At 58.6% G+C, this 53482-nt stretch carries 43 protein-coding genes; 13 read left to right on the top strand and 30 right to left on the bottom strand.

Translation table 11 applies throughout. From position 1 onward, the window contains the following. Positions 1–283, top strand: a 283-nt coding sequence (locus tag ACTNBZ_RS09125; RefSeq protein ID WP_441209352.1) for a hypothetical protein, incomplete at its 5' end; no start/stop codon positions are given. 398 nt (positions 284–681) lie between these two features. Here the strand turns inward: ACTNBZ_RS09125 and ACTNBZ_RS09130 are convergent. The 5 genes from ACTNBZ_RS09130 to ACTNBZ_RS09150 form a co-directional block, all read right to left on the bottom strand. Continuing rightward, a complete protein-coding gene (locus ACTNBZ_RS09130; protein WP_441209353.1) occupies positions 682–1908 on the bottom strand; it encodes an ATP-binding protein in 1227 nt (408 codons plus the stop codon). A gap of 161 nt (positions 1909–2069) precedes the next feature. Next, positions 2070–3170 (bottom strand): anthrax toxin lethal factor-related metalloendopeptidase, encoded by a 1101-nt coding sequence (locus ACTNBZ_RS09135; RefSeq protein WP_441209354.1) that lies wholly within the window; start codon positions 3168–3170, stop codon positions 2070–2072. A gap of 74 nt (positions 3171–3244) precedes the next feature. Then, entirely contained in the window at positions 3245–4783 is a 1539-nt protein-coding gene (locus tag ACTNBZ_RS09140; RefSeq protein ID WP_441209355.1) for a hypothetical protein, read from the bottom strand. A gap of 22 nt (positions 4784–4805) precedes the next feature. Continuing rightward, a complete protein-coding gene (locus tag ACTNBZ_RS09145; RefSeq protein WP_441209356.1) occupies positions 4806–5348 on the bottom strand; it encodes a hypothetical protein in 543 nt (180 codons plus the stop codon). A gap of 5 nt (positions 5349–5353) precedes the next feature. Continuing rightward, positions 5354–6364: a replication initiator protein A gene (locus ACTNBZ_RS09150; protein ID WP_441209357.1), complete on the bottom strand. Its 1011-nt coding sequence runs from the start codon at positions 6362–6364 to the stop codon at positions 5354–5356. A gap of 295 nt (positions 6365–6659) precedes the next feature. Between ACTNBZ_RS09150 and ACTNBZ_RS09155 the strand changes: the two genes are divergently transcribed. Then, positions 6660–7883 (top strand): ATP-binding protein, encoded by a 1224-nt coding sequence (locus tag ACTNBZ_RS09155; RefSeq protein ID WP_441209358.1) that lies wholly within the window; start codon positions 6660–6662, stop codon positions 7881–7883. A 46-nt stretch (positions 7884–7929) separates the two neighbouring features. Here the strand turns inward: ACTNBZ_RS09155 and ACTNBZ_RS09160 are convergent, their stop codons facing one another. From ACTNBZ_RS09160 to ACTNBZ_RS09275, 24 genes are all read right to left on the bottom strand, one after another. Then, positions 7930–10050 carry a VirD4-like conjugal transfer protein, CD1115 family gene (locus ACTNBZ_RS09160; protein ID WP_441209359.1) on the bottom strand — a complete coding sequence of 707 codons (2121 nt, stop codon included), beginning with the start codon at positions 10048–10050 and terminating at the stop codon, positions 7930–7932. After that, a complete protein-coding gene (locus tag ACTNBZ_RS09165; RefSeq protein ID WP_441209360.1) occupies positions 10016–11056 on the bottom strand; it encodes a hypothetical protein in 1041 nt (346 codons plus the stop codon). The genes ACTNBZ_RS09160 and ACTNBZ_RS09165 overlap by 35 nt, the downstream gene beginning before the upstream one ends. Positions 11057–11388: 332 nt before the next feature. Beyond that, complete coding sequence (locus ACTNBZ_RS09170) at positions 11389–12075, bottom strand: hypothetical protein (protein WP_441209361.1); 687 nt, start codon at positions 12073–12075, stop codon at positions 11389–11391. Continuing rightward, complete coding sequence (locus ACTNBZ_RS09175) at positions 12072–14045, bottom strand: VirB4 family type IV secretion system protein (protein ID WP_441209362.1); 1974 nt, start codon at positions 14043–14045, stop codon at positions 12072–12074. The genes ACTNBZ_RS09170 and ACTNBZ_RS09175 overlap by 4 nt, the downstream gene beginning before the upstream one ends. Beyond that, positions 14042–14731, bottom strand: a complete 690-nt coding sequence (locus tag ACTNBZ_RS09180; RefSeq protein WP_441209363.1) for a hypothetical protein — start codon at positions 14729–14731, stop codon at positions 14042–14044. Before ACTNBZ_RS09180 ends, ACTNBZ_RS09175 begins: the two co-directional genes overlap by 4 nt. After that, entirely contained in the window at positions 14728–15033 is a 306-nt protein-coding gene (locus ACTNBZ_RS09185; RefSeq protein WP_441209364.1) for a hypothetical protein, read from the bottom strand. The genes ACTNBZ_RS09180 and ACTNBZ_RS09185 overlap by 4 nt, the downstream gene beginning before the upstream one ends. After that, a complete protein-coding gene (locus ACTNBZ_RS09190) occupies positions 15023–15292 on the bottom strand; it encodes a hypothetical protein (RefSeq protein ID WP_441209365.1) in 270 nt (89 codons plus the stop codon). Before ACTNBZ_RS09190 ends, ACTNBZ_RS09185 begins: the two co-directional genes overlap by 11 nt. A 15-nt stretch (positions 15293–15307) precedes the next feature. Then, positions 15308–16666: a hypothetical protein gene (locus ACTNBZ_RS09195; RefSeq protein ID WP_441209366.1), complete on the bottom strand. Its 1359-nt coding sequence runs from the start codon at positions 16664–16666 to the stop codon at positions 15308–15310. Next, positions 16656–18872 carry a hypothetical protein gene (locus ACTNBZ_RS09200; protein WP_441209367.1) on the bottom strand — a complete coding sequence of 739 codons (2217 nt, stop codon included), beginning with the start codon at positions 18870–18872 and terminating at the stop codon, positions 16656–16658. The genes ACTNBZ_RS09195 and ACTNBZ_RS09200 overlap by 11 nt, the downstream gene beginning before the upstream one ends. 36 nt (positions 18873–18908) lie before the next feature. Continuing rightward, entirely contained in the window at positions 18909–19280 is a 372-nt protein-coding gene (locus tag ACTNBZ_RS09205) for a hypothetical protein (protein WP_441209368.1), read from the bottom strand. Positions 19281–19449: 169 nt separating this feature from the next. Next, on the bottom strand, positions 19450–24153 hold the full coding sequence (locus ACTNBZ_RS09210) for a SpaA isopeptide-forming pilin-related protein (protein ID WP_441209369.1): 4704 nt from the start codon (positions 24151–24153) through the stop codon (positions 19450–19452). A 111-nt stretch (positions 24154–24264) separates the two neighbouring features. After that, positions 24265–25044 carry a CAP domain-containing protein gene (locus ACTNBZ_RS09215; protein ID WP_441209370.1) on the bottom strand — a complete coding sequence of 260 codons (780 nt, stop codon included), beginning with the start codon at positions 25042–25044 and terminating at the stop codon, positions 24265–24267. Positions 25045–25048: 4 nt separating this feature from the next. Next, positions 25049–25246: a hypothetical protein gene (locus ACTNBZ_RS09220; protein WP_441209371.1), complete on the bottom strand. Its 198-nt coding sequence runs from the start codon at positions 25244–25246 to the stop codon at positions 25049–25051. Between the two features lie 153 nt (positions 25247–25399). Continuing rightward, a complete protein-coding gene (locus ACTNBZ_RS09225; protein ID WP_441209372.1) occupies positions 25400–26191 on the bottom strand; it encodes a sortase in 792 nt (263 codons plus the stop codon). After that, the gene (locus tag ACTNBZ_RS09230; protein ID WP_441209373.1) at positions 26188–27096 is read right to left on the bottom strand and encodes a hypothetical protein; all 909 of its coding nucleotides are present in this window, start codon (positions 27094–27096) and stop codon (positions 26188–26190) included. Before ACTNBZ_RS09230 ends, ACTNBZ_RS09225 begins: the two co-directional genes overlap by 4 nt. 82 nt (positions 27097–27178) lie before the next feature. After that, entirely contained in the window at positions 27179–27571 is a 393-nt protein-coding gene (locus ACTNBZ_RS09235) for a type II toxin-antitoxin system RelE/ParE family toxin (RefSeq protein ID WP_441209374.1), read from the bottom strand. Between the two features lie 11 nt (positions 27572–27582). Beyond that, entirely contained in the window at positions 27583–27975 is a 393-nt protein-coding gene (locus ACTNBZ_RS09240) for a hypothetical protein (RefSeq protein WP_441209375.1), read from the bottom strand. Between the two features lie 116 nt (positions 27976–28091). After that, the gene (locus tag ACTNBZ_RS09245; RefSeq protein ID WP_441209376.1) at positions 28092–29075 is read right to left on the bottom strand and encodes a ParB/RepB/Spo0J family partition protein; all 984 of its coding nucleotides are present in this window, start codon (positions 29073–29075) and stop codon (positions 28092–28094) included. Next, positions 29068–29898: a ParA family protein gene (locus tag ACTNBZ_RS09250; RefSeq protein WP_441209377.1), complete on the bottom strand. Its 831-nt coding sequence runs from the start codon at positions 29896–29898 to the stop codon at positions 29068–29070. Before ACTNBZ_RS09250 ends, ACTNBZ_RS09245 begins: the two co-directional genes overlap by 8 nt. After that, a complete protein-coding gene (locus ACTNBZ_RS09255) occupies positions 29891–30427 on the bottom strand; it encodes a helix-turn-helix domain-containing protein (RefSeq protein ID WP_441209378.1) in 537 nt (178 codons plus the stop codon). Before ACTNBZ_RS09255 ends, ACTNBZ_RS09250 begins: the two co-directional genes overlap by 8 nt. Then, on the bottom strand, positions 30427–30666 hold the full coding sequence (locus ACTNBZ_RS09260; protein ID WP_441209379.1) for a DNA-binding protein: 240 nt from the start codon (positions 30664–30666) through the stop codon (positions 30427–30429). The genes ACTNBZ_RS09255 and ACTNBZ_RS09260 overlap by 1 nt, the downstream gene beginning before the upstream one ends. 1055 nt (positions 30667–31721) lie before the next feature. After that, positions 31722–32405, bottom strand: a complete 684-nt coding sequence (locus ACTNBZ_RS09265) for a TIGR00266 family protein (RefSeq protein WP_441209380.1) — start codon at positions 32403–32405, stop codon at positions 31722–31724. A 149-nt stretch (positions 32406–32554) separates the two neighbouring features. Next, on the bottom strand, positions 32555–32911 hold the full coding sequence (locus ACTNBZ_RS09270; protein ID WP_441209381.1) for a CGGC domain-containing protein: 357 nt from the start codon (positions 32909–32911) through the stop codon (positions 32555–32557). Between the two features lie 78 nt (positions 32912–32989). Then, a complete protein-coding gene (locus tag ACTNBZ_RS09275; protein ID WP_441209382.1) occupies positions 32990–34885 on the bottom strand; it encodes an LTA synthase family protein in 1896 nt (631 codons plus the stop codon). A gap of 221 nt (positions 34886–35106) precedes the next feature. On the opposite strand from ACTNBZ_RS09275, the gene ACTNBZ_RS09280 reads away from it, so the two are divergent. From ACTNBZ_RS09280 to ACTNBZ_RS09315, 8 genes are all read left to right on the top strand, one after another. Beyond that, positions 35107–38043 (top strand): acyl-CoA dehydratase activase-related protein, encoded by a 2937-nt coding sequence (locus ACTNBZ_RS09280; RefSeq protein ID WP_441209383.1) that lies wholly within the window; start codon positions 35107–35109, stop codon positions 38041–38043. A gap of 38 nt (positions 38044–38081) precedes the next feature. Next, positions 38082–39389, top strand: a complete 1308-nt coding sequence (locus ACTNBZ_RS09285) for a 2-hydroxyglutaryl-CoA dehydratase (protein ID WP_441209384.1) — start codon at positions 38082–38084, stop codon at positions 39387–39389. Then, the gene (locus ACTNBZ_RS09290; RefSeq protein ID WP_441209385.1) at positions 39386–39949 is read left to right on the top strand and encodes an N-acetyltransferase family protein; all 564 of its coding nucleotides are present in this window, start codon (positions 39386–39388) and stop codon (positions 39947–39949) included. Before ACTNBZ_RS09285 ends, ACTNBZ_RS09290 begins: the two co-directional genes overlap by 4 nt. A gap of 105 nt (positions 39950–40054) precedes the next feature. Further along, positions 40055–40225 (top strand): sigma factor, encoded by a 171-nt coding sequence (locus ACTNBZ_RS09295; protein WP_441209386.1) that lies wholly within the window; start codon positions 40055–40057, stop codon positions 40223–40225. Between the two features lie 37 nt (positions 40226–40262). After that, on the top strand, positions 40263–40607 hold the full coding sequence (locus tag ACTNBZ_RS09300; RefSeq protein WP_441209387.1) for an RNA polymerase sigma factor: 345 nt from the start codon (positions 40263–40265) through the stop codon (positions 40605–40607). Beyond that, positions 40607–42067: a serpin family protein gene (locus ACTNBZ_RS09305; protein ID WP_441209388.1), complete on the top strand. Its 1461-nt coding sequence runs from the start codon at positions 40607–40609 to the stop codon at positions 42065–42067. The genes ACTNBZ_RS09300 and ACTNBZ_RS09305 overlap by 1 nt, the downstream gene beginning before the upstream one ends. Before the next feature lie 219 nt (positions 42068–42286). Further along, positions 42287–43642: an MATE family efflux transporter gene (locus tag ACTNBZ_RS09310; protein ID WP_441209389.1), complete on the top strand. Its 1356-nt coding sequence runs from the start codon at positions 42287–42289 to the stop codon at positions 43640–43642. 203 nt (positions 43643–43845) lie between these two features. Beyond that, complete coding sequence (locus ACTNBZ_RS09315; RefSeq protein ID WP_441209394.1) at positions 43846–46227, top strand: phosphoketolase family protein; 2382 nt, start codon at positions 43846–43848, stop codon at positions 46225–46227. Positions 46228–46777: 550 nt separating this feature from the next. Here the strand turns inward: ACTNBZ_RS09315 and ACTNBZ_RS09320 are convergent. After that, complete coding sequence (locus ACTNBZ_RS09320) at positions 46778–47956, bottom strand: M20 metallopeptidase family protein (protein WP_441209390.1); 1179 nt, start codon at positions 47954–47956, stop codon at positions 46778–46780. A 172-nt stretch (positions 47957–48128) separates the two neighbouring features. Here ACTNBZ_RS09320 and ACTNBZ_RS09325 point away from each other — a divergent pair, with 172 nt between their 5' ends. From ACTNBZ_RS09325 to ACTNBZ_RS09335, 3 genes are all read left to right on the top strand, one after another. Further along, positions 48129–50222, top strand: a complete 2094-nt coding sequence (locus ACTNBZ_RS09325) for a sigma-54 interaction domain-containing protein (protein WP_441209391.1) — start codon at positions 48129–48131, stop codon at positions 50220–50222. Positions 50223–50500: 278 nt separating this feature from the next. Next, positions 50501–51688 carry a MalY/PatB family protein gene (locus ACTNBZ_RS09330; protein ID WP_441209392.1) on the top strand — a complete coding sequence of 396 codons (1188 nt, stop codon included), beginning with the start codon at positions 50501–50503 and terminating at the stop codon, positions 51686–51688. A gap of 72 nt (positions 51689–51760) precedes the next feature. Then, on the top strand, positions 51761–53326 hold the full coding sequence (locus tag ACTNBZ_RS09335) for an AbgT family transporter (protein ID WP_441209393.1): 1566 nt from the start codon (positions 51761–51763) through the stop codon (positions 53324–53326). The last annotated feature ends 156 nt before the right edge of the window (positions 53327–53482 follow it).

Consider the following 53482-nt stretch of genomic DNA (forward strand, 5'->3'; position numbering starts at 1 on the left):
GGGGGTTTGGGGAAAAAAAAAACACGGCACGACACCCAATATAGAAATATTTAATTTGCGGTTTTTTTTTTTAACCGCCGGAAAAAAAAAAAAACAAACCCCCCCGGCGGCGCGGGCGCCCGCCCCCCCCCCCCTTTTCCCAGTTTGGAGAAAAAATCAGCGGCAGGAAAGCCATCCCGTCTGGGAATTCAGGAACCGGACGTGGGCTTGGCCGCCTGCTGATGAAATGTGGTCCCTACTCACCACCACCCAACAGGTTCAACGAGAAGTAAGGCGGCGATGAGCGTCGGAAATCATGCTCGTCACCGCCTTGTTTCACAGTACAGGGAAATGCGGGTTATCCGCTGGAGAGTGAAAGACGGGGTCGTTGATTATTTCTATAGTACATTTTCACTGATACAAAGAACTTCATGCGAAGAGGCAGGGAATCCTTTCTGCCAATCAGAGCTGATTTTCTACATAAGACACAATAGTGATGTATACTGCTTCCTGCAATGCAAACGCCCCTTTTTCCGGCTGTTATTAGCAATTATCGCATATTATCTTTCAAATATCAACCGTTCGTGCCCGGGCAGGAAAAAGAAATGAGAGCATGCAAAAACACGCCATATCCAGCCGTTGAAGCTGAATATGGCGTATTTTTTCGTGACCGTGAACACCGCCGCTCCGCTTGAGGCTCGGTCAGAGTACGGATACGGGACAATACCAAGACTCCCGATTGTAGGGGATGAGTTCGTCGCTCATGCAGAGGATGAGCCCCGGCTGAACATCCAGTTTGAACTGCTGGAGGACACCGAAGTTTTTATCCGGCTTGGACGGCTCCTTGCTTTTCTTGATCTCGATGGGATACATCTTATCCCCCTCAACGATCAGCAGGTCGATCTCCTTCTTGTCTATGTCGCGGTAGTAGAACAGGTCAGCGGGCTTACCTGCGTTGTAGTAGCTCTTGACGATCTCCGAGACCACATAAGTCTCAAAGAACGCTCCGTCCATCGCACCGTTCTCCAGTGTTTCCGCAGTGGGCCAGCGGCAGAGATAGGCGGCAAGGCCGGTATCCATGAAATACACCTTGGGCGTCTTGACCAGCCGCTTGGTGATGTTGGAGTAGTAAGGCCGCAGGATGAAGATGATCCCTGAGCGCTCCAGGATGGACACCCAGGATTTTGCGGTGGGAGCGGACACGCCGATGGTACTGGCGATCTCGTCGTACTTCAGCTCCTGTCCGGTGCGCGCCGCCATATAGACGAGGAAATCATAGAACTCATTCAGCTTTCCCACCTGAGCCAGATCCTTGATATCCCGCTCAATGTAGGTGTTGATGTAGTCCATATAGAAGCGGTCACGGTCGAGGTCGGTGGTGCGCAGCTTTGGCATACCGCCCCGGAAGATGTCCTCATAGACCTCGTGGATATTTTTGCGCTTGCAGTGCTTCAAACGCTCTCGGATGGTTTTCAGGTCGGGGTGGAACAGGTCGGCAGGGCGCTCCTCGATCTCCGCCGTGGACAGGCTCGCCATATCGAAGATGGCGATGCGGCCAGCCAGAGACTCGGCAACATCCTGCATCATTTTGAACTTCTGTGAGCCGGTCAGCCAGAACATTCCGTTGTTGTCCTCACCATCCAGCGCCTTCTGATCAACGATCTTCTTCATCTCCAGCAGGATGGACGGGACCCGCTGGAACTCGTCAATGAGAAGCGGGTAGCCGTAGGTCTCAAAGAACAGCGCAGGATCGGTGGATGCCAGACGGCGGGCGTTTCCATCGTCCAGCGTGACGTAGCGGCGCTCCGGTTCACGGATGTGGTTGAGCATGGTGGATTTTCCCACCTGTCGCTGACCGCAGACCATGACCACCGGGTAGTACTGAGAAGCGTTGCGGATCTGCTCCTCCAAATGTCGCTTAATGTACAATCCAAACACCTCGTCTTGAGAAATCTAAAGTGTGACTTTATTTTACTCGAAGTTGTAATGAAAAGCAAGTGCCAAAAGCAATTTCCTATTTCATGATATCCAACTTATTGAAAAAAATACCGCAAAACCGATATAAGGACAACTGCTAAACCATGGCTGCTTTATTTCGGCATCGTCCAGTTGTTATCCGCCAGCTCACAGAAATACGCATAGGTCTTTGGCGTTCGCTCTCTCATCAAGGCAGCTTTTTCCTCATTGTCGCGGTTTTGCAGCCAATATGCAAAATAGTCCGCAAAGTATTCCCGGCAGTTGGTCAGGGAGTAGTCCCGCAGGAATATAGCAGCAGCCTGGGCCTCATCCGCGTAAAAGCTCCTGGTCTTGGAAGGGAATCCCACCGCGCCATCGAGGAAATGGCCGAATTCGTGCAATGTGGCTTTGGCATCAGAAACATATATCTTCTTGCCGCTGTAATCCGCCGCGCCGATACAGCTCATTTCAAACCGCTTGCTCAGATCGGCCAGATAGTCAAAATCCACGATGTAGACCCAGCCCATACGCTGAAACTCATAGAGGATCGGCTCCGGGACACGGCGCAGCTCCAGCAGATAGCTGTTCATATTCACACCCTCGCGGTTTTCAATGGGAAACTCGGTGAGCACCGGCGGCTCCTGGATCACAAAGTCCCGGGTCAGGACCGTCTGGAGCAGTGCGGCAGTCTCACCGCGGCTGACGATCTCGTATGATTCCGTCCCGTCGGGACACAGTCCAAGCTCTGCGCCAATTCGGAGACAGTTTTCATAGGGCGTAAGGATCTCGCCGCCCGGATAAAGGGTGTAGTCGTAAACGCTCAGCCCAATGACCGCAAACGCGCTCTGATAGAGCGCTCCCCGGCACATCCGGGTATCCGGCTCCGTGAGGGCTTCCACGGACAGCCATCCGCTGCGATAGCTCTCTGTCAGGCAGTTCTTCCCGAACTCGCCATCAAGGATCTCCAGCGCATCGGTCTTGTCATATGCTCTGCAAAGCATCACAGCCCATTGTCTGGCGGTGATGGGTGAATCAGGAGAATACCGCCCTTCGCCGGTGCCAACGGTGATCCCCCGGTCTGCAATGTACTCCACGCCTTCAAACCAGGGGGAATCCACCGGGACATCGGTGAAGCGGCTTCCCGCTTCAGAGGCGGCAAAAGCCGGTACTGTCAGCGTCAAAGTCAGCACCAGGGCCATCATAAGGACGCCTATTTTTTTGAAGTGTGAACGCATCAGGTTTTCATTCCTTTCCCAATCGTATCATGTAAGAAAAGGCGGGGCGGCAGAAATGCCGCCCCGCTTGTCCGTCACCACTTGGCGACGATCTTGCCGTAGATCTGTTTCTTTGCGTAGTCATAACGCTGGATCATGACCATGACCCGCTCTCCGATGGCAAATTCCGAGTCCTCATACTGGAAGGAATAGTTGCACATGACCACTACGCCGTCAGGGAGATTGCAGAAGACGCCGCCGGCATACTTGCCCGCGATAACGGCCTGACGCCGGGAGTCCTCCGGGTGGCGCATCTCAGCGCCGTCAAAGGGGTTGGGTTCCGTTTCCTTGACGGAAACCGTTAACATACCTCTACGCCGGTCATATTCCTTTACGATGCAGTCCAGTTCCTGTCCTCTCTGGTACTCCGTCCGCAGGTCGGGGATCGCCGCATAGCGCATCTCACGCTGGGTCAGGTCAATATCGTAGCCATAACACTCCACCAGGCAGCGGCGGGGGCCAATGGCCATCACATGGCACTGGATGCGGGTGCCTGGCCGGTTCAGGGAGGGCGAGGTGGAGAAATAGTAGCGCCGGGCAGCCATGGCCAGCCTGCGGGAGGCCAGCGCAAGGCCGGATTTGCGGTCTACATGGATAATGACGAAATCAACGATGGCGCCGCTCATGTTCCTGAGAACGAAGTCCGGCCGTTCCCCGCCTTTCATCCACATCTCCGAGGAGGGGATCAGGATACGGACACGGTAGGGGATCACAACGGCACAGTACATCAATTGGCGCACCATTTCACCGGTGCTTCGGTTTCGCATACTGACGGCCACCTTGTCAATGCCCACGATCTCTCCTGTGAGTACGCTGCGGCCGCGGTAAGAGGCGTAGATGGAGTTCCACTCCTTGCGCTGCTCCGGCGTCAGGTCACGGTCCAGCGTATGGAAATCCAGATCAAAGAACGCCTGCCGGTCATTGATGTTCTTCGCAGCGTCCTCTTGCGGTGTTGACCCGCCACCCTCAGCTGCTGCCCTGGGCTCTTCAGCCCGCCTTGCAGCTTTGGCCCTGACCGGGGTTTTCCTCGGCTTTTCATCGCCTGCCGCCGCGTCATCCACCGCATCCATCCCCAGCGGCTCAGGGGGCTGGGCCGGCAGCACGGCGGAACGGGGAGGAGGTTCCTGCGCCGGGAACTCCAGGTCCGGGCGTCCAAGGAAGGCGGCCTCTTCACCGCTCTTCTCCGGGAAGTCCCCATCGGGTCCTTCCGCTGTTTCCTCGCCGTAGGCTCCCGACCCTTCTTCGCCGTAGGGCTCCAGAGGCTCCTCTCCATCCATTGTCTCCCGCTCAATGGACAGGATCTCCGGGAAATCTCCAGGCGGCAGGATACCGGGCGGAAATCTGCCGATCCCGTCCGCCTCCGGCGAATCTGCGGGATCCATCGGCCAATCCTCCTCGTTGTCTCTCACCGCGATTGGAGCATCTGCGGGGGCAGTCTCCGCCTCCACGGCAGGGTTTTCCGCAGGGGCACTTGCTTCAGCGGTGTCCAGGACCTCCGCTACAGCATCAGCGCCGGGCAGGGGCTGGGGCTCCGGGACCTGGTCGCTTACAGGGGTCACTTTCTTCTTCGGCATAGTCTGATACCTCCTTGCTCATTCAGGTGTTTTCCCGCGAAAAAAAGCGGTGGGACCCGTCTTTTTGCCGCAGGGCGTAAAACTGTGTGTTGGGGACCGGCAGAGCCGGGGGAATGCTCTCTCCGGATAACAGGATGACGAGCCGCACTGTGGGGCCGAATGCGGGAGGAGCCCGTACATCAGCGCCCATGAAGCTGTCCGCGTGCAGCACGGCAAACAAGCTGACGCGTCTGCCGTCTACGGAGAATCGGAGCAGAACAGGCTCCTTTTCATCGGTCCAGTAGTCCAGCGGACGGGCATCGGATAACTCCAGCATGACGTCGATGGCCTCCAGAAGACGGGCGTTCGGACGTTTACCCGGCAGGAAGATCACATCTTCCTCCGCACGCAGGTCAATGTTTCCGTAGCGCAGCTGACGAAATAGCGTGTCCACAAACCCTGGCGGCGCCGTTTTCCCTTCCGGGAAGAACGCCCTTTCCAAAAGCGCCGTCAGCTGCCTTTTTCGCACGCAGCCGAGCCGTCCCAGGACGTCCAGCATGAATTTCTGCTGTTTGGAAATCAGCATATTGATCACCTCCTTGCCGGCGGAGCGCGCAGACTGTTGAGATAGGGGTCTACCATGAGGTCGCTCTCACCCTCGGCGATGCAGTTGAAGATGGTGGCCATGGTGTAGGCCGTGGAGTTCTTGACGTTCTGCTCCAGGTTGGCCGCCAGCTTACCTTCCGCCTCCCGCAGGATCATCCCATCCAGCAGGCGGAGCTTTGCCCGGACGCGGCATTTCGGCAGCGTCGCGTTGCCGATGCGAAAGCTATCCGAGTAGAAAAGCCGCTCAATGGCGTTTTCAAACACCCTGGCGGTCTCCGGCGAAAAACAATCAAGCTCACAGGCATCCAGGATGTCCATGAGCTCTTCTTCCTCGTCCGTCTGTCCGTCTGTCTGCGCGGTCACGCGCGGGACAGACTGACTGACTTCTTTCTGACTGAGATCGTTCTTTCTTTTTTCTTTCTTACTTGGCCGCAGATCCCGCGGTTCTGCAGCCGCCGGTTGCGCGGTTCTGCAGCCGCCTTCCCCGCCGTTCTGGAACCGCCAAATCGGCGGTTCTTGTGTTTCCTCCACGGCTTCAAGAACCTCCATATCGGCGGTTCTTGAACCGCCCTGGTCTTCCTCCTCGGAAATAAAGGGCGCGCATTGATAGTCCGGGTCGTCCCGGGGCTCTACCTTGGCGAGGTAGATCTGGTTGGCATCGCCCCGGCCGCACCTCTTTTCCCAGATCAGCTGCCGCTCCGCCAATAGGCGGAAAGCGGCTGTGACCCGCTTTTCGCAGATGCGCAGCTCCTTTGCCAGGGCCAGGCGCGGGAAGATCACAAACACCTCGCCGAAGTCATTGACCCAGCCCTTCCTGCGGGAGAGCTGAAAGCGGTTGAGCAAAAAGGTATAGGCCACCTTGGCGTCCAGGCTCATATCCGCATAGCGGGGATCGGAAAACAGCCATCGCGGCATCTGCATGTAATAGATGCTCTGGACATCCGACTGCTTCATCAGCAAGAAGCCGGGCCGGTCTTTCATCTTTGCTGCCCTCATGGGAAATACCTCCTTTTTATCATTCTCCACCGCCCTTATTTGGCTTGTTTCATGTGCGGTCATAAAAGCTGGCGGAAACAGCTCGTGCATTGCATCTTCTTCTCAGGATACAGGGCGAGCTGTGTCCCTGCGGTCGATGCGCTTTGCCTTCATCTTCCGTTTTCTAACGGGTTACTATCTATTTTCGGAAAAGTTTGTCGAAATATCTATATAATTTCCGATTTCGGTAAATTTGTTTGCATTTGGCACCGGGTTATACTATAATGGTCACAGATCAAGGTCAGGAGGGGTATGTATGGTCGAGCGCACGGAGTATCTAAAGAAGCTGACGCTCTGGAAGGACGAACAGGTGATCAAGGTCGTTACCGGTATTCGGCGCTGCGGTAAGTCCACGCTGCTGATGCAGTATCAGGCGTATTTGCGATCCGTCGGCATTGAGGAGCGGCAGATCGTTTCCTTGAATTTTGAAGAACTGGAAAACGAGGAGCTGTTGGATTATCAAAGGCTCTATCGGTATCTGTTGGAGTGGCTCTGCCCGGACAAGACCACCTATGTCTTTTTGGATGAGGTGCAGAAGGTACCTGCCTTTGAAAAGGTCGTGGACAGCCTTTACGTCAAAAAGAATGTGGATCTCTATATCACCGGGTCCAATGCTTTCATGCTCTCCGGAGAGCTGGCGACGCTGCTGTCGGGTCGCTATGTGGAGATCTCCATCCTCCCCCTTTCCTTCCGGGAATACTGCCAGCTGCAGGATGGCAGTGACAAGGACGCCCTGTTTGCCTCTTTTCTGCAGGACGGGGGATTTCCCTACATCGCCTCCATGGACCGCTCCAAGGAAAAGACCGATATGTACCTGGAGGGGATCTACAACACCATCATCGTCAAGGATATCGAAGACCGGCAGCGTAGACGGGAATCGGACCCCAACAAACGAAAGGTGACAGACATCGCGCTTTTGAAGGCCATTGCAAAGTTCCTGGCCGGGAGCGTGGGAAGTCCGATCTCCTACAAGAGCATCGCGGACTATATCACCTCCTCCGGCCGAAAGGTATCGCAGAACACGGTTGCAGACTATATCGAGGTTTTGACGGAGGCCTTCGTCTTTTACCCCGCTGAGAGATTCGACATTGCCGGTAAGCAGCTCATGAAAATGAAACAGAAACTCTATATCGTGGATCTGGGCATCCGGCGGCATCTGCTGGCAAGGCGGGACTACGACCTCGGTTTCTCCCTGGAAAACGTGGTGTATCTGGAATTGCTGCGGCGGGGCTTTACGGTGAATGTGGGCAAGGTCGGTAATACGGAGGTTGATTTCGTGGCAAAGAAGGATGACCGCTATCAGTATTTTCAGGTCACCGCGACACTTCTGGACCCCACCACCTTCGAGCGTGAGATCACGCCGCTGAAGAATATCCGGGACAATTACCCCAAGACGATCCTGACGTTGGATCGCATGACTCTGGGGAACTATGACGGGATCGAAGTATGCAATGCTGTGGACTGGTTGCTGAATGCATGACCTATCCCCGCTCTTTCAAAAGAGGCACAGGTATCGCCTGTGCCTCTTACGTTTTCCCATTGCCGGCTTCATCGTTGTCTCCAAGCACAGCTTCCAGCGGTGTTTCCACCATGCCAAGTTCCACTCCGTCTGCAAGAAGCTCATAATCGTACTCCATTTCCGTCTTGCCTGCGCTCTGCCCCGCCGGACTTGGAGGTGGCGCCTTTGGCGCTGCGGCAGGCGGCGGAACCGGCGCCATGTCAGGGGCGGGACTTTCCCGCGCGGGAATGGCCTTTTCGGGGCGGTCAGGGCCCTTTTGTGCTTTCTGCGCAGTCTCCAGATCCCTGCGCCACTGAGGGATATACTCCCTGACCGGCGTGAACCGCAGCTTTTGGAATGCCGCGAACTCGTCAGGAATGATCTTGTAGAGCAGCATGGGCTTTTGTCCCCGCAGCAAGACGAGGCATTGGCGGTTGTCCATGCGCATGACCTCGTCCGACTGCATCAAGGCACGCTGGGTATTACTCCTGGTCTGAGAATATGGCCGCGTGGAGTTGTAGACCGGAGAGAACAGCGGCATGAGGGGGAATTGGTTATTGTTGACGCGGATCGTGATGGAGCCGCATTTATCGGAGATGTACTCTGCCGTCATCTGGTCGTTGCAGCCCAGGCAGATCTGCACATCGCAGTTTCCGATCAGCTCCTCCCACTCTTTTCGCTCATAGCGGTCTGAGAGTTGGGAGATGGACTGTACGATCAGCTGGCAGAAAATGCCGCGGCTCCGGCACACACTGAGGGTTTTCTTAAAATCCACCAGTTTGCCGATATTGCAGAACTCCTCCAGGCAGACATTGACCGTCACCGGCAGCCGCCCGCTCTTTCCCTCCCGCCTGGCATAATTCATGAGGCGGGAGAACATCTGGGAAAAGAACAGGGAGCTTAAAAACTCCAGGCTGCTGTCCTGATCGGAGATGGCGCAGAAGTAAGCGCAGGGTTTCCTGCCGGGGAGCGTCAGGTCGATCTCATTGTAGGCGGTGATCTTATCCACCAGGGGATTCTGGAACACAGCCAGCCGGTTGCCCAGGCCAATGGCGATATTGCCCCAGATCTGACGGTTGGCCAGCTTGAAGATGCCGTAGGGAGCTTTTGCCGGGTGGTCTCTGGGCAGGCCGTTCATGATCTCCTCCAGGCTCTGAAAGCTCTCAGAGGACAGTAAGCGGTAGATAGCGCCAAGGCTGCGCTCCTGGATCGGCAGCAGCTTGCCGTCCGGTCCCCTGAGCCGGCTGACATAGTGGATCAAAGCCACCAGCAGGTTCAATTCGGCCTTACTCCAGAAATCCTGCCGGTCCTCGCTGTTGGAGGTGTTGTTGATGATGACCTCCGCGATGGACTGCACCAGATTGGGGTCGCTGTCCACATCGGCAAGGCAGTTCCACGCGTCCGAATTTTCCATATCCAGCAGGTTGAAAAGCCTCACCTCATAACCCGCATCCCGGAGAAAGCCAGACATGGTCTCATAGAACTCTCCCTTGGGGTCCACCAGGATCAGGCTGTCCTTCCGTTTGGCACACTGCATGATCATGGGTTTTACATACCCGCGGCTCTTTCCGGAGCCGGTGCTTCCGTACACGATCGTGTGCTCCGTAAGACCGCTGTTTTTCTTCAGCGCCACATAGTCGGCATACTTGTCGTCATCATCCGGGTCATCCTTCTGTTTGCCGAGAATCGTGCCGTCCAGTTTATCCAGCGGCCCGGCATCCACGATGCGCTCCATTTCCTTTCGCTCCATGAATCCGCTGGTGCCGTGGGTGCCGTCCGGGAGAATATCAAAGCCACGTTTGTCCCGGACGAATTTGTAGCCCGAGAGCTTTGTATAGCCTTTCTTAGTGATCAGGCAGATGAGCAGTACGAAGACCGCTGTGGCGCCCAGGCCAAAAGGGGTAAAGGGAGCAAGCCAGTTCTTGAACGGATTGAACACCCAGATGCTCTCCACAGTTTCACCTGAGAGATGAAAGACGGACTCCCTTCCAAGCCGAAGGGAGTTGAGGAACATTCCATAGACGTACCATGCGGCCAGGGCCAGAGGGATATAGAGTGGCAGCTTCTCCTTGTGCCGGGTGTACCAGCGCCCGAACTTTTTGATGGCGCGGTCTTCAAGTTTTTCGATGAGCTTGGATAAGCGGGGCATCGATGACCCCTCCTTTCGCAGTCAGAAACTGCTGGTGGGAGGGAGCATACAGCGGCGCGTCGGCTCCGAAGAACTCCCTCAGCGCCGAATTGGTCAACCGAAAGACGCGTGCCTTCCCGGTATCCCGGTAGCGGGCATAAAGAACAGCCTCAGCCTGCCCGGCCAAGGCTGCGAGAACAACAGGATAACACCCCCTCTCATATGCAGTTTGAATGGCGGCGTCGATCCGCCGCAGGTCCATGTCCGCGGCCAGAAGAAAGGGCGCGCCCTCATAAAAGGCGTCGCACCCCGGGAAGTCCTCCGGCGGTGGGACGAATTTCGATTGTACGGCAAGGCGCGTCAAACGCCTTCGGTAGTCAGGTCTTGCCATGATGGCAAGCTGCAGGGCGCCGGTAGTGTCACAGGTGACGAGATGGGCGTCCATACGCAGCCGTTGGTACGCCTCACCGTAGCCGATCAGGCGGTCGCCGGGGCTGTCCTCTCTGTGCTCCAGCTCAGAAAGGATCTCAGCGTAGCTTTCGCCGGCAAAGAGAAACGCCTGGCGTCCTGCTTGCATCCGGGCAGTGTTCCGGGAAAAAGCAGCCAGTTCGTCCGCAAAGAGCAATTTGCCGTTGTCGGAACGAATGTGATGGATCGCGTAGACACTTCCCTCCATGCTGGCCACAGCTGCGATACGGGTATTGGCCCAGGGATTGGCTCCGCGGCCGCGGGTGTTGGACGGAAGAAAGATCCCGGGTCCTTGCCCCAGGGCATCAATGCCCGTTGTGAACACATCGGCGCCGGAGCGATAAAAGGTGAGCAGCAGGCTTGCGATATTGAGTCGCCTTTGAATGTCGGCGTCCCGGTATGACCGCTGGATGTAAGGGAGAATGTCACTCACAAAGGCATCGTCGAGCAGCTTATTTCCTTTTCCCGTGAGGATATAGGCGCCGCTCCCGCCGTGCTTCTTGATAAGACCTGCACCGACAAGGTTCTGAAGTTCCGTCTGAGAAAAGATTTCCGTCAAGGCTGCCGGCGCGATAAAGCGGCACCATCGAAGAAGCCGCAGGACGTCTACATCTCGAACGCTCAGCAGAATACCACATCACTCCTTTCCCGGTTCCTGCGAAACGCCGAAACCGCCCTTGCACCGTTTCCGGCGCAAGTACGATTTCGGCGTTTCCCACCGGGCTTTTTTCACTGAAAACTGATAGCCCCCCGTAGATGTCAGATTTTCCTTTTTTCTGATGCCGTCGGCAGTGTGGAAAAATCCCTGCGCTTTCTGGGTTTTACGGGTTCCAAAGGGCATCTGTTTTTTCGCAATTTCCAGCCCGGTCCAAATGAAGGCCAAAACGCACTTTATCTGATGGCGTCGAGCCTTCCGTAAATGCTCACCGTGGCGTAATCCCCAGAGTGCAGGGCAAAGAAATCCGAGGCGTCCTGAAGGTCCAGAAGGGTCATGTGGCAGACGTTCTCTGTACTGCGGGTAGAAAGCAGCGTCACGGCGAGGGTGTACTGGTCATCATCGGGGATCGCTCTGCCCTTGAGAGCGTTGCACACGGCTTTCCATCCCTTGTTGTCCTGGTCGAATACCTTTCGCCCGCCCACATCACTGTGTTCGTCAATCACGAGTAAAGCCCGGTCCCGGAAATAGGGGATCTCGTTGCCCCGCCGCTCAAAGTCATCCAGCAGCCGCCCAATGGTATCCGACAGCCACGCAGGGGTCTGGTAACGGCAATGAGGCAGAAGAGTGTTGAGCTGTATGTGCAGCCACCGGTATCCCAGTTTCTCCGCATAACCGGTGACCTCCTGGAATGGGGCGGAGCGCTTACGGTATCCGCCCGCGCCGGGACTGTACTTTTCGCAAAGCACCCTCAGTTCCAGCACAGACTTCTCAAACTCACCCACTGTCTTTTCCAGCGTCTGCTGCAGCTTCACCGGACTCATAGTGCCGCCGTCTGCCAGAGCCACCAGCCCGCCGGTGGCGTTGAATGCGTCGCCCACCAGGGTCTGGATCCGGGTCATATCCTTTTTCAGGTCCGTCATGATTGCTCCTCCAGTATTCTCCTGTGAAGGTCCGTGGGTGAGGTGGTAATGGCATCATACTCCCGCTGAGAGGCGTGGAACGCGATCGGCACATGGTTATAGCCAATGCACAGAAGCCCCTCGCCCCGCCGGAAGCGGGTGATCTGGCGTACCTCATCCTCCGAGAGATTGAGAACATCCTGAATGAGCCGTGCCTCCTGCTCCTCCATCTGCATGATGAGCTTGATGCGGCTGGAGTCGAGGATACCCTTGCCGTATTTGCCGCCCTCCAAGCCAAACAGGTCCTGCATTCCCTGTGTGGAAGTCACCGCAATGCCTCCCAGGCCGCGTATGGTTTTCACCATCTCCAGCACAAACCCCGCTGCCAGCGGATTGGAGCTGGCGCCCACCAGGGACCATAACTCGTCGGCGATAAGCGCCGAGAGAGACGATCCCGCACCGAGTATGAGGTCGGTCGCAAAATCGGTGGCCCAGAAGATGCCGGGCAGCGTCATATCCTCTGGCATTCCGGAGGTGTCCAGAACGATAAATTTGTTATTCGTGTCTACATTGGTCTGGCCGCCCATGGAGGCTGCGGAGCCGGTGACAAACCGGGTCAGCACCACGGAGAGGTGCTTCGTTTCCGGTTTCGCGCAGAGGGTTTCGTACCAGTCCGGGATCGTGGGCATTTCCTTCAGCTCCCCGCCCTCATCATAGAGAGAGGCGTTGTCAAAGGTAATGCCGAACCGCTGATAGCACTCCACCAGAGAGGCGTCCAGATAGTTCTTGTCCTCGTCGCTGAGATCCTTTTTCAGAAGAGAATAGAAGATGATGAGCCGGGAGATCTTGTCGGCCAGTACGGAGTCGTCACGGGCCGTCAAGCTGCGCAGGCCGGAATAGGCGTCCAGAGAAGTGCGCCGGATGGCCATGATGTTGATACAGTCCTTGGAGGACGGGGCCAGACGGATAAACTGTCCGCCGATCTGTTCGCAGAGGGGGCGGAACTCGTGGCCTTTCTTGGGAACGATGTAAATGACCTGCCGCCCCTGCTGCCGCAGACGGCCACCCAGGGAGAGCAGCGTAAAGGTCTTGCCCGCGCCGGAGGAGCCGCCGATCCACCAGTTTCCGTTGGTGTACTTGTAGTCATCATAGGGGTCCAGGAACACCGGCGTCTTGTTATACATATTGAGTCCGAGAAACACGCCGTTTTTATCGCTGAGTTCATAAGAGGCAAAGGGGAATGAAGCGGCCACGCCGGAGGTCAACGCGTTTCGACGGGATTTGCGCTCCACATCCGGGTCAAGAGCCAGAACAGGCAGCGTAGAGAGGAACGCCTGCTCCTGTTTATAATCGCAGCGCCGGGCGATCATATCCACCGAAACGCACAGGGTCTCCACTGCCGTCACACGCTGCTCCAGGGTCTCGGGGTCTTCCGCCGTGACCTCAATGAGCGTGTGCATGTAGTAGAAGTCCTCGCCCTGACGGTTCATAACGTCCTTCAGATAAAGGCCGGAGGCGATGGCGCTGTCCAGCTCCTCGTAGTCCTGACGGGTGTCGCCCACATCCCGCATCCGGGAGCGGTTGATCATGGTGGTCTGTGCGATCTTGGAGAGGGTCTTATCCTTGGGCTGCCGCTTGATGATGAAATTCAGGCTGACGCCCTCGCCGGCCTCTACCAGCGGCGAGAGCCAGCCGTTGCCGACAGTAGTGGAATAGCCGTAGCCAGTCACATAGAGATAGGCATGAAAAATGCCGTCCACTACAATGTAGTCACGGCTTTTGGTATCCACCGCGGTGGGGGACAAAATATCCAGAATGGTGGTGGAGCCAGCTTCCAGCTCAGTGAGGTCCGGCTTTTCCTCGCCGAACAGCAGCTTTTTTAAGAGAGGCTGCTTTTCCGGCATATCCCCCTCGCCCTTTTTGGGGGGAGCTTCTTTCTTGGCCGGCGAACGCTTGGCCGGCGGCGCCTTGGTCTTTTTGTCCTTACTCATTGGCTGTCCTCCGTTTCATACAGGCCATGCACAGCCGTTGTCATATCAAATACCCCAGGAGGGAGCTTGACCCGCCGGCTGGTCTTTTTGTTGATGATCTCATATAACAGCTCCAGCACCATATTGTCAGCATAGCGCGGCTCCAGCACCTCCAGGCCACAGACATCCAGATAGCGCCGGGCCGTATCAGCCTCCTCATTCAGCCGATCCGCGATGGCGCGGACGGTGTTGCGTTTGGCCTTCATCTGAGGCTCATACTGAAAGGCCAGGAAAAAGCGGCGTGTGATGGCTGAACTGGAACCCAGCCAGCCCACCTCCGCAATGTTGTCCTCGATCATCTCCCGGCACTTTTCGTTCTCCTCCGCCTCGGCATAAGACCGCATCCGGGCAACATAGTCCGCCATATCCGCTTTTTGTGTGCGGACCATGATCTGCAGCGTATTGGGTGCGATTTTCAGATAAGACGCGAAGGATATGATGATATTCTCTTGGTCAGCCGGTGACTTCAGGTAGAAGTTGACCGGCAGCACCTCGCAGACTTTGATGAAGCGGTTGTCCTTCGTCACCACCACACCGCCAATAATGTTTTTAATGGGCAGCCACGCCTGGATGCTGTCGCGGTACGCACCGCCAACACCGCCGGCATTCCTGACTGCGCCGCCAAAAATCAGTTCCTTGAGATTCAATTCTTAGCCTCCCCTCGATAAAGCATCAACCGCCGCCGTTTCCGCCACCGCCACCAGCTGGAGAGCCAGCGGGTCAGACTGTCGTCGCTGATCCCTACAAGGCCAAAGCCGCCCAGCGGCACTACAATGACCATCGTGGTGATGATCTTGGGTGTGAGAGCCAACGGCAGAAATGCGATACAGGCAAACAGTGCCGGCAGCGTAAGCAGCACCGTTTCAATGGCGTTGCGGATCTCAAACAGGCCAAAAAGGCGGCCCGCATCGGTGAAATTCACCGGGATATGATAGACGTCATAGTTCATAATCGGATTCCTCCACGGTGTCAAACAAGCTGTTCTCGTGGCGGGATAGATCATCACAAAGAGCCATGGCACTCGCTTGCCGCTGTTCGGCGATTGTATGGAACGCGTGAAGGAGCTTCCTCTTGGGGCCCGGTGCCAGTTCCTCGCCGCTCAGCTCGATCTCGCTAATGCGCTGGGGTGAGAGGCCGCATATGCGGCTCAGGTCCGGATTTGAGATTCCGTATTTGTGGCGCAGCAATCGCATTTTTCGTACTTGCACGCAGCAATCCTCCTTTCAGTCTTCTTCAAAGTAGTCGATATAAGGCAGCTTGCACCAGCCTTCCCAGCCGCGCCCTTCCACCTCCGTTTTCACAACGCCCTTTTTCGTTCCCATAGCCTCGACAACATAGCCGCCGCCGATATAGACGCCGATATGGCCCTCTTTCCAGACGGCCAGCCCCACGATCTCCGGCATGGTGTCCATATCGCCGTAATCCACGCCGGCTACCCCGGCGTTCTTTGCGGCCTGGTACATCTGATTGGCGCCGTAGTCGGGCATCCCATTGGTGGCATAGCGGATACTCATACTGGATGTATCAAGCCAGCCGTAGCCCTTGATCAGCCCCACGCAGTCTGTGGTTCGGCGGCCAAGCCAATGCTCCTCAATAAAATCTTTGTAATTGCCCACGCCATCGGGATATTGCTCCAGTTTGTATTCAAACAGGGACTGTGTCAGGATATTTCCGTAAGTGCCCCAGACGTAGCCCCAGTTGTTTTCCCAGGCCTGGATGGCATAGGCGGCAAGGTCCAGATTGTTTTTGGTGTCCGGGCTGACAAACCCGGAGATGTCGATCTCATTATCGTAGCCGGAGCCGTATTCGACGCCGCCGGAATAGGAACTGTCTCCGCTGTAATCCGGACGGTACGCCTCAAACTGGTCGGCATATTTCGTCAGCGCGTTGCTCTCCAGGAGCGTTTCATACAACGCGCCTGCCCAAGTCCTGGCGTCATCATCAAAGCCCAACTGATCCATCAGCTTGTCCGGCTCCAGTTTCTTGACGCTCACCTTCAGGGTGGTCACAATAGGGCCTTCGCCTCCAGATGACAACAGCGAGGGCGTGTAGCTCAAGCGCGATACACTGAAGGAACGAATATCCTCTGCGCTCATGTCATCGAGGTCTTGCTGATGGGCCACAGAGTTGATGGCAATGAACCAGAGAAGGTCCTCCTCATCGAAAGAGCTCTCCACCTCGATCCTGTCGATGACCGTACCATCTTCCTCGTAGTCAGCCACGATGCTGGTGACGATGGAATCGATCTGACTTTTCTCGAAATCCTCCAGGCTCATGTAGGCCCCACCAACAGTCATAGCCTGCTGCGTCATATTGGCGATCACGTCCGTTCCAGAACTGCCGTAGCCGAAAAACATATTGGGCAGAGCCGTAAAAATGAGCATTGGGATCAGCAGTATGGCGATCAGGACACCCAAAGCCGCTTTGACAAGTAAGGGCAGTGTTTCTCGGGCTGCAGCAGCGGCGGCGCCCTTGAGCCCCGCCGCCAACGCTGCTTTAACAATGTTGTAGACTACTTTTGCAAGGCGGGCAAGGTCAGCCGCCGTCTGGGCTGCTGAACGGGAATGATCGTTACTTGCCATCCTTTGCGCCCCCGTTTCTCGGTCTGCGGTCATTTCTCCGGGTACCGGAACGCCCCTTTAACTGCTGTACCGTGGCGGAAGAAGCAGCCTTTTTCCCGCCGGACGCACCTGTGCCGGTCGTAGTGGACTTGGAGCCAGCTGCCTGATTCCGGGATGTCTGCCGTGCCTGTCCACCCTTATCCGTAAGCGAGGCCATTCCTGCCATGCCGGTCCGGGTTGCCGGGCTTGCCGCCCTGGGTGCGGCCCTGGTACCACTCACCGGACGTTCCTGCCGTGCCGTAGGTGTATGGCCCTCTGTATAAGAACCACTACCCGTCTGCCGGCCATTCCTGCCGTGCCGTTCACCGCCGGAGGTCTGCCGCACCTCACCGGCAGGCACAGCTGCGCCGGGGGTTGGCCTGGCAGGGGCCGTCTTGGCGCCCGTAGTGGTGATGGAAGCTGCGCTCTGCCCAGAAGGTGCCGCTGCTACCGCACCGCTTCGTGCGGGCGGCGCATCTGGGCGGCTCGTATAACGCGTCACGCCGGGAGCACCCGCAGCCGCACTTTTTCCCTGCGCTGCCGGAGACTGACGACGCTCCGTATGTTTTGACTGGTCTGCTGTGCCCGGGCCGCTGCGCGCTTGGCCGGGCTGACCCACGGAAATGCTGTTTTGCTCAGACGCCGTTACACGGCTGTCCACGCGGCCCCCGCTTACCCGCTGCGTGGTCACAGATGTAAACCGGGAGGACTGAGCAGGTGCTGTTCCTGCCATGCCATCACCAGAAACCGCACCTGTGCGAATACCGGTGACACCGGACTTCGGCGAACCCGTTCCTGCCACGCCGGCGCGCATACCTGCTGCGGCGTCCGGAGCGCGCTCAACATCCGGTGTCCGGCCTGTTCCTGCCGCAGCGGTACGGGACTGCACCCATGTTGCTCCAGTCCCAGCTCCGGGAGTCTTGCTGCCTGCCGCTCCGCCTTGGGCACCGCTCACGAACGAAGCACCCCTGCGGGAACCGGCAGCCACGGAGGAGCGACGGGTCGTACTATTTCTGAATGCGGAGCTGACCGTCGATTGACCGGTCACACCGCTTGTGGTCTGCTGCCGGGCATCTGTCTGCTGCCCGCCAAACTGCACTGTTGCGCCGCCCTGAGTCTGAGAGGATTGGGCGGTACTGGTTTGAGCGGTGTTCGTCTGCTGATTGTTCTGAGCCGCCCCCGCAGGCCGGGACGCCGTTCCCGCGGTGCCGCTGAAATGCGCGCCTCCGGCCGCAGGACCGGTCCTGGGACCGGTGGGACCTCCGCCGCGCGGTGCCGCCTGACCGCCCCGTCCTTTGCTGCCGCCAATGGATTTTCCTGCCGACTTGACGATCTGCTGTGCCATCGTGCGGACGACTGCATAGGTCAGCATTCCGGGCAGGCCATGTCCGCCGAGCCTGTCTCCCGTGATAGCAGGATTTAGGCCGATACGGGTAATAATGGCGTCGGCCTTCTTTGCCACTTTCACAATGGCCATGATCAGCACCATCCACGGCAGAACATCAAGGCCGCTGGGAACGGTGGACACTACGGAGAGCAGCATTTTGAAAAATATCACATTGGTAACCATGAGCAGGCACATGCTGCCGAACATCCGGCACCAGCCTGTAAAAATCTCTGAAGTGTTCTTACTGCCGCCCATGGAAAAGGCCAGCGGCGCTGTAATCGTCAGCATGGCGAGAATCACATACCGCTCCGCGATCTCTAAAATCAGCCCAAAGACCTTGAACATGATAATGATGTCGAAAATGATTACCAACAGCCATGCGGCGGTCAGCGCGCCAAAGACACTTTCATCCACCAGCGCCACATTGACCGCGTCCGGGATCTCCAGCAGGTCAATAATGTTTGACGTGAGATTCAATCCTATCTCGCATATCTGCGGGCTGGCGAGCAGCAAAAACGCAAAGACGAAGGTCCTTGCAAACAGGATTTTAGGGTCTTCTCCCTCAAAGCCAAGGCCCGACGCCATGCTTTTGAGCGCCTGGAATACCAGGTTGCCGATCAGCAGCGCCCAGCCCACGGCCAGAAGGATCTGCATAATGTCGCCGATGACGGGGACATGGGTTTTCAAGTAAGCAAAATCCAGGCTCATAATATCCAGCAGAGCTGAGGAGAAGTATTGCCAGCACTCCAGTGTCAGGCTATACGCCCATTCCATAAACCCCTGAAAGATCAGCTCAAGCAAACGCGGACACCTCCTCTCCGCCAGAGCTGTCTTTCATCACGGAGTCAGCGTGGCCAGGCCGCTGAACAGCGGAGCGACATATGCGATAAAGGCGCCGATGCCGTTGATGATGGCCCAGGCGATCCAGATTCGCTTCAGCCAGTCCCAGGCCTGATCCACTTTGTGCTGGTTGTTGGAGAGTTTGGCTCCGATGACCGCTACGGCGGACATGAGGCCGGCGAGTACCGTGCTGATTCCCACGATCTTCGTGTAGACGTCCACAATGATCCGATTCGCCACCGTCCACATGTCATCCACGGCAAAGGCAGGAACCGTCAATACGGTTAGGGTGAGAACAACAAGCATGACCTGAACATACATCCGGGGCATATGGGAGCCAAGCCGCTCCCAAAACTGTTTCTTTTTCATAAGGCAATTCCTCCTTGGGCACGAAAAAAGAACGGCTGTACCGTTCATTTTTCTGCTCATGGAGGGCAAGCCCATCTCAAAGCATAAGCGTACAGCCGCTCCATATCCATTTTGTTGTACGCTGAAAAGGGTGTGAGCTGCCCTAATAGGGCAGCTCACAGCTGAAGGTTTAATAACCTGTCTTAGGCAGGGTGGGGGTATTGCCGAGCTTACGGATAATTGTCACCCAGTTGGCCTGAGCGGTCTGCCAGGTACCCTGGTATTTGCCGCCCACATCGGCACGGTTGACCATCTGATAGCCGTTGACGGCGGTGCCGTTCACCATCACACTCAAGGTAGGGCCGGTCACAGACTGGAAGCCAACCGGCACGGTGCCGAAGTCAAAGTAGATGTCCGTCACCACCTCGCCTGCCTGCATGGGGATGGCGTTGAGTGCAAAGGAGTAGTTGTTGCTGGTCAGCAGGTTGGATGCCAGCACCTGGTAGTTGGCGGAATAGTTGGTCTTATACAGAATCCGATAGTTGAGACGGGCGCTGTAAGTGCCTGTGGTAAGGACGGTGGCCCGGGCCACATCGGTGGGGATCCGGTCATGCCAGAAGAAGTTTTCCAGAGGCACATTGGAGGTATTGGCAACCGTGATATTATAGCGCATCTGGCTGCCGGCCAGCACCTCAGCATTGCCCCGCTTGGTAATGGAAACGCCCAGGGAGGCAGGCTTATCGTAGGCGGACAGCTTGATGATCTGCCCGGCATACTCCAGCGTCACATCATGAACGGTGGAATCCACCTGCCAGTACGCGGGTGCTGTGACCTCCCGGATCTGATAGCGGGTCAGGGGCAGGGGCTTACTGGCAGCGACGCCCCGAGCGTCTGTGGTGATGTAGTCTACCACCTTGCCGGACCGGGCGTTGATGATCTCATAGACGGCGCCCTGCAGCGGCGTACCAGGCGCCGTTCCGGTGACCGTGTTGTACTCTGCAGCATACTTGTAAATCTGGATCTGGCCGGTCACAGCAGTATTTTCCCATACGATCTCCACGGTCTTGCCGGGCTTCACATTGACGGTCTTATACTCCTTGTCCAGAATATAGCCGTCCGCAGCCTCCAGCTCCCGCAGATAAAAACGGCCGCTGAGTCCGCCGGGAATATCGTCGATGTAGATGTATCCCTCATCGTCCGTGGTGTATTCCCCGATGGGCTTTTTATTGCTGTCATACAGGACGAACTTGACACCGTAGATGCCCTCCTCAGTCCGGCTGTCGATCTTGTGGATGATAATGCCGCTGAGCTTTCGGTTGGTCACAGTGATTGGCGGACAGACGCCGTCTTTTACGGTGAAGTAATGCGGTGTGCTGTCCAGTCTGAACTCTTTGTTGGCCACCACCTCGACTGCGTAATAGCTGCCATCTTCCAAGGTGACGAATACTCTGCCGTTGGAGTCGGTAGTCACGGTGTCCACCAGAGCGTCATCGCCAACCCTGCGGATCTCAAAAGTGGTATTGGGGATTCGCTCATCACGGTCTGCCTCATTGACTTTGATGATCTCCGCTCCGCCCACAGGCTGGTTGTAGAAATAGAGGCTCTGCATGTCCTCCGGGTTTACGACAACAGTCTGCGTCCGGGTATTCTCGTCAATGGTGTACCCCGGGATACTGGATACCTCGGTGACGACCAGCGTACCTGTGACACCTTTGAGAATGATCTGTCCGTTCTCATCCGTGTAATAGAGGCCGTTGCTGCTGATCTTCCCATCTTCGTCGGGTACGAACTCACCCGTCGCGGTGGTGATCTTGAAGGTCACGCCCTCAAGCGGTGTTTTCCGGTCCTGAGAACTGAGCTTGTTGATGATCAAAGCACCCTGGCGCTTGTTCCAGAAGGTCAGATTCTGTACCTCGCCGGCCTTGATCAGAATGTCCTGGGGCGTGCCGTCCAGTACGAACCCGTCCACTGTTTTGATTTCACGGGCGATGACGGTGGTGCCGGGTTCCAATCCGGTGAGGACGATCTCGCCCGCCTTGTCGGTATAATAGACGCCGTCATCCGGTCCCACAGCGGCGCCGCTGCCATCTGTCACCTTGAAACAGACCCCGGCCAGCGGTTCATTCTCGGTCCCTGAGATATACTTATGGATGATGAGGGTAGAGCTGGGCTCGTTGTCGAAGGTCAGGCTGTTGGGGACCCCGCTTTTCACCACAATGGTTTGGGGCATCGTATCCTTGATGTACCCGGTCGGGGCCTTGTCCTCCGACACGATGACGGTGGAATTGGGCTGGAGCCCGGTGACGGTCACAGTGCCGTCAGACCCGGTGATATAGTGGCCGTTGTTGGGGCCAATCGGCGTCCCGGTGCTGTCATTCACGATAAATTCCGCATTGGCGAGCAATTTTTTCGTGACGGCGTCCCGCTTCAAAATGGTAAGGTTGCAGAGGGGCTTGTCATAAAAGACAAGCTGGGAAGCCTCACCTGCCTGAACGGTGATGGTCTGGGGGGTGCTGTCCAGTGCGTAGCCCTCCGGAGCCCGGATTTCCTTTGCCACGACGGTGGTGCCGGCAGGCAGCTTGGGGAGCTGGATGGAGCCGGATTTATCCGTGGTGAACTCACCGTTGGAAGTACCGATGAAGGTTCCCTTATCGTCGGTCACCAGGAAAGTGGCGCCCTCCAACGGCGTTTTATTGGCGTCATCCGCCAGCTTTTTGATCAAAACGGAGCCGTAGGGCAGGTTCCCGAACCGCAGCGTCACAACGTCCTGTTCCTTGCCGGTCAGCAGGGCTGTCTGCGGCGCTGTGTCAATGGAGTAATAGGGACTTGACTTGGTCTCCTCGACGACATAGGTGCCAGCTTTGCAGCCGGTGATCACGATGGTTCCATTTTCTGATGTGGTGTAGGTGCCGATCACCGTGCCGCCGGTGCCGGAGGTGCCGCCCAGGTATCGCACGGTGAATTCGGCGCCCTGGAGCGCGGCCCCCGTCTTTTCGTCGTACTTGAAAATGACCAATGCGCTGAGAGGACGGTTCTCCCAGATCTTGACCGCGTTTTCATTGCCGGCGAGGTAGAACTCCTGGGTCGGCTCATCCGCAGGTGCGAAGCCCACTGCCGGAGCTTCCTCCGTCACCTTGTACCAGCCACGGTCGAGCGCGTCGCCCGTCAGAATGATCTCGCCGTTTTCATCGGTATAGTATGTGCCGAGGTCGTTCAGCTCACCGGTGGTGGTATTGTCGGATGCCCACCAGATACGGAATTTGGTGTTGGGAATAGGGTCCTTGGTGATCTCACATCGCTTGATGATTTTCAACGAAGGCTTGACCGCGTTGAAGAACGTCACGGTCCTGGTCTCACCGGGACCCAGTGCGATCTCCTGGGGGATGTCACAGAGGATCACATCGGAGGGCACATTGATTTCCGTGATTTTATAGCTGCCCACGGGGATAGAATCCAGGAAGATGCGGCCCTTGCTGTCCGTGGTGGCCGTTGTGCTGTAGCTGCCGTCGATCTGCTCGATTTTGTAGGTCACATGAGCGATGGGGTCTCCATTGGCGATATTTTTCTTGAGGATCTCCAAGCCAGGCTTCTGATAGTTGGTAAAACTGGCCTCCACTGTTCCGGCTCCGGCCAGCAGAGCGATGTCCTGATGGGTGCCGGTCTTGATGTAAGGCTCCTCGACCGACTGCTCGGTGATCCGGTAGACGCCCGGCTGGAGGTCCTGGAGGACCTTCTCTCCATCTACGGTAACGGTGGTGGAGTAGTTGCCGGTCAGGGATTCCACCAGGAAGGTGGCCTTGACCTTCGCATAGGTCTGCGCGTCGGATTTCGTGATTTTCAGGCTGGGCAGTGCATGATTCTCTGCTGTTACAGTGTACTGCTTATCTCCATCCGTAGTGTCTACATATACACTGATGGGCGTGTGGTCACAGCAGAACCCGTCGGGGGCGTCCGTTTCCACGAAGCTCCACAGGCCTTTGGTGACATCGTTGACCTCAATGATGCCCTGGCTGTTCGTCACATCACTGCCGACGATCTGACCGTCACGGTAAATCAGGAACCTGGCCCCCGCAAGGCCGCGGGTAGTACCAGCCTCAACCTTTTTCAATGTAATATCAGCATCGCCGGCAGGGGGCTCTTCAGGAGTACCTGCCTCAGCCGGAGTTACCACCAGTTTACGGGGAGCGTAGTAGTTGAAGAAAGACTGCCGGCCCTGCACGCTGGATCTGGCATAGACCGCCCACTTCGCACTGTCATCTTCCACAACAGTGGCCACTTTGCCCTGGGCGGCGTATTCTTCGATCTGCTTCTGGAATGCGGCATCTTCATTCGCCTTCTGGCCCAGCATCCAGTCGATATAACCGAGGTAGGTCTCATAGGTGTCGGCGTTCGCGAAGCCGCCGGCGTCAATGTCGCCATCACCGCCACCTTTGTAAGTCTGATTGTCCCAGATGTACGTCTGGAGCGCCATGAAGAGACTGCCCGGGATCTCACCCTTGTAGTCTACAATGTAGGTCATCATCCACTTGGCATTCTCCAGCTGCTGGGCGTCCAGCTCACCGAGGCCGCTCAGTGCAAGGGCGTTTTTCAGCACTTCATCCGCGTCCGCGCCGGTGGCAGAGGTATAGGTATAGCTGTTGAGGAACGACTCTGTCCCCCAGCGATACCCATAGCCGCGGTCGCAGCAATAGAGCATTTTCCCGGCTGCCATGGGAGGCCGGTAGCTGTACGGGGTCCCATCTGTCAGCAGGCGGGTGGTCCAGTAATTACTGTTGGTGGTCGCTTTGATACCAGTTCCTGTACTGGTTGCGGCGAACGCTGTTGTAGGAAGCAGCGTCAGGACCGTCACCAGCACCAGAAGAACTGATAACAAACGATTCTTGATGTGTTTCATGTCAACACTCCTTTCCGGTCATAACAAAGAGACAGCTTGAGCGAATCAAGCTGTCTCCTTCAAAAATATGGGGTTCCGTTTTCAGGGGCAGGTCTGTCTGCCCCCAGGATCTTATGCCGCCGGCGCATCCACGCTTGTCACAGTGTAGCCGCTGCGGAGGAAAAGCTGCACACAGTACCAGCACTCAAGGCCGTTGCTGTCTACGCCCTTTGCGATGCCGACGCCAATGCTGCCGTACCGGCTGTCCGTCATGTTCTTCGCGTGGCTCGCGGAGTTAGACCATAGCTCCACGACCGTTTCAGCCAGTCCCTGGTTCTGCTGCTTGAGATACAGCAGAGGGATCTGATGGATATTCTCGGCCACATACGGGCAGTCAGTCACCGTTGTATAGTTCCTGCCGTCAGGCCTTGTATGGGAATATACACCGGCTGCCGCCATCTCCTCCGCGCGGACCTGCGCAGCCTCCATCAGCTTCTCATTGCCCGTGAGGGAGGAGGCCCCCTTTTCTTTGCGAAGCGCATTGGTCAGGTCAACGATTTCCTGCTTCACCGCATCCATGTCGATGTCCGCTTCCTCTGCCGGCCGCTCCTCCTTGGGGGAGGATTCTTCAAGCGCCGGGCCAACACCGGTGTAGGGATTTTGACTCTCCACCTGAACGGTACCCGTCTTGGTATTCCAAAAGACATTAAAGCCTACCGCTTCACCGATGTCCCTGAGCTTGCAGTAATTATTCCCGTTGATGTTATAGGCTTCGATCTCTACCTCCTTCCCATCGACAAAAATCCTGTGGTTGCTCTGTTCCGCCGTGAGTCCTGCTGCGTAGGCTGCGGTGCCTCCGAACAGGATCATTCCTACAAGGATACCGGCGATAAAGTACAAACTGCGTTTCATGGTATCACGCTCCCTTCCTATACAGCGTGGTCGTCACGCTTGCCGTCATGCGGCGGCTGTCTTCATCAAAGGTACACTGCTCAAATTCATAGATGCCCAGCCGCTCCAGTTCGTTTGCCATTTCCACAGGAAGGTCAACGGTAATGTCCATGCGGATCTTAACACTGTCATCCTTTTTCCTGCGGTCGAATTGCTGTATCATTGCTGAAACCTTCCTTTCCATTCGATTTTCCCGTTGGGGTATTTTGAGCATAATACAGGAAAGCGAACGCTGTCAAAGGATTATTTGAATTCCCTACGGCGCCAAAAGTTTTGCCGCCTTTAATTCTGCCAAAACCGTTGCGCCGCAATGGATTCAAGGATTGACTTCCACGGCCTGGACACAAACTCTTTTGCTGGGCTGATTGGCAAGGCAGGTAGTCAATGTGATCCTGTTATCGGCAGTTGCCTGCAGATAGGACCAGTCTGTATTGGAGATGGTGCCGACAAACGAAACGTGGTATGTTCTGGTGCCGTAGATTGTGGTATAGGTGATGGTATCGCCGATCTCCAGGTCCTTGATGGAGCCGATCACATATTTTGCGCCCCGGTTGTGGCCGCAGACGCCCACATTTCCATCCCAGGCAGAGGTGGAGCTGTAATGGCCAAGGCCCTTTGCCATGCTGGCGGTCGTTTCGCCCTCCCAGACTTTCATGGAAATATCCAGAGTCGGGATTTTCACGGTCCCGATACTGCCGTCCTTGCGTTCCATGCCATCGGCGCTGGTGTACGCAGGTGTCTGATACTGAATGCCGCCGGACACGACCGGCAGGGAAGGTACATACAGTCCATCGCCAACAAGGCCATATCCGCCTTGCACCGAGGTGCTGACACTTGCCTGCAGACTAGGGAGCAGGATCTTCTCCATCACGCCTGTCTGCGTCGTGCTCATGGTGCCATAAGGAAGCTCGGGCACCTGATAGTCCACCAGGTTCTTGCCGCCGTAATTGTACTGGGAGCCATGCACCTCTTCATAGGAGGTAGACGGACAATACTCCGGGGTCCCGTCAGTCTCAAAGCTATAATCCGCCGCGCTGGCACTAACAGAAAGCGAAAGCAAGGAGACCGCCGTCAATGCCATGCACAAAAAGCAACGCATTCGCTTCATTCTTTTTCATCCTCCTCATATTCAGCATCTTCCGGCTGGACAGAATCTGAGCGAAGCTGGTTGACCTCCCTGCGGGAACGCAGGAGGAGTGCCGCCAGGATAGCGACGGCCAGTAGGGCACCTCCGCCCAACACAAAAGGCCAGCCTGCCATAACGGTTCTCATCACACCGCCGGCATCGTTACCAGCAGCAGCCTCCTCACCCAGATAGAGCACCTGGTAGGTGATACTCTCCAGACCTTCCCGGGAGATCTCACCCACATACTCAGCAGTGGTGACATAACCGTCCGCTGCCTTGTAATAGGCTTTTCCGGTATAAGTCGCAACCGCCTGGAAAGACGAAGGTGCAAGCACCTCGCCCACAAGGTCGGTGCCGGTGACCTGCCAATCCACATTTGCCAGGTTCAGCGTGACGCCGTTTTTAACCGCGGTGGCCGGAACATAGGACATGTCGTTCCGATCAAGCTGGCCGATGGTCTTCGTCTCCGATACTGTGTAGCTTTTTGTAGAATAACCGGTCGCCTCTGTATGGAGGTTGGTGTGATCCAGGGCCAGGGTCCCGGAATACTTGCCGTCCGCATACTCCATGGTAGGAGCCAGCTGTTCCAGAATCATTGCGAGATCGTCTTTCGCGGTTTCTACGGTTACAGTTTCCGTGTGGTATTTGCTGTCATCGGCGAAGTTCTCGACTTTTGTGATGTCCGCAAAGCTATAAAGGCACCCCTCCAACTCAAAGGGCTCCTCAATCAGCTCCTGGGGGTCGGTGCCAGGAGCGACGGTAAAGGTCTTGATAACCTGCTGACTCCCGTTGAGGTTCTGCACGACAGTATCCGTCGGCACCTCCAGGGCGAAGGCATTGACCGAAAGGGCCAGTGCCAGCGCCAAACACATCATCACTTTTTTCATTTTACCTGTGTCCTCCATTTCCATAAAAATCCCGCGCAGGCAAAGGCCAGCGCGGCTGCCAGGTTGATGCACAGAATTTGTTTCATCCGGTTTCCTCCTTGATTTTGAATTCTACTGCATACTCCGGGTGTTCCCGGAGGTCTGCCAGTATTCTGATGGACTGCTCCAGCGCCTGCATGGTGTCACGCTTCTGCCGTTTAATAAAGGCGTGAAGGAGCATAACTTCCCCGCTGTCCTGAATCGTAAAAATCACACGCACAAGCACTTTTCCTTTTTCACGCAGTTCATACATGCTGCGATAGCGTTCAATGGAAAAGTGCTTGTAGTGTGGTTCTTTCAATCCAGAGCGGGGGACCTGCGGGAGTTTGACAATATGGAGAAGCAACTTCTCCCGCAGCTTGGGGTCAAGGCTGTCAATAAAGGCCGGGACGGGGGGCATCTGACCCGGTGGCTGATAGGTTTTAACACCTCTCATGAGTTCACCTCCTAACCGCATTCGCAAAGTCTCTTCAGGTTTTGCAGAAAGCCATCGGCAAAGACCTCTGTCAGTTCGGGATTACCGCTGATCCACCAGATGGGGTCAGGCAGCTGACGCCCGATCCCATCGTACTGAAGGCATATCAGCAAGAACCTCTTTTTGACCGTTGCGCCTTCCGCAGCTTCGAGCAGGCGATGCAAAACAGTTGTGACATCTTCATAGTCCTGGTAGAAGTCACACATATCGTCAAATAGCAGTCCTGCATACACGCAGCAAAGCACCGCCATTGACTCCCAATCCGGCTTTCCACGCTCTTGAAGCAGCCCCATCCGCCGCAGCCGCTCTGCCGCACCATCATCAAATGGACTGCTGGGGCGCCGGGTATCAATCATCCTTTCCATGGGAACACCTCCTTGAAAATGGGCAAAATAAAATGCCTGACGCCTGTGAAAGGCGCCAAGCATTCTATACCGTATGGGGTTTTATTCCGCATCTTCATGATGCTATTTGCAGCAGCTTAACAGACACGCTCCCGCAAGAATTCCAGAAACAGTTCCTCAAGCTCTTTTTCAGACCCCAGCTTATCCAAATATGGGGCAAACTTTTTACGATCAAATGTGATTTTCCTGGGAGGGGCCTTCCTGTGTTGTTCCGCCGCTGCCCGTGCCTCACGCCACGAAGCGTAAATCTTCTGCCTCTGTGCAGATGGGGGAGGGCAGTCATGAACAATTCGCTGCATCGTAGCTTTATTTAGTGCGTAACCCTCAATGGTACACATCTCCACGAATGCCTGCTGTGAATCAGCATCATAATCTGCAATCATTTCGGCACAGCTGAGAGATAGTTTACGAGGACTGCCCTCCAGAATATCAGCCAGCTGGGGGATCAATTCGGCAAGCTTGATTGCTTTCCGAATCTCATACTCCGTAACACCAAAGAACTCTGCAACAATCTCTCTGGTCAGGAACTTCTGGCGATTTTCGCCAGAAGTCGCCATGTCCGTTCTTGCTCCCTGCCGCTTCTTTGCATCCAGCATTGCCTTGTATGCCTTTCCGCGTTCTATGATTGTGAGATCCTGCCGCCGAAGCAAATTGGTCGCTGTTGCAATAATAATGGCCCTTGCGTCGTCTGCATTGACAATTTCAGCCGAAATGGTAGTATTCCCAGTCAATCGCCACGCCGCTGTACGGTTATGACCGGCAAGTATCTCATACGAATCGCTGCCGGCAATACGGCGGACAATGATGCGCTCAAGCAATCCTTCCTCGGCAAGTTGCTTGGAAAAAGCCACCAATTTATCTTTTGGATAGGGGTGAAAACCGATGTCAGCTGTGAAGAAAGGCCGCAGTTTGTCTACCGGTAAATCACGAATCATTGGAGAGGATGCCGGTACAGGCTCGAACAGCTTCTCATAAACCTCGTTTCCAACTTGTAATTCCGACGCCTGCTGGGTTGCTGCCATGCGGCGTTTAAGCATAGCGTTCATATCCGGTTTAGGCAAGACGCAGCACCTCCTGGGCGAGGCTCCGATACGAATCGGCGGCAGCATTGCTCGGTGCGTAGTCGAAGATGCTCTTGCCAGCGGCAGGACATTCGGCCACCTTGATGGAATACTCAATCGGACGCTCAAATACATGGAAGTCGTCTCCGTAAACGGCTCCCACACTCTCACGAACGCTGCGGCACAACTGCGGCCGAGATTGATACATGGTCAGGAGGATGCCGGCAATTCGGAGCTTGGAATTGAATTTCTGCTGTACTGCTTTGACCATCTCCAGTACATCAGGGATACCTTCACTGGCCAGAAAATGAGATTGGACCGGGATAATACAGTAATCTGACGCAGAAAGCGCGTTGACAGTCAAAAGTTCATGTTTCAACCCGCAATCAATTATGATATAATCATACTGTCCTTTTAGTGGCTCAAGCACAGTATTCATTACTTCTTCGCTGGAACGTTCTGCTTCTCCTACGGCGTTATACTGGGAAAGCTGCATCACCTGAAGTCGCGCTGCAGCATCAGCAAGGCGCTTATTGGCGGCGATCAGATCCATACCGCACTCAGTGTGCAATACTGCCCGCTGAAGATGAACGGAAAAATCTTCCGGATAGTCGATGGCCGCCAGCACAAGGTTTGCCAATGTTCGCTTTTGTTCAGCAGGCGTGAAACCCAACGCGGCAGTGAGGTTGCCTTGGGGATCGTTGTCGATCAAAAGGACTTTTTTTCCGGCTGCGTGCAAAGCCGCCCCCAGATTCAGTGCCGTGGTTGTTTTGCCGACGCCGCCTTTGGAATTTGTAACAGCGATGATCTTGTTTTCACTCATAACTGGCCCTCCTCAATAGATCAATATGTTTTTCAGACTTTCTTTGAATACGGTGGAAGTCCGGGCCTGCGATGAAGTCTAACAGACTGCTTTTGGGAATGTAATGTATTCCGGATATTTGAAAACCTTTCAATCCAGATTCTTTACGCCAGCGATAAACTGTTTTCTTCTGATAGCCCAGCAATTCTACAACATCCTGAACACACAGGACATCCGGGAAGTTGATCCACTCCGCTTGCGCCAGCCTACGCATTCTGGCACCTACTGATCGCTTGTATACTCGAAAGCCTCCATATGTCTGAACCTTGTGTAGTCTGTATTTCTCCGGGTTTTTCTCCCGCTCACGCATGAAATTCACAACGTCTTCGCGTGCAATTAAATACCGTTTCGTTTGTCTATGTGTATCTATGGCCGGAATAAGCCCGCTTTTAATCAGCCTTAGAGCGGTTGCCTTGCTGATATGGCAAGCCTTGTAAAACTGTTCTTTGCTGAGATATGCCGATTGCTTCGATGACACTGTTTTCATCATCAGACCCTCACGCGCAATCGCCTGCTGGCATAGTCCTCACTCAATATGTAGTCAATGATGGAGGATTTGAATATCCAGTAGTTGGGCTTGATGAACGTATGCTTGACCTTGTTTTCCTGAACAAGGCGTCTGGCGAAACAATCGCCAATGCCACCCAGCATCTTTCTAAAAGTAAAAAGGTCAACTACATCTGGGTATCTAGCGAATTTTCTTTCGTAGTATTTTCGAGTTTTGTTCACGATGGAACCTCCTGTAAACTGTTGAAGTCTTGTCATTGGCAGGAGGCTCTATACCATGTAGTTCTGTCCAAAATTTTCAAGTTCTCTCTGGCCTGGGGCGTTGTCGTTTTTTGCTGTGAGTTCTGGCTAAGGTTCTCCCCTGAACCATCTAAAAAGCGAAAATTGGAATAATTTAACAATGCTTGCCGTTTGGGCAAAAATCCAGCAGTCATGCGGGTTTGCGGGTACGGACGACTGCGGTGGAGTGCGGTGGAAAGTGTCATTAGAGCGACTCAAAATCAGTTGTCCTTTGGGCGTGCGGGTTCAAGTCCCGCCACCGGCACCACGTCGGAGCAAGCTTTATATCGCTTGCTCCGACTTTTTTACAAAAGTCAGAGCGCGCTCATGCCGCTGCTCCTCCTTTCCAAATTGCAACCGCTCCGCTGGGTTGCAATTTGGTTTCGGGTGCTCCACTGGAAACGACAGCATCTATACCGTTTCGATGTTACAGCTCAGAAATTCCCACCACCGTTCCGTTTCCGCCTTGCGGCGAAAACTGCACTCTGGTGGGAATTTCTTCGCTTTCGGCCCGGATTCGCTTCGCTGGATTCCGGGCCGAGAAAGACGGGGATACGAGTTATAGCCCGCATCTTTTTTGTCAACACTAGACAGCTCGTCGCAAGCGTCATATCGCTTGCGACGAGTTTTTTATGCTTCGCATTAAAAACTCATCTCGCGCTCATTCTGCTGCTCCTCGCTTCCGAACCGAACCCGCTACGCTGGGCTTCGGTTCGGTTTTGGGTACAGACCTGAAAGTCTGTGCCTCAAAAGTGTTCGCTCTTTCCAGCTCATTGCAAGCGTCATATCGCTTGCGACGAGTTTTTTATGCTTCGCATTAAAAACTCATCTCGCGCTCATTCTGCTGCTCCTCGCTTCCGAACCGAACCCGCTGCGCTGGGCTTCGGTTCGGTTTTGGGTACAGACCTGAAAGTCTGTGCCTCGAAAGTGTTCGCCGTATAAAAAAGCGGCGGCTCCAAACGGAGGCCGCCGCCGTGAATGTGAGGATCCGCTTTGGATCACTTGTCCCCGGAGAGGGGCAGATACGGGGTGATGGCCCCGGCGAAGGCCGACAGGGGCATCGTCTGCAAAACCACCCGGCCCGGGCCTGTCACCACGGTATTAAACAGGCCCTCGCCGCCGAACAGCACGTTTTTTACGCCCTTCACGCTCTGAATGTCGATGGAGCAGGTTGGGTCCACCATGGCCAGGTTTCCGGTATCCACCACGATCTTCTGGTCTGCCGAAAGCTGGTACTCGACCGCATAGCCGTCGATCTCCAGGAAGGCAGTTCCATGGCCGGAGAGCTTCTGCATGATGAAGCCCTCTCCGCCGAAGAACCCGGCTCCCAGCTTCTTCTGGAAAAACACGGAGAGCTCCACGCCCTCCGTGGCCGCCAGGAAGGCACTCTTCTGGGCGATCACCGGCCGGTCCGGGGTGATCTCCACCGCCCGGACGCTGCCGGGAAAACTGGAGGCGAAGGCGATCATACCGGGACCGCCTTTTGCGGTATAGCGGTTCTGAAAAATGGACTCGCCGGAGAACATCCGGCCGAAAGCCCTGCCCAGGCCGCCCGCCGTGGTGGCCATCTCCATATTGGGGCTCATCCAGGCCATGGAACCCTTCTCTGTGATCATGGTCTCGCCGCTGTTCAGCGTGCAGATCACCACCGGTGTCATGTCCCCCTTGATCTGGTATTCCATATTTCATCTCTCCCTTCCGTTTGGGCCGACAGACCTGTTTTACAATATCCCTATAGGCGCCGCAGGATGCATCTCCTGCGGCAGTCTTTTTTGACCGTCTCCTCCGCGGGACGCAGGGCTTCCCACGTTCCACGGTGCTGCGGCGGGTATCACGCCTGGGGCGGTGCGTCGTGGGTATAGGTCAGGATCCGGATCTGATCGCCCACGTCGCGGGTGACGATATCCTGCATCTTTTTGGCGAAGGGGCAGGGATAACCAATGGGGGTACCCTTCTGGATGCAGGAGGCGAAGGCGATGGTGTCCGCGCCGCGCTTGATCAGAGTTCTGGCCCGGAGCACAGCCTTCTTCCCCGGGCAGCCGCCGCAGTTGCAGAAGCCGATGATCTCGATGGGCTCCTCCTCCGGCACCTGGCTGAAAACCCCCTTCCGCTCCCGTACCGAAATGAAATCCGTCGTACCGGGACAGTAATCCTCGGTCTGCATGCAGCGAATGATTCCTACTTTCATTTTCTTCACCTTTTCTGTCTGGTTTTGTTGATGTACTGTGTGCCGCCGGCAGCGGCCGGAATATCCGCAGGTCCCCGGTCAGCCCTCTCCCTCCGGAACATAGCCGGTGAGGGCCTCCGAGATAAAATGCTCGCCGTAGAGCATATCATAGACCAGCGCGCGGTAGATGGACACGGTCTCTTCGCTCTCCTCTGTGGGAGCGTCATGGGCCTGCCCGGCCCCATCCACGAAAAGCCGTTCCCGGTAGAGCTTCACATCCTCTCCGGCCCGCTCCACCCAGGTGAACCACAGGGGCTTCCACAGTCCGGCCCAGTCCAGCAGGCGTTCCGCCATGTGGGTGACGCTGACCTCGGCGTCCACCTCAAGCTCCGCGCCGTAATTGTTCCACACCAGGAAATCGGTCTGGTGCATTTTCCGCAGCTCCTCCGCGTCCCAGTCCCCGGTATCGGAAGAGCTGGCATAGCCCAGGCGGGAGTAGACCGTATCCCCGGCGTCCAGGCAGAGCCCGGGCATATGGTCCCCGAAAAACACCAGGAGCACCGGCTCTCCACAGTCCGCAAAATAGTCTGTCAGACGGCCCAGCGCCGCGTCGGCGTCATGGATGCCGTGGATCAGGGCGTCCAGCACCCCCAGATCCTCCCCCTCCAGGGCATCGCAGGTATAATCCACACCGGAGGGCCCGGTGAACTTGTCCCCATAGTAGGGCTGGTGGTTCTCCATGGACAGCCCGTAGAGGAAGATGGGCTCCTCTCCCTTATCCTTGAAGCGGGCGATAAGCTCCTCGGCCAGGGTCATATCGGACAGGTAGCCCCCGCTGTACTCCGGCTCCACCGTAAAGTCTTTTCCGTACACCGTCTCGTCAAAGCCGATGGCGGGCATGGTGAAGGCCCGGCCGTACAGGCTGTCATTGTAAGAGTGGACCAGCACCGAACGGTAGCCCTGCCCCTCCAGGGTCTTTACCAGGGAGGGCATCCGGCTGTAAGCCGACTGGTCGGCCAGACTGGTCAGGCTCTCCGACGCGCCGGGGAAGGCCGATGGAATGCCGGTGAAAAGCTCCATCTCCACGTTCCCGGTGCCCCCGGCATAGGCCGACGACAGGAATCGTCCCCCGGCACACTCCTCCGTCAGACGGCGGAAATTGGGGATGGGGTCCTCGTGGAAGGTCACGCCGGGCAGCCGGGTCACGTCAAAAAAGCTCTCCGAGGCAATGAGGACGATGTTGGGCCGTTCCCCGCCGGCGGCCTGTCCGGCCGCGGCCTCCTCCAGCTCCCGGAGGATGCGGTTCATGTTGTTCTCGCTGTAGGCGTCGGGCTCCTCCATGGCGCTCTCCCGCAGGGCGCTGAACATGCCCGCCAGCAGGCCCAGCCGCTCATTCCGGCTCCCCTGGCTCTCGTTTTCCTTTCCCTCCAGCAGCGCGGAGGAGGCCGGGAGCCACGCTGTGTTGCACAGCAGGGACACCGAGAGCCCGCAGGCCAGCAGCCTCCGGGGCCAGGTCTCCCGCCGCTCTCCCCTGGACCAAAGGAAGCTGACCAGCAGCAGCCCTCCCGCCAGCCAGAGTCCCTGCCAGGTGGCAGCGCCCAGATCCATACCCGGCCGCAAAAATCCGGCGATCTCTCCCGCACGCCCCGCCATGGCCAGGTCGCTGGCCAGGATGGGCACGCCGTTCACCGCCTCCTTGAGATGGTTGGCCGCCGCGAAAAGCACCGTGGGGACCGTGATGGCCAGCGCCGCCGCAAAAAAACGGCCCGTCAGGGCCAGGACCGCCGACTGCGCGAAGAAAAGCAGCCCATAGGTCAGAAACAGGGCCCCGGTGTGGCTGTCCATCCACTCCAGCGCCTCCGCCCCGCTCTGCTGCGTGATGAGCTGACACAGCCACACCACAAACAGCGGCGCGGCGCAGATCAGGGTGTTCCGCACCCAGGGCAGCCGCCTCCACCTTCCCCGCCAAAGGGTTTGCATTCGTTCTATCGTCACTGGGAATCCTCCCATCCCGGTCGTAATTCGACTTTTTTATTGTATGGCCGGAGAGGGGGAATTGTCAACCTTCTTCGCAGTCCGGTTATTTCCGGCTGCGGAACATCCGGTTCAGGGGTTGTAAAATTGCAGATTTTGTACTATTATGTAGGGTACGATTTTCTGTTATAAATAGGTGGGGCCTCTTTGCCCCGCCGCGATACCACAAGGAGACCTGGTATATGAGCCTTCGCATCGGCATTGATATCGGCTCCACCACCGTCAAGGTGGTGGTGCTGGACGAGCAGAACAAGCTGCTGTTCCGCTCCTACGAGCGGCATTATTCCAAGACCCGGGAGCGGGCCTGCGAGACCCTCCACTCCATCGAGGACCGCTTCCGCGGCCAGAACGTGAAAATGGTCATCACCGGCTCAGCCGGACTGGGCGTGGCCAAGGCCGCCGGGGTAGACTTCGTGCAGGAGGTCTACGCCACCGCCGCCGCCGTGCGGGAGTACTACCCCGACACCGACGCCGTCATCGAGCTGGGCGGCGAGGACGCCAAGATCATCTTCTTCGGCGGCGCCCTGGAGGAGCGGATGAACGGCTCCTGCGCCGGCGGCACCGGCGCCTTCATCGACCAGATGGCCACCCTGATGAACGTCACGGTCAACGAGCTGGACAATCTCTCCCTCAAGCATGAGAAGATCTACCCCATCGCCTCCCGCTGCGGCGTGTTCGCCAAGAGCGACATCCAGCCCATCCTGAACCAGGGCGGCCGGAAGGAGGATGTGGCGGCCTCCATCTTCCAGGCCGTGGTGGACCAGACCGTGGCCGGCCTGACCCAGGGCCGGGAGCTCAAGGGCAAGATCGTGTTCCTGGGCGGCCCCCTCCACTTCCTCATGGGCCTGCGGGAGCGCTTTGTGGAGACCCTGAAGCTGGACGAAGAACACGCCGTGTTCCCCCAGGACGGCGACTGCTTCGCCGGCATCGGCGCCGCCCTGTGCGCCGCCGACTATCAGGAGCGCTCCTTTGAGGACTGCCTGAAGCTGCTGGAGGACAGCGTGGACGTAAAGACCGCGGTGGACACCATGCCCGCCCTGTTCGCAAGCCAGGAGGAGTATGACGCCTTCCTGGCCCGGCACAACGCCAACCATCCCCCCCAGGTGGACGCCGCGTCCTACTCCGGCCCGGCCTGGTTGGGCATTGACGCCGGCTCCACCACCACCAAGATGGCCCTCATCACCGCCGACGGCGGCCTGCTCTATACTTACTATCACTCCAATATGGGCAACCCCGTGGCCATCGTGCTGGAGCAGCTCAGGGAGATCTACAGGCTCTGCGGCGACCGCATTCAGATCAAAGGCGCCGCCGTTACCGGCTACGGCGAGGACCTCATTAAAAACGCCTTCTCCTGTGACCTGGGTCTGGTGGAGACCGTGGCCCACTACAACGCCGCCGCCCACTTCAACCCCGATGTGGACTTCATCATCGACATCGGCGGCCAGGACATGAAGTGCTTCAAGATCCGCAACGGCGCGGTGGACTCCATCATGCTCAACGAGGCCTGCTCCTCCGGCTGCGGCTCTTTCATCGAGACCTTTGCCAAGGCCCTGGGGTACGACATTGCCTCCTTCTCCAGGCTGGGACTCTTCTCCCCCCACCCTGTGAACCTGGGCTCCCGGTGCACGGTGTTCATGAACTCCAGCGTCAAGCAGGCCCAGAAGGACGGCGCCAGCGTGGAGGATATCTCCGCCGGCCTCTCCATCTCCATCGTGAAGAACGCGGTGTACAAGGTCATCCGGGCCGCCAGCGCCGACGACCTGGGCCGCCACATCGTGGTCCAGGGCGGCACCTTCCTCAACGACGCGGTGCTCCGGGCCTTCGAGCAGGAGCTGGGCCGGAATGTGACCCGGCCTACCATCGCCGGGCTCATGGGCGCCTTCGGCGCGGCCCTGGCCGCCCGGGACCTGGGGCTGGAGCATTCCGCCCTGCTGGACGCGGCGGCGCTGGAGACCTTCACCCACTCGGCCAGGCCGGCTACCTGCGGCCTGTGCACCAACCACTGCTCCCTCACCGTCAACCAGTTCGACGGCGGGCGGAAATTCATCTCGGGCAACCGCTGCTCCCGCCCTCTGGGCAAGGAGCGGGCCGAGCTCCCCGACCTGATGAAGTTCAAGTACAACAAGCTGCGCTCCATGCACGGCGAGGGGGAGGGCGACGGCTCCCGGGGCCGCATCGGCATCCCCTTCGGCCTGAACATGTATGAGAACCTGCCCTTCTGGTTCACCTTCTTCACCAGGCTCAACTTCGAGGTGGTGCTCTCCCCCGAGTCCTCCCGCAAGCTCTACCTGAAGGGCCAGCGCACCATCCCGTCAGACACGGTGTGCTACCCCGCCAAGCTCCTCCACGGCCATGTGGAGGCCCTGGTGGAGGAGGGGGTGGACGCCATCTGGTATCCCTGCATGTCCTACAACAACGACGAGGGCATCGGCGACAACCACTACAACTGCCCGGTGGTGGCCTACTACCCCGAGCTGCTGGCCGCCAACGTGCCCTCTCTGAAAAAGACCCGCTTCCTGGATCCCTATGTGGGGCTGTGGCGGCACAGGGACTTTGCCAAACGCATCTGTGCCCTGATGGAACAGGAATTTGATATTCCCAAACGGGAGACCCGCCAGGCCGTGGACGCGGCCTACCGGGCCTATGAGTCCTATGTGAACACGGTACGGGAGACCGGGCAGGAATACATCCGGTATGCCCGGGCCCACGACATGCCCATCATCGTCATGTGCGGCCGCCCCTATCACATCGACCCGGAGATCAACCACGGCATCAACGACCTGGTGACCTCCTTTGGTTTCGTGCTGGTCACCGAGGACGCCCTCTCCGATCTGGAGGGCTACGCCCCCCGGCACGTACTCAACCAGTGGACCTTCCAGAGCCGGATGTACAACGCCGCCCGCTACGTCTGCACCCAGGAGGACATGCAGGCCATCCAGCTGGTGTCCTTCGGCTGCGGCACCGACGCCATCACCACCGACGAGATGCGGGACATCCTGGAGGAGGGCGGCAAGCTCTACACCCAGCTCAAGATCGACGATATCAGCAATCTGGGCGCGGTGAAGATCCGGGTCCGCTCCCTGATGGCCGCCATCGAGGCCCGCAAAAAGCGGAACTGATCCCATTTCCGTACCGCAATCGAAAGGAACCTGAAACAATGGCTGAACTCGTTTATGACAAGACCGGCCGTCTCCTCTTCACCGAGGAGATGAAGAAGGAGTACACCCTTCTCATGCCCCAGATGCTGCCCGTCCACTTCGGCATGATGGCCCGGCTGCTGGAAAAAGAGGGCTTCAAGGTGGAGACCCTCAATACCAGCGGCAAGAGCATCGTGGACGCGGGGCAGAAATATGTTCACAACGACACCTGCTACCCCGCCCTTCTGGTCATCGGCCAGCTCATCGATGCCATCCAGAGCGGGAAGTACGATCCCCACAAGGTGGGATTACTCATCACCCAGACCGGCGGCGGCTGCCGCGCCTCCAACTACATCCACCTGCTGCGCAAGGCACTGAAAAAGGCGGGGCTGGAGTATGTGCCCGTGGTGTCGGTAAACCTGTCCGGTCTGGAGAAGAACCCCGGCTTCAAGCTCTCCATCCCCTTCCTGCGCAAGGCGGTGTTCGCCATGATGTACGGCGACATCATCGTCCAGACCTCCAACCAGGTCCGGCCCTATGAGGTCACCCCCGGCCAGACCGACGAGACCATCGAGCAGTGCATGAGCTGGCTGCTGGAGGAATTCAGTCAGGGCAGGGGCATGAACTTCAAGAGCATGACCGCCAATTTCGACCGCATCACCGCCGCCTTCAAGGCCATTCCCGTCCAGGGGGAGCCCAAGGTCCGGGTAGGCGTGGTGGGCGAGATCTATATCAAGTACTCCCCCCTGGGCAACAACAATCTGGAGCAGTTCCTCCTCTCCGAGGGGGCCGAGCCCGTGGTGCCCGGCCTTACCGACTTCATCATCTTCAAGATCTACAACCGGGAGGTGGACGTGGACATCTACGGCGGCAAGTGGATCAAGAAGAAGGTGTGCCAGATCTTCAAGGCCTATGTGGAGAAGTGCCAGAGGGCCATGATCGCCGCCATGGAGAAGGGCGGCTTCCGCGCCCCCGGCACCTTTGAGGACCTGCGCCATCTCATCCACGGCTACCTGGGCGAGGGCAACAAGATGGGCGAGGGCTGGCTCCTCACCGCCGAGATGCTGGAGCTCATCCACTCCGGCACCCCCAACATCGTCTGCACCCAGCCCTTCGGCTGCCTGCCCAACCACATCGTGGGCAAGGGCATGATCCGCCGCCTGAAGGATGACTATCCCTGGTCCAACATCGTGGCCATCGACTATGACCCCGGCGCCACCAAGATCAATCAGGAGAACCGCATCAAGCTGATGCTGGCCAACGCCCGGGCTCTGGCCCGGGACGAGGCCGTCCACACCGGTCAGGCGCAGGAGGCGCCCGCCCTGTGAGCGGCGCGCTGCGCTTCGTGGACGCCTGCCGGGAGGAGCATTTTGCCGCCATGAGCCTGATTCACGCCCTGGGGTGGCGCACCACCTATCAGGACGCGGTACCGGCGGATTATATGGCCCGGGAGGTCACCGACGGCCGCTGGATCCCCTTCTTCCGGGAGGACTATGAGACAGGCCGCTGCCATGGACTTCTCCTCTACCGGGGCGACACCCCCGTGGCCTGCGGCAACTACGGCCCCGCCCGGGTGGGAGCCAGCCCCAGGCAGAGCAGCCTGGTCTCCTTCGACTCCCGGGGCTACGAGGGCTGGGGGGAGATCATCTCCTTCTACACCCACCCCGACGAGAAGGGCAAGGGATACGGCTCCCTGCTGATGGAGGAGATGCTGCGGCGGCTGAAAGAGGACGGCTTTCCCAGCGCCTACGTGCTGGTGCTGCGGGAGAATGCGGGTGCCCGGCGGTTTTACGAACGCCACGGCTTCCGCTGGGACGGCACCCATGAGGACATCCCCTTCCCTCCCGACGCAATTTGCGTGGACCTGCGCTATACCAGAACGCTGTAAAAACCGGCGGGCGGCACAGCCGCCCGCCGGTTTTTAAAAAAAGTTTCAGCTTCCGGGAACCTTTTTCCACATTCAGTTGTGTTTCAGTTGAAAGGAGGCGATGGCATGGCTGAGGTGTTTGGCAGCGACGCCCACGTCCACCGTGTGGTGGAGCAGTGGTCTCCCCTGCTCCTTCGGCTCTCCTACAGCTATCTGGGCTCCACCGCCGACGCGGAGGACGTGGTCCAGGAGGTCTTTCTCGCCCTGTTGGAGCGGGGCAAGCCCCACACAAAATAACCATAGAATACTATAACCGCCGGTCTTTCTCGCCCTGTTGGAGCGGGGCAAGCCTTTTAAAGATACGGAGCACGAGAAAGCCTGGCTCATCAAGGTCACGGTCAACAAGTGCAAGAACTGTCTGAAAGCGGCCTGGCGCTCCCGCCGCTCTCCCATGCCCGCCGATACTGCCGTCCCGGCGCCGGAGGAGCCCCTGGGGGTGCTGGAGGCCGTGATGGCGCTGCCTCCGCTCTACCGTATCCCCATCCACCTCCATTACTGCGAGGGATGGTCCACCGGGGAGATCGCCGCCATGCTGGGGGTCTCCCCCGTCACCGCCCGCACCCGGCTCCACCGGGGCCGGGCCATGCTCCGGGATGTTCTGGAAGGAGGGAACGAGTGATGTACGAAAAGGAGTACCGCGAAGCCATGGAGCAGCTCCCCTTCTCCCCCGACTTTCAGCGCCGTGCCGAGGAGCGCATGAAGGCCCGCCGTCCCCGCCGCCGGCGCAGGCGGTGGCCCGCGGCGGTGGCCGCCCTGCTGGCGCTGGCGCTGGGCGTGAACGCCCTGTTCTGGCCCTCGGTGGGGAGCAGCGGAGCCGTCCCCGGCCTGCGCTCCTGTGCCGCCGCCCAGCCGGAGTATCCCGACTATCCCCGGCAGGGCCGCCTCACCTTCCTCACCAACTACCGCGAGCGGATGCGGGACTACCGGAGCACCATCGGCGAACTGGACAGGGATGGCTACGCCGCGGCGGCCGCCGCCTTTTCCGACCGGAGCGCCGCCCTGACCCTGGCGGGAGAACCGGGAGAAAACCGGATCTGCTCCCCGGTGAACCTGTGGTTTGCACTGTCCATGCTGGCCGAGGCCACCGCCGGGGAGAGCCGGGAGCAGATCCTCTCCGCCCTGGGGCTGGAGGACCTGGACTCCGCCCGGCAGCAGGCCGGCGTGCTGTGGCGCACCCTCTATCAGGACAACGGCCTCTCGGGTATCCTGCCCGCCAACTCCCTGTGGCTGGACCGTGATGTGACCTATGACCAAAATACCGTGGACACTTTGGCCCAGTCTTACTACGCCGGCACCTACCGGGTGGACATGGGCACCGACAAGGCCGACAAGGCCATCCGCTCCTGGCTCAGCGCCCAGACCAGCGGCCGGCTGGAGGGGGCGGTGAAGGGCGTGTCCACCAGCCCGGAGACTGTACTGGCCCTCTTCTCCACCCTGCGGTATTACGGCGAGTGGTCCAAAAAATTTGACGCCTCCAAAACCTATGATGATATCTTTACCAAGGCCGACGGCACCGAGCTCACCGTCCCCTTCATGCACCGCTCCGCCTCCCACGACTCCTTCGCCACCATCTGCGTGGAGGGGTACAACGCCGCCCGGCTGTATACCGAGAACGGTTCCGTATGGTTCATCCTGCCGGACGAGGGGCATTCCGCCGATGACCTGGCTGTCGACCCGGCCCTGTGGGCCTCGCTCCGTGATGAGGAACTGACCGAATACCGGCGGGTGGAGTGGTCGGTGCCCAAATTTGACGTGTCCTCCACTCTGGAGTTGGCTGACACAATGAAGGCCCTGGGGGTCACAGACGTGTTCGACCCCGCCCGCTCGGATTTTTCTGCCCTCTCCCCCGGCTATCCTGAGCCCATCACCCTCTCCTCCGCCCGGCAGTCCGCCCGGGTGGAGGCCGACGAGGAGGGCATCCGGGGCGTGAGCTTTGTGGAGCTCATGGGAGCCGGAGCGGCGGCCCCTCCCGACGAGACCTGCATTATGGACCTGGACCGGCCCTTCCTCTTCGTCATCACCTCTCCGGTGGAGGGTGTGCCCCTTTTCGCAGGGGTGGTCCATGATCCTACGGGTTAAACAGGGACTTTTTCCATCTTTTCCTTGACTTTTCTCCGGACAGCCATTATAATATTTTGATAAGGAGCGCTGCGGACCGCGGGCTCCCCACGGTGGGAACAGCTTCCCGTCCCTCGTCCACCGTATCTCCCTGCCAACGCTAACGGGCTTTCCTATACCGGAAAGCCCGTTTTTTTTGGCCGTCCGCCCCTCTGATCTGTTTGAAAGTGAGGAATTTAAATGGAACGACCTGTCAACAAAATGGAGAGCATGCCCGTACGCCCCCTCCTGCTGCAGATGTCCTGGCCCATCATGCTCTCCATGATGATCCAGGCCCTGTACAATCTGGTGGACAGCATGTTTGTCGCCAAGCTCAGCAGCGATGGCTTTGTGGCCCTCTCCCTGGCCTTCCCGGTGCAGTCCATCATCGTGGCCCTGTGCGCCGGCAGCGCCGTGGGCCTCAACGCCCTCATCTCCCGCCGTCTGGGAGAGCACCGGCCCGATCTGGCCTCCCGGATCGCTGTGAACGGCTATTTCGTCTTTGGCGTCATCTCGGTTCTCTTCCTGGTCTTCGGTCTTACCGGCAGCCGTGCTTTTATCAGCCTGTTCAGCGACGTGCCCGCCGTTATCGGATACGGCGGGCAGTACATCTCCATCGTCACCGTATTCGCCTTTACCGTGGCGGGGCAGATCTGCTCCGAGCGGGTGCTCCAGGCCAGCGGAAACACCATCGGCCCCATGATCGGCCAGAGCTCCGGCGCCCTGCTCAATATCCTGCTGGACCCGCTGCTCATCTTCGGCGTGGGGCCCTTCCCCCGGCTGGAGGTGGCCGGCGCGGCCATCGCCACTGTCATCAGCCAGTTCTTCGGCATGGTCCTCACCCTCTGGATGGTCCGCCGCAGCCCCGTGCTCAAGCTCACCTTCCGGGGGTTCCGCCCCGACCTGCATGTGATCCGCGCCATCTACGAGATCGGCCTGCCCGCCATCCTCATCCAGCTTTTGAGTTCGGTGATGATGCTGGGTATGAACAAGGTCATGGCCTACTTCACCGTCAACGGCGTATTCCTGCTGGGCGCGTACTACAAGCTCCAGTCCTTCTGCTTCATGCCGGTATTCGGTCTCAACAACGGCATGATCCCCATCATCGGTTATAATTACGGCGCCCGCAATCCCCGGCGCATCCATGCCACCGTCCGCTTCGCTCTGGTGATGGCCCTGAGCGTCATGTCCCTGGGCACGCTGCTCTTCGCCGCCGCGCCCGCGCTGCTGCTGCGCCTGTTCAGCGCCGATGCCGCACAGATGGCAGACGGAGTCATTGCCCTGCGGATGCTTTCCCCTGTCTTTCTATTTGCCAGCGTTTCGGTGATCCTGTGCGCCGCCTTCCAGGCGGTGGGAGCTCCCCGCTCCAGCCTGCTGGTGTCCGTACTGCGGCAGCTGGGCTTCCTCCTGCCGCTGGCCATCCTGCTGGGCTTTCTCCGGCCCGGGGCCATCTGGCTGGCCTTTCCTCTCTCCGAGGGCGTGGCCTGCGTCCTTTCCATTCTGCTCTACCGGCACATTTCCCGTACCCGGGTGGATCCCCTGTCTCAGGCTGATTGAGCACGTTTTTCTGTTCCGCTTTCGTCTATTTGACGGTCTGTATCCTTTTCTACAGGGTCTTAACTGTTAATTTTCCGTAATTCGCCTTGACTTTCCCCCTGTATGTCATATAATAATGATGTAATTGTATGCATAAGGAGGGCGTTATTTTGGCTCGAAAGGCATCTACCGCGGCAAAATCCGTCGCTAAAACTTCCACCCGCATGTCAAAAAAGGGTCCCCTCACCCCTGATATGCTGCGCAAGCTGGACGCCTACTGGCGGGCCGCCAATTATCTGGCCGCCGGGCAGCTCTATCTTCTGGATAATCCCCTGCTCCGCAAGCCTCTTCGCCCGGAGCACCTGAAAAAGACTGTGGTGGGCCACTGGGGCACCGTTCCCGGCCAAAACTTCATTTACACCCACCTCAACCGCATCATCAACAAGTACGATCTGAACATGATCTACATCAGCGGTCCCGGCCACGGCGGGAACGCCCTGGTGGCCCAGACCTATCTGGAGGGCACCTACAGCGAGATCTATCCCAACGTCAGCCGGGATATGGAGGGCATGAAGAAGCTCTTCAAACAGTTCTCCTTCCCCGGCGGCATCCCCAGCCACTGCGCGCCCGAGACCCCCGGTTCCATCAACGAGGGCGGCGAGTTGGGCTATTCCCTGGCCCACGCGTTCGGCGCGGTGATGGACAATCCGGACCTGATCGCCGCCTGCGTGGTGGGGGACGGAGAGGCCGAGACCGGCCCCCTGGCCACCGCGTGGCACTCCAACAAGTTCCTCAATCCCATCACGGACGGCGCCGTTCTCCCCATCCTGCACCTGAACGGCTTCAAGATCTCCAACCCCACCATTTTCTCCCGCATCACTTCCGAGGAAGTGGAGGACTTCTTCAAGGGCTGCGGCTGGACTCCCCGCTTTGTGGAGGGAGACGAGCCCATCCGCATGCACCAGCAGATGGCCGCCGCTCTGGACTGGGCCGTGCGGGAGATCGAGCGCATCCAGCAGAGCGCCCGGGCTACCGGGGATACCTCCCGCCCCCGCTGGCCCATGATCGTGTTCCGCTCCCCCAAGGGCTGGACCGGGCCCAAGGAGGTGGACGGCCTGCGGATGGAGGCCAGCTTCCGCTCCCACCAGGTGCCGGTCAGCGTGGGGGAGGACCACCCCGAGCACCTGAAGGTACTGGAAAACTGGCTGAAAAGCTACCGGCCTGAGGAGCTCTTTGACCGCAACGGCGCCCTGATCCCCGAGCTGCAGGCTCTGGCCCCCAAGGGTGACCGGCGTATGGGCAGCAATCCCCACGCCAACGGCGGCCTGCTGCTGCGGGACCTGCGCATCCCCGACTTCCGGGAGTACGCGGTGGAGGTCCCCGCGCCCGGCGAGGTCATGGGGCAGGACATGAACGAGCTGGGCAAATTCGTCCGGGACATCCTCAAGCTCAACCAGGAGGCCCGGAACTTCCGGGTATTCGGCCCCGACGAGACCATGTCCAACGGTCTGGGCGCCGTATTCCAGGAGAGCAGCCGCTGCTGGAACGCCGAGCGCACTGACCGGGATGAATTCTTGGCCCCGGACGGCCGGGTCATGGACTCCATGCTCTCCGAGCACATGTGCCAGGGCTGGCTGGAGGGCTACCTCCTCACCGGCCGCCACGGCTTCTTCAACAGCTATGAGGCCTTCATCCGCATCGTGGATTCCATGTTCGCCCAGCATGCCAAGTGGCTCAAGGTCTGCTCCCAGCTCCCCTGGCGGCAGGACATCGCCTCTCTCAACTACGTTCTCTCCTCCAATGTCTGGCAGCAGGACCACAACGGCTTTACCCACCAGGACCCCGGCTTCCTGGACCATGTGGCCAACAAGAAGGCCGATGTGGTGCGGCTCTACCTGCCTCCCGACGGCAACTGCCTGCTCTCCTGCTTTGACCACTGCATCCGCAGCCGGAACTATGTCAATGTGATGGTGACCTCCAAGCACCCCCGGCCCCAGTGGCTCACCATGGACGAGGCCATCAAGCACTGCACCCACGGCATCGGCATCTGGCAGTGGGCCTCCAACGACCAGGGCTGCGAGCCTGATGTGGTTATGGCCTGCTGCGGCGAGACTCCCACGCTGGAGACCCTGGCCGCCGTCACTATCCTGCACAAGTACCTGCCCGAACTGAGGATCCGGGTCATCAATGTGGTGGACCTGATGAAGCTCCAGCCCCATACCGAGCACCCCCACGGCCTCACCGCCGAGGATTTCGACGCGCTCTTCACGGTGGATAAGCCCATCATCTTCGCCTTCCACGGCTATCCCACCCTGATCCATGAGCTGACCTACCGCCGCCACAACAAGCACCTCCACGTCCGCGGCTATAAGGAGGAGGGCACCATCACCACCCCCTTCGACATGCGGGTCCAGAACGACATCGACCGCTTCCACCTGGTGGAGGACGTGGTCAAGCGTCTGCCCCAGCTGGGCAACCGTGGCTCCTTCCTCATCCAGCTCATGAAGGACAAGCTAGTGGAGCACAAGCAGTACATCATCGCCAACGGCGTGGATATGCCCGAGGTCCGGGAGTGGAAGTGGAACGACGGCAAAGGCATCGAATAAATGCCGGTTCTTCCCGTTTACATGCCATAAATAAGGCGCACCGCAGGCCTGCGGTGCGCCTTATTTTGCCCTGCGAGGAAGTTTTGCCCGCCGTGGGCGGGGACGGGGGGGCGTCCTCGCCGGACGGGCGTCCTGCGCGGACAGCGCCCCATTTCTTTCACGAAAGAAATGGGGAAAAGAAAGGTCCCGAGGGAGGCCCAGCCCTCCCTCGGGGCTCCCTCCCTATCCGAGGGCCGCTCCCCCGGTGCCATCAAAATCAAGATGGTTCTCTGCCGTGCTCGCATGGTGCAGACATAAGGCGGGGAGGCACCACGCAGGCAGCGCGGAAGGGCTCTGTCAACGTGGGCACTGCGTAAGAACTCCCCCGTATAGGGGATTCCAAAGGGGGGCCGTGCACCCCTTTGGGCGTTTTCTTTCCCCCATTTCTTTTGGCAAAAGAAATGGGGCCCTCGCCGGGCAGGCGGCGAGCGCGGCGAGAGCGAGCCCCGTCTCCGCCCGCGGCGAAAAAGCGCAAAAAACAGGGCCCCCGCTGCCGCGGGGGCCCCTCGTCTTATCCGTGCTTTTTCAGCCAGTTGGCCGCGCAGCCCGCCAGCACCGCCGCGCCCAGAGGGAGCACATCCTCGTTGAACACGATGGCGGGGTGGTGGGAGCCGGCCCGGTTATAGATCTCCTCCGGGCCGCCGGCGCCGATGCCCATAAAGACCGACGGCACCTTCTGTGTGACCTCGGCGAAGTCCTCGCTGCCCATCTGCTTGGGCAGCTCTTCCATTTTGGTCGCGATCTCACCGGTGTAGCCCGCCAGTTCCACCGCCAGGTCGGGCTGGTTGTGGAGGGAGGCCACGCCGGAGAGGAACTCCACCTTGCAGGAGCCCCGGAAGAGCTCCGCCATGCCCTCGCAGATGCGGACCAGCCGCTCCTTGCCCAGGGCCCGGTTCGCATTGGAATAGGCCCGGATGCTGCCGGTGAGCTCGGCGGACTCAGGGATGGAATTGTGGAGCTTGCCGGCGTGCATGGTGCACACAGTGAGCACCAGGGGGTCCTGGGGATCCACCTCCCGGGCGTTGATCTCCTGCAGGGCCAGCAGGATGTGGGCGGCGATGTTGATGGGGTCCACGGCGTTCTGGGGGATGGCGCCGTGACCCGCCTTGCCGGTGACGGTGATCCGGAAGCTGTCCGAAGAGGCCAGGGTTGGGCCGGGCCGCCAGGCCAGGGTGCCCACGTGCATGGGTCCGGGGAACACATGGAGGGCCAGCGCCGCGTCCACCTTGGGGTTCTCCAGGATGCCGGCCTCCACCATGGCGGAGGCGCCCTGGAGGGTCTCCTCACCGGGCTGGAACATCAGCTTCACCCGGCCGGACAGTTCGTTCTCATGGGCCTTCAGCAGCCGGGCGGCCCCCAGCAGCATGGTGGTGTGGATGTCATGGCCGCAGGTGTGGGCCCGGCCGCAGGAGGCGGCAAAGGGCAGGCCGCTCTCCTCGGTCATGCCCAGGGCGTCCATATCCCCCCGCAGCAGGAACACCGGCCCCTTCTCCGGCCCGATACAGGTGGTGACGCCGCCGGCAAGCCGCTCCGGGCGGCAGCCCAGGGCCTCCAGCTCACGGCACACATAGGCGGTGGTGTTGGGCAGGTCCATGCCCAGCTCGGGGATCTGGTGGAGGGCCCTCCGGCAGTTCACCAGCTCATCCCGGTTCTCCAGCGCCTCCCGGTACAGTGCTTTCATCTCGATCATAGCGGTATGCTCCTTTCATCCGCCCGTTCCCTGGGGACCGGCGGTCTCCATTTTCGTTTTTCTCCTATTGATACTGCAAGTTCCATGCCACCCGTTCATTCCCGCTTTCTTGACAAAAAGGGCGGGAGTATGCCATAATAAATAGGTGAAATAGGTGAAAAGGGGTATCAATATGTCAAAGCAATTGGATATCATTACCTGGGATACCGACTCGGTCAACCTCTACGCCGATCAGGTGCGGGAATTTTTCGGCGACGAGGTGGAGATCCGCACCTACAGTGTACAGGCAGGCACCATCGACCAGATCGCCCCCGCCGACGTATACCTGGTCTCCACCTGCGCTTTCTCTGACCGGGACATCACCCAGCTCCTTCCAAGCCAGGGCAAAGTGGTCATCAGCGAGGTATACATCACCCAGGAGAGCCTGTACCGCCTGCTGGCCGTGCCCCGGAACACCCGGGCCCTGCTAGTGAACATCAATCAGCCCATGGCCACCGAGACCATCGCCCTGCTCAACCAGCTGGGCGCAACCAACATCCAGTTCGTTCCCTATTATCCCGGCGCGCCTGAGCCTCCCCGGCTCTCCTGCGCTGTGACCACAGGAGAGCGGCGCTATGTGCCCGACTGGGTGGAGGAGGTCATCGACCTGGGGCCCCGGCTCCTCAGCGGCAATACCTTTATCGAGCTGGCCTTTCACCTGAAATGCGAGCATATCCTGGACCAGCCCCACTTCCAGGCGTATCTGTCCTCCCTGGCCAAGCACTCCTACAGCATCGAGCGCATGTTCCACCGCTCCATCCAGGTGGAGAGCCTTTTCGACCTGTTCCAGCAGGCCCTGGACGCCGGCGTCATCGGCGTGGACTCCGACGGCACCATCTTCGCCTGCAACCCCAAGGCCGAGGAGATTCTGGACATTCCGGTCCACCAGCTGCTGGACCATCCGTCCCAGGAATCGCTGTCCATGCTGCCCTTCGGCGAATGCTTTGCCAATCGCAAGGCCATCCAGGCCCGGCTGGTGGAGATCAACGGCAGCGCTGTCAACGTCAGCCTCCAGCCCGTGTTCCGCAGCGGCCGCCTGATGGGGGCCTTCTGCATCCTCCAGCGCTTCCACGACGAGGAAAAGCGCCAGCAGAAGATGCGCCGGCAGATCCTGGGCAAGGGCCACACCACCAAGTACACCTTTGACAGTATCGTGGGCCAGAGCCAGCCCATCCTCACCGCCAAGGCCCTGGCCCGCAAAATGGCGGCCAGCAGCGCCGCCATCCTCATCAGCGGTGAGAGCGGCACCGGCAAAGAACTCTTCGCCCACGCCATCCACGCTGCCAGCGCCCGCCGGAAGGAGCCTTTTGTAGCCATCAACTGCGCCGCTATTCCCGATTCCCTGCTGGAGAGCCAGCTCTTCGGCTACGAGGAGGGTTCCTTCACCGGCGCCAAAAAGGGCGGCCACATGGGCTTCTTCGAGGCCGCCCGCAGCGGCACCCTCTTCCTGGACGAGATCGAGGCCATGAGCCCCATGCTGCAGGTCAAGCTGCTCCGGGTATTGCAGGAAAAGGAGATCGTCCGGCTGGGCGGCGTGGATGTGATCCCGGTGGACGTGCGCATCATCGCGGCTACCAACGAGGACCTGCCCGCCATCGTGCGTCAGGGCGGCTTCCGCCGGGACCTGTTCTACCGGCTGAGTGTGCTGCCCCTCCAGCTTCCCCCGCTGCGGGAACGGGGACAGGATGTGCAGCTCCTGCTGGAACGCATCAAGGAGGGCCTGGGGGCCTCCTTCTCCCTCAGCCCCGCCGCCATACAGGTACTCATGGCACACCGGTGGGACGGAAACGTCCGGGAACTGCGCAACTGCGTGGAATACCTGGCCTATCTGGACAAGCCCATTATCCAGCCCGAGGACCTGCCTCCCACCATTTTTTCCTCCACCGAGCCAGGCTCCTTCTCCCCCGCTCCCGACCCGGGGGAGCCTTGCGCCGGCGACGTCACCGGCCAGGCCATGGCCCAGCTCCGCCGGGCGGCGGGGAGCGACCTGCCCGCCTACGCCTTTATCCTCTCCGAGCTGTGCCTCTCCTCTTCCATGGGCCGGAAGGCCCTGGCCGCCCGCGCAGCGGAGCGGGGGATTCCCATGACCGAGCAGACTGCCCGCACCGCCCTTCTTCGTCTGGAGGAACTGGGGCTGGTGGAGGTCCGCCGGGGCCGGGGCGGCAGCCGTCCCACCTCCCTGGGCCGGGCCATCTCCATGCGCCTGAAGCAGACCCCGTCATTTTAATGGGTGTTTATTGGGTCGTTAATCGTCGTTAATTGGTGAAACAAATTAAAAAATGGGTGTTTTATTGGGGCTTCCCCCAATAAAACACCTCTTTTTTATTGATTCCTCTCCATTTTTTCGGCGACTGCGTAAAATTGCTCCGTTTTATTTTATCTATTTTGCACATAATTTTTTTGTTTTACAAACTTGGCATGATTCCTGCTTTATTATTATGCGTTCGACTGCGGAAGCTGAAAGGCGCTTCCGCCGGGCCACCGTCAAGGAAAGTGAGAGATAAGATGCAGTACGATTTTAATCAGCCCATTGACCGCTGGGACAATTTTGCGGCAAAGTACGATGAATTGGAACAGCGGTACGGCCGCCGGGACCTGATCCCCATGTGGATCGCGGACATGGACCTGCGCACGGCCCAGCCCATCTTGGATGCCATCGACGCACGCAACAAGCAGGCTATGTTCGGCTACACCAGCCGCCCCGACTCCTATTTCGAGGCCGTGTGCGACTGGCAGGAGAAGCGCAACGGCTGGCGGCCCGATATCAAGCGCTGCCTGTTCAGCCTGGGCGTGGTCCCGACCCTGTGCACCTGTGTGCGGGAGTTCTCCAATCCCGGTGATGAGATCCTGTTCCTGACTCCTGTTTACGGCGAGTTTTATGACTCGGTGGAGAACTGGGACCGCAAACCCCTGACCGTCTCCCTGAAAGAGGACGAAAACGGCCGCTACAACGTGGACTTCGAGGCCTTTGAGAACGCCCTCAAGCGCAAGCCTCCCATCTTCATCCTCTGCAACCCCCACAATCCCGTTGGCCGGGTGTGGACTCCCGCGGAACTGCGCCGCATGGGCGAGCTGTGCGTGAAGTACGGCACCCTCATCATCAGCGATGAGATCCACAGCGACCTGATGCTCTTCGGCCATAAGCACACCCCCATGGCCTCCGTCAGCGAGGAGATCGCCGCCCATACCATTACCTGCACCTCGGCCACCAAGACCTTCAATCTGGCCGGCCTGCAGGCCGCCACCATCGTGTTCCCCAACCAGGAGCTGCAGGACCGGTATCAGAAGTTCTGGAAGGGCCTGGATGTACACCGCAACAACTGCTTCAGCCTGGTGGCCGTGGAGGCCGCTTTCCGCCACGGTGAGGAGTGGCTGGAGCAGCTGCTCGCCCACCTGGAGCAGAACGTGCTCTATGTGGAGGAATACCTGCGGGAGAACATCCCCGAGATCAAGCTCCACCGCCCCGAGTGCACCTATCTGCTGTGGCTGGACTGCAAGGGCCTGGGGCTGCCCGGCGATGAGCTGCCCCGCTTCATGGTGGAAAAGGCCCATCTTGCCCTCAACGACGGCCGCGGCTTCGGCCCCAAGGAGGGCGAGGGCTTTATGCGCATGAATATCGCCTGCCCCCGCTGTACCGTTGAGAAGGCCCTGGGCCAGCTCAAGGCCGCGGTGGACGAACTCAAGGGCCGCTGAGAGAGGGCCCGGTTCCCCGGTATCTTGTCTCCTGTCGGGAGATTGGATAAAATATAAAGAGGAGGATTTTCTATGTCCAAGAACAACACCTTGGAGAAGAAGAGCTTTATCGTCCGCGCTCTGGACGTGGTCGAGCGCGCCGGTAACGCCCTTCCCAGCCCCGCAGTCATTTTCCTGATCCTGACCGCCCTGGTCATGGTCATCTCCGCGATCTGCGCCGCTGCCGGCGTATCGGTGACCTATGAGGCCATCGATACCCACAACAACAACGAGATCGTGGAGGTCACTGTTGCGGCCGTGAGCCTGCTCACCGGCGACTCCATCCGCACCCTGGTCACCAAGATCGTCAGCAACTTCACCAGCTTCTTTGCGCTGGGCACCGTGTTTACCATCATCATCGGCGTCAGCGTGGCTGACGGCTCCGGCATGATCTCCGCCCTGCTGCGCAAGGCTGCCAACTCCGCTCCCAAGAGCCTGGTCACCGCCATGGTGGTATTCCTGGGCATCATGTCCAACATCGCCTCCTCCACCGGCTATGTGGTGCTGGTCCCCCTGGGCGCCATCCTGTTCATGGCCTTTGGCCGTCATCCCATCGCCGGTCTGGCTGCTGCCTTTGCCGGTGTGTCCGGCGGCTGGAGCGCCAACCTGCTGATCGGTACCAACGATCCCATGTTTGCCGGCATGTCCACTCAGGCCGCCAACATGCTGGACCCCAACTACACCGTCTCTCCCGTGTGTAACTGGTTCTTTATGTTCGCGTCCACCTTCGTCATCACCGCCGTGGGCACCCTGATCACCGACAAGCTGGTGGAGCCCCGCCTGGGCAAGTATGTGCCCGAGGGCACCATCGACACCGCCACCAATGATCTGACCGCCGCCGAGCGCCGCGGCCTGAAGTTCGCCGGCATCGCCGCTCTGGTGTACCTGGCCGTCATCGCCATCGCCGTGCTGCCTCCCAATGGCCTGCTGCGCAACCCCGAGACCGGCGCGATCCTCTCCAGCCCCTTCATGAGCGGCATCATCTTCTTCATGATGCTCCTGTTCCTCATCCCCGGCATCGCCTTCGGCGTGGGCGCCGGCACCATCAAGAGCGACAAGGACGTCGTTGACCTGATGACCAAGGGCATCGCTGGCATCTCCGGCTTCATGGTCCTCATTTTCTTCGCCGCCCAGTTCACCAACTTCTTCACCTACTCCAACCTGGGCACCATCCTGTCCGTCAGCGGCGCCAACTTCCTGAAGAACATCGGCTTCGTTGGTCTGCCTCTGATCATTGTCTTTATCCTGATCACCGCCCTGCTCAACCTGCTGGTGGCCGTGGACTCCGCCAAGTGGGCCATCATGGCTCCCATCTTCGTGCCCATGTTCATGCGCCTTGGCCTGTCTCCTGAGCTGACTCAGGTGGCCTACCGCATCGGCGACTCCTGCACCAACATCATCGCCCCCACCATGCCCTTCTTCGTGCTGACTGTGGCCTTCTTCCAGAAGTACGACAAGAAGGCCGGTATCGGCACCGTGGTCTCCACCATGCTGCCCTACTCCATCGCCTTCCTGCTGGGCTGGATCGTGCTCTTCATCATCTGGTATGTCCTGGGCCTGCCCCTTGGCCCCGGTTCCCCGATGTTCTATCCCGCTTAATCCAAACTCCATACCGAACTCGTGCAGGACTTGGGGGGGCGCCGGGCGGGCCGCCCCGGTGTTATTTAAAAAGTAATTTTTTTTTAAAAAAAAAAAAAAAAGAAAAAAAAAAAAAACACCCCCCGCGCGGGGGGGGCCGCCGGGGCCGCCCCCGGC

Source organism: Pseudoflavonifractor sp. HCP28S3_F10 (assembly GCF_052065415.1).
GTDB lineage: Bacteria > Bacillota > Clostridia > Oscillospirales > Oscillospiraceae > Pseudoflavonifractor_A.

Coding starts and splice junctions, on each gene's coding strand:
- ACTNBZ_RS09135 (WP_441209354.1), bottom strand. CDS start 3,170: ATGCGTTCACACTTCAAAAAAATAGGCGTCCTTATGATGGCCCTGGTG.
- ACTNBZ_RS09140 (WP_441209355.1), bottom strand. CDS start 4,783: ATGCCGAAGAAGAAAGTGACCCCTGTAAGCGACCAGGTCCCGGAGCCC.
- ACTNBZ_RS09145 (WP_441209356.1), bottom strand. CDS start 5,348: ATGCTGATTTCCAAACAGCAGAAATTCATGCTGGACGTCCTGGGACGG.
- ACTNBZ_RS09150 (WP_441209357.1), bottom strand. CDS start 6,364: ATGAGGGCAGCAAAGATGAAAGACCGGCCCGGCTTCTTGCTGATGAAG.
- ACTNBZ_RS09155 (WP_441209358.1), top strand. CDS start 6,660: ATGGTCGAGCGCACGGAGTATCTAAAGAAGCTGACGCTCTGGAAGGAC.
- ACTNBZ_RS09160 (WP_441209359.1), bottom strand. CDS start 10,050: ATGCCCCGCTTATCCAAGCTCATCGAAAAACTTGAAGACCGCGCCATC.
- ACTNBZ_RS09170 (WP_441209361.1), bottom strand. CDS start 12,075: ATGACGGACCTGAAAAAGGATATGACCCGGATCCAGACCCTGGTGGGC.
- ACTNBZ_RS09175 (WP_441209362.1), bottom strand. CDS start 14,045: ATGAGTAAGGACAAAAAGACCAAGGCGCCGCCGGCCAAGCGTTCGCCG.
- ACTNBZ_RS09185 (WP_441209364.1), bottom strand. CDS start 15,033: ATGAACTATGACGTCTATCATATCCCGGTGAATTTCACCGATGCGGGC.
- ACTNBZ_RS09195 (WP_441209366.1), bottom strand. CDS start 16,666: ATGGCAAGTAACGATCATTCCCGTTCAGCAGCCCAGACGGCGGCTGAC.
- ACTNBZ_RS09205 (WP_441209368.1), bottom strand. CDS start 19,280: ATGAAAAAGAAACAGTTTTGGGAGCGGCTTGGCTCCCATATGCCCCGG.
- ACTNBZ_RS09210 (WP_441209369.1), bottom strand. CDS start 24,153: ATGAAACACATCAAGAATCGTTTGTTATCAGTTCTTCTGGTGCTGGTG.
- ACTNBZ_RS09215 (WP_441209370.1), bottom strand. CDS start 25,044: ATGAAACGCAGTTTGTACTTTATCGCCGGTATCCTTGTAGGAATGATC.
- ACTNBZ_RS09220 (WP_441209371.1), bottom strand. CDS start 25,246: ATGATACAGCAATTCGACCGCAGGAAAAAGGATGACAGTGTTAAGATC.
- ACTNBZ_RS09225 (WP_441209372.1), bottom strand. CDS start 26,191: ATGAAGCGAATGCGTTGCTTTTTGTGCATGGCATTGACGGCGGTCTCC.
- ACTNBZ_RS09230 (WP_441209373.1), bottom strand. CDS start 27,096: ATGAAAAAAGTGATGATGTGTTTGGCGCTGGCACTGGCCCTTTCGGTC.
- ACTNBZ_RS09235 (WP_441209374.1), bottom strand. CDS start 27,571: ATGAGAGGTGTTAAAACCTATCAGCCACCGGGTCAGATGCCCCCCGTC.
- ACTNBZ_RS09240 (WP_441209375.1), bottom strand. CDS start 27,975: ATGGAAAGGATGATTGATACCCGGCGCCCCAGCAGTCCATTTGATGAT.
- ACTNBZ_RS09250 (WP_441209377.1), bottom strand. CDS start 29,898: ATGAGTGAAAACAAGATCATCGCTGTTACAAATTCCAAAGGCGGCGTC.
- ACTNBZ_RS09255 (WP_441209378.1), bottom strand. CDS start 30,427: ATGATGAAAACAGTGTCATCGAAGCAATCGGCATATCTCAGCAAAGAA.
- ACTNBZ_RS09265 (WP_441209380.1), bottom strand. CDS start 32,405: ATGGAATACCAGATCAAGGGGGACATGACACCGGTGGTGATCTGCACG.
- ACTNBZ_RS09270 (WP_441209381.1), bottom strand. CDS start 32,911: ATGAAAGTAGGAATCATTCGCTGCATGCAGACCGAGGATTACTGTCCC.
- ACTNBZ_RS09280 (WP_441209383.1), top strand. CDS start 35,107: ATGAGCCTTCGCATCGGCATTGATATCGGCTCCACCACCGTCAAGGTG.
- ACTNBZ_RS09285 (WP_441209384.1), top strand. CDS start 38,082: ATGGCTGAACTCGTTTATGACAAGACCGGCCGTCTCCTCTTCACCGAG.
- ACTNBZ_RS09295 (WP_441209386.1), top strand. CDS start 40,055: ATGGCTGAGGTGTTTGGCAGCGACGCCCACGTCCACCGTGTGGTGGAG.
- ACTNBZ_RS09305 (WP_441209388.1), top strand. CDS start 40,607: ATGTACGAAAAGGAGTACCGCGAAGCCATGGAGCAGCTCCCCTTCTCC.
- ACTNBZ_RS09310 (WP_441209389.1), top strand. CDS start 42,287: ATGGAACGACCTGTCAACAAAATGGAGAGCATGCCCGTACGCCCCCTC.
- ACTNBZ_RS09315 (WP_441209394.1), top strand. CDS start 43,846: ATGTCAAAAAAGGGTCCCCTCACCCCTGATATGCTGCGCAAGCTGGAC.
- ACTNBZ_RS09320 (WP_441209390.1), bottom strand. CDS start 47,956: ATGATCGAGATGAAAGCACTGTACCGGGAGGCGCTGGAGAACCGGGAT.
- ACTNBZ_RS09325 (WP_441209391.1), top strand. CDS start 48,129: ATGTCAAAGCAATTGGATATCATTACCTGGGATACCGACTCGGTCAAC.
- ACTNBZ_RS09330 (WP_441209392.1), top strand. CDS start 50,501: ATGCAGTACGATTTTAATCAGCCCATTGACCGCTGGGACAATTTTGCG.
- ACTNBZ_RS09335 (WP_441209393.1), top strand. CDS start 51,761: ATGTCCAAGAACAACACCTTGGAGAAGAAGAGCTTTATCGTCCGCGCT.